The organism is Burkholderia sp. AU32262 (genome assembly GCF_020419985.1).
Lineage (GTDB): Bacteria > Pseudomonadota > Gammaproteobacteria > Burkholderiales > Burkholderiaceae > Burkholderia > Burkholderia semiarida.
In genome coordinates, this window is sequence record NZ_JAIZRS010000004.1 from 288,358 (window position 1) to 346,028 (window position 57,671).

48 protein-coding genes (2 of these 48 only partly in view) are annotated in these 57,671 nt (G+C 67.9%); 31 read left to right on the top strand and 17 right to left on the bottom strand.

Annotated elements, in window-relative coordinates; genetic code table 11:
• The 5 genes from LGN10_RS06545 to ilvD form a co-directional block, all read left to right on the top strand.
• Window positions 1-304, top strand: the final stretch of a protein-coding gene (locus tag LGN10_RS06545) for a dihydrodipicolinate synthase family protein (protein WP_059582316.1). It extends 617 nt beyond the left edge of the window; only the last 304 of its 921 coding nucleotides appear in the window; its start codon lies off the left edge, out of view; the stop codon is at window positions 302-304.
• A gap of 234 nt (window positions 305-538) precedes the next feature.
• Window positions 539-2,164 carry an APC family permease gene (locus LGN10_RS06550; protein WP_226222381.1) on the top strand — a complete coding sequence of 542 codons (1,626 nt, stop codon included), beginning with the start codon at window positions 539-541 and terminating at the stop codon, window positions 2,162-2,164.
• An 83-nt stretch (window positions 2,165-2,247) separates the two neighbouring features.
• Complete coding sequence (locus LGN10_RS06555; protein ID WP_226222382.1) at window positions 2,248-3,840, top strand: aldehyde dehydrogenase (NADP(+)); 1,593 nt, start codon at window positions 2,248-2,250, stop codon at window positions 3,838-3,840.
• The gene (locus tag LGN10_RS06560) at window positions 3,833-4,855 is read left to right on the top strand and encodes an Ldh family oxidoreductase (protein WP_226222384.1); all 1,023 of its coding nucleotides are present in this window, start codon (window positions 3,833-3,835) and stop codon (window positions 4,853-4,855) included. The genes LGN10_RS06555 and LGN10_RS06560 overlap by 8 nt, the downstream gene beginning before the upstream one ends.
• A 304-nt stretch (window positions 4,856-5,159) precedes the next feature.
• Window positions 5,160-7,019 carry a dihydroxy-acid dehydratase gene (gene ilvD / locus LGN10_RS06565; protein ID WP_226222386.1) on the top strand — a complete coding sequence of 620 codons (1,860 nt, stop codon included), beginning with the start codon at window positions 5,160-5,162 and terminating at the stop codon, window positions 7,017-7,019.
• Between the two features lie 120 nt (window positions 7,020-7,139).
• On the opposite strand, the gene LGN10_RS06570 is transcribed toward ilvD, so the two are convergent.
• Together LGN10_RS06570 and LGN10_RS06575 are read right to left on the bottom strand one after the other, a co-directional pair.
• Window positions 7,140-7,991: an SH3 domain-containing protein gene (locus LGN10_RS06570; RefSeq protein ID WP_226222388.1), complete on the bottom strand. Its 852-nt coding sequence runs from the start codon at window positions 7,989-7,991 to the stop codon at window positions 7,140-7,142.
• 28 nt (window positions 7,992-8,019) lie between these two features.
• On the bottom strand, window positions 8,020-8,445 hold the full coding sequence (locus LGN10_RS06575; RefSeq protein ID WP_226222390.1) for a hypothetical protein: 426 nt from the start codon (window positions 8,443-8,445) through the stop codon (window positions 8,020-8,022).
• Window positions 8,446-8,743: 298 nt separating this feature from the next.
• On the opposite strand from LGN10_RS06575, the gene LGN10_RS06580 reads away from it, so the two are divergent.
• Window positions 8,744-10,267, top strand: coding sequence for a sigma-70 family RNA polymerase sigma factor (locus tag LGN10_RS06580; protein ID WP_226222392.1), 1,524 nt, complete (start codon window positions 8,744-8,746; stop codon window positions 10,265-10,267).
• Window positions 10,268-10,449: 182 nt separating this feature from the next.
• On the top strand, window positions 10,450-11,331 hold the full coding sequence (locus LGN10_RS06585) for a helix-hairpin-helix domain-containing protein (RefSeq protein ID WP_226222394.1): 882 nt from the start codon (window positions 10,450-10,452) through the stop codon (window positions 11,329-11,331).
• Window positions 11,332-11,479: 148 nt separating this feature from the next.
• On the opposite strand, the gene LGN10_RS06590 is transcribed toward LGN10_RS06585, so the two are convergent.
• Window positions 11,480-11,905, bottom strand: coding sequence for a helix-turn-helix domain-containing protein (locus LGN10_RS06590; RefSeq protein ID WP_226222396.1), 426 nt, complete (start codon window positions 11,903-11,905; stop codon window positions 11,480-11,482).
• A 287-nt stretch (window positions 11,906-12,192) separates the two neighbouring features.
• Window positions 12,193-13,707 carry an acetyl-CoA hydrolase/transferase family protein gene (locus LGN10_RS06595; RefSeq protein ID WP_059639308.1) on the bottom strand — a complete coding sequence of 505 codons (1,515 nt, stop codon included), beginning with the start codon at window positions 13,705-13,707 and terminating at the stop codon, window positions 12,193-12,195.
• Between the two features lie 654 nt (window positions 13,708-14,361).
• Between LGN10_RS06595 and LGN10_RS06600 the strand changes: the two genes are divergently transcribed.
• The 7 genes from LGN10_RS06600 to LGN10_RS06630 are packed head-to-tail and all read left to right on the top strand — an operon-like array spanning window position 14,362 to window position 21,582.
• Window positions 14,362-15,051 carry a CDP-alcohol phosphatidyltransferase family protein gene (locus tag LGN10_RS06600; protein ID WP_059582348.1) on the top strand — a complete coding sequence of 230 codons (690 nt, stop codon included), beginning with the start codon at window positions 14,362-14,364 and terminating at the stop codon, window positions 15,049-15,051.
• Complete coding sequence (locus tag LGN10_RS06605; protein ID WP_099317334.1) at window positions 15,048-15,857, top strand: 2OG-Fe(II) oxygenase; 810 nt, start codon at window positions 15,048-15,050, stop codon at window positions 15,855-15,857. Before LGN10_RS06600 ends, LGN10_RS06605 begins: the two co-directional genes overlap by 4 nt.
• Entirely contained in the window at window positions 15,854-16,855 is a 1,002-nt protein-coding gene (locus tag LGN10_RS06610) for an HpnL family protein (protein ID WP_226222398.1), read from the top strand. Before LGN10_RS06605 ends, LGN10_RS06610 begins: the two co-directional genes overlap by 4 nt.
• Before the next feature lie 35 nt (window positions 16,856-16,890).
• On the top strand, window positions 16,891-17,658 hold the full coding sequence (locus LGN10_RS06615) for an NTP transferase domain-containing protein (protein ID WP_059582354.1): 768 nt from the start codon (window positions 16,891-16,893) through the stop codon (window positions 17,656-17,658).
• Entirely contained in the window at window positions 17,655-19,340 is a 1,686-nt protein-coding gene (gene aepX / locus LGN10_RS06620) for a phosphoenolpyruvate mutase (protein ID WP_226222400.1), read from the top strand. Before LGN10_RS06615 ends, aepX begins: the two co-directional genes overlap by 4 nt.
• Entirely contained in the window at window positions 19,337-20,518 is a 1,182-nt protein-coding gene (gene aepY / locus LGN10_RS06625; protein ID WP_059582360.1) for a phosphonopyruvate decarboxylase, read from the top strand. Before aepX ends, aepY begins: the two co-directional genes overlap by 4 nt.
• Window positions 20,518-21,582, top strand: coding sequence for a 2-aminoethylphosphonate aminotransferase (locus LGN10_RS06630; RefSeq protein ID WP_226222402.1), 1,065 nt, complete (start codon window positions 20,518-20,520; stop codon window positions 21,580-21,582). Before aepY ends, LGN10_RS06630 begins: the two co-directional genes overlap by 1 nt.
• A 94-nt stretch (window positions 21,583-21,676) precedes the next feature.
• On the opposite strand, the gene LGN10_RS06635 is transcribed toward LGN10_RS06630, so the two are convergent.
• Together LGN10_RS06635 and LGN10_RS06640 are read right to left on the bottom strand one after the other, a co-directional pair.
• Window positions 21,677-21,994: a hypothetical protein gene (locus tag LGN10_RS06635; RefSeq protein ID WP_059582365.1), complete on the bottom strand. Its 318-nt coding sequence runs from the start codon at window positions 21,992-21,994 to the stop codon at window positions 21,677-21,679.
• Between the two features lie 92 nt (window positions 21,995-22,086).
• Window positions 22,087-22,323, bottom strand: coding sequence for a hypothetical protein (locus LGN10_RS06640; RefSeq protein WP_059582368.1), 237 nt, complete (start codon window positions 22,321-22,323; stop codon window positions 22,087-22,089).
• Between the two features lie 347 nt (window positions 22,324-22,670).
• On the opposite strand from LGN10_RS06640, the gene LGN10_RS06645 reads away from it, so the two are divergent.
• Both LGN10_RS06645 and LGN10_RS06650 read left to right on the top strand, forming a co-directional pair.
• Window positions 22,671-22,958: a hypothetical protein gene (locus LGN10_RS06645; protein ID WP_099317333.1), complete on the top strand. Its 288-nt coding sequence runs from the start codon at window positions 22,671-22,673 to the stop codon at window positions 22,956-22,958.
• Between the two features lie 315 nt (window positions 22,959-23,273).
• Window positions 23,274-24,092, top strand: coding sequence for a hypothetical protein (locus LGN10_RS06650; RefSeq protein WP_060311114.1), 819 nt, complete (start codon window positions 23,274-23,276; stop codon window positions 24,090-24,092).
• Between the two features lie 29 nt (window positions 24,093-24,121).
• On the opposite strand, the gene LGN10_RS06655 is transcribed toward LGN10_RS06650, so the two are convergent.
• Window positions 24,122-25,273, bottom strand: coding sequence for an acyltransferase family protein (locus LGN10_RS06655; protein WP_226222404.1), 1,152 nt, complete (start codon window positions 25,271-25,273; stop codon window positions 24,122-24,124).
• A gap of 330 nt (window positions 25,274-25,603) precedes the next feature.
• Here LGN10_RS06655 and pip point away from each other — a divergent pair, with 330 nt between their 5' ends.
• Window positions 25,604-26,536, top strand: coding sequence for a prolyl aminopeptidase (gene pip, locus LGN10_RS06660; RefSeq protein ID WP_226222406.1), 933 nt, complete (start codon window positions 25,604-25,606; stop codon window positions 26,534-26,536).
• A gap of 55 nt (window positions 26,537-26,591) precedes the next feature.
• Here pip and LGN10_RS06665 read toward each other — a convergent pair whose 3' ends face one another.
• The 7 genes from LGN10_RS06665 to LGN10_RS06695 all read right to left on the bottom strand — a co-directional run bounded on the left by LGN10_RS06665 (window position 26,592) and on the right by LGN10_RS06695 (window position 37,856).
• On the bottom strand, window positions 26,592-26,864 hold the full coding sequence (locus tag LGN10_RS06665; protein WP_059582375.1) for a hypothetical protein: 273 nt from the start codon (window positions 26,862-26,864) through the stop codon (window positions 26,592-26,594).
• Window positions 26,865-27,041: 177 nt separating this feature from the next.
• Window positions 27,042-28,091, bottom strand: coding sequence for a transglutaminase family protein (locus LGN10_RS06670; protein WP_226222408.1), 1,050 nt, complete (start codon window positions 28,089-28,091; stop codon window positions 27,042-27,044).
• On the bottom strand, window positions 28,085-30,691 hold the full coding sequence (locus tag LGN10_RS06675) for a circularly permuted type 2 ATP-grasp protein (RefSeq protein WP_104012890.1): 2,607 nt from the start codon (window positions 30,689-30,691) through the stop codon (window positions 28,085-28,087). Before LGN10_RS06675 ends, LGN10_RS06670 begins: the two co-directional genes overlap by 7 nt.
• A gap of 214 nt (window positions 30,692-30,905) precedes the next feature.
• Window positions 30,906-34,319 (bottom strand): DUF2126 domain-containing protein, encoded by a 3,414-nt coding sequence (locus tag LGN10_RS06680; RefSeq protein ID WP_226222415.1) that lies wholly within the window; start codon window positions 34,317-34,319, stop codon window positions 30,906-30,908.
• Between the two features lie 93 nt (window positions 34,320-34,412).
• Window positions 34,413-35,426 carry a transglutaminase family protein gene (locus LGN10_RS06685; RefSeq protein WP_226222417.1) on the bottom strand — a complete coding sequence of 338 codons (1,014 nt, stop codon included), beginning with the start codon at window positions 35,424-35,426 and terminating at the stop codon, window positions 34,413-34,415.
• An 8-nt stretch (window positions 35,427-35,434) separates the two neighbouring features.
• A complete protein-coding gene (locus tag LGN10_RS06690) occupies window positions 35,435-36,376 on the bottom strand; it encodes an alpha-E domain-containing protein (RefSeq protein ID WP_059582387.1) in 942 nt (313 codons plus the stop codon).
• 64 nt (window positions 36,377-36,440) lie between these two features.
• Complete coding sequence (locus tag LGN10_RS06695; protein ID WP_059582390.1) at window positions 36,441-37,856, bottom strand: circularly permuted type 2 ATP-grasp protein; 1,416 nt, start codon at window positions 37,854-37,856, stop codon at window positions 36,441-36,443.
• Between the two features lie 577 nt (window positions 37,857-38,433).
• On the opposite strand from LGN10_RS06695, the gene LGN10_RS06700 reads away from it, so the two are divergent.
• The 10 genes from LGN10_RS06700 to LGN10_RS06745 all read left to right on the top strand — a co-directional run bounded on the left by LGN10_RS06700 (window position 38,434) and on the right by LGN10_RS06745 (window position 52,141).
• Window positions 38,434-39,429 carry a LysR substrate-binding domain-containing protein gene (locus tag LGN10_RS06700; protein ID WP_059582392.1) on the top strand — a complete coding sequence of 332 codons (996 nt, stop codon included), beginning with the start codon at window positions 38,434-38,436 and terminating at the stop codon, window positions 39,427-39,429.
• 634 nt (window positions 39,430-40,063) lie between these two features.
• Window positions 40,064-40,489, top strand: a complete 426-nt coding sequence (locus tag LGN10_RS06705) for a hypothetical protein (RefSeq protein ID WP_060311732.1) — start codon at window positions 40,064-40,066, stop codon at window positions 40,487-40,489.
• 63 nt (window positions 40,490-40,552) lie between these two features.
• Entirely contained in the window at window positions 40,553-41,311 is a 759-nt protein-coding gene (locus LGN10_RS06710; RefSeq protein ID WP_226222418.1) for a hypothetical protein, read from the top strand.
• A 52-nt stretch (window positions 41,312-41,363) separates the two neighbouring features.
• Complete coding sequence (gene pgaA, locus LGN10_RS06715; RefSeq protein ID WP_226222420.1) at window positions 41,364-43,976, top strand: poly-beta-1,6 N-acetyl-D-glucosamine export porin PgaA; 2,613 nt, start codon at window positions 41,364-41,366, stop codon at window positions 43,974-43,976.
• Window positions 43,977-43,989: 13 nt separating this feature from the next.
• A complete protein-coding gene (gene pgaB / locus LGN10_RS06720; RefSeq protein WP_226222422.1) occupies window positions 43,990-46,083 on the top strand; it encodes a poly-beta-1,6-N-acetyl-D-glucosamine N-deacetylase PgaB in 2,094 nt (697 codons plus the stop codon).
• Window positions 46,080-47,351: a poly-beta-1,6-N-acetyl-D-glucosamine synthase gene (gene pgaC, locus LGN10_RS06725; RefSeq protein WP_060311121.1), complete on the top strand. Its 1,272-nt coding sequence runs from the start codon at window positions 46,080-46,082 to the stop codon at window positions 47,349-47,351. The genes pgaB and pgaC overlap by 4 nt, the downstream gene beginning before the upstream one ends.
• Window positions 47,329-47,817 (top strand): hypothetical protein, encoded by a 489-nt coding sequence (locus LGN10_RS06730; protein ID WP_059582405.1) that lies wholly within the window; start codon window positions 47,329-47,331, stop codon window positions 47,815-47,817. The genes pgaC and LGN10_RS06730 overlap by 23 nt, the downstream gene beginning before the upstream one ends.
• A 119-nt stretch (window positions 47,818-47,936) precedes the next feature.
• Window positions 47,937-49,760: a glutamine--fructose-6-phosphate transaminase (isomerizing) gene (glmS, locus tag LGN10_RS06735; RefSeq protein WP_226222424.1), complete on the top strand. Its 1,824-nt coding sequence runs from the start codon at window positions 47,937-47,939 to the stop codon at window positions 49,758-49,760.
• The gene (locus tag LGN10_RS06740; protein WP_226222426.1) at window positions 49,757-51,025 is read left to right on the top strand and encodes a hypothetical protein; all 1,269 of its coding nucleotides are present in this window, start codon (window positions 49,757-49,759) and stop codon (window positions 51,023-51,025) included. Before glmS ends, LGN10_RS06740 begins: the two co-directional genes overlap by 4 nt.
• A 279-nt stretch (window positions 51,026-51,304) precedes the next feature.
• Window positions 51,305-52,141: a c-type cytochrome gene (locus LGN10_RS06745; RefSeq protein ID WP_226222427.1), complete on the top strand. Its 837-nt coding sequence runs from the start codon at window positions 51,305-51,307 to the stop codon at window positions 52,139-52,141.
• 36 nt (window positions 52,142-52,177) lie between these two features.
• Here the strand turns inward: LGN10_RS06745 and LGN10_RS06750 are convergent, their stop codons facing one another.
• Genes LGN10_RS06750 through LGN10_RS06760 form a run of 3 tightly spaced genes read right to left on the bottom strand, consistent with a single transcriptional unit; the run spans window position 52,178 to window position 55,137 of the window.
• Window positions 52,178-53,428 carry a Zn-dependent hydrolase gene (locus LGN10_RS06750; RefSeq protein ID WP_124659324.1) on the bottom strand — a complete coding sequence of 417 codons (1,251 nt, stop codon included), beginning with the start codon at window positions 53,426-53,428 and terminating at the stop codon, window positions 52,178-52,180.
• Entirely contained in the window at window positions 53,421-53,945 is a 525-nt protein-coding gene (locus LGN10_RS06755; RefSeq protein ID WP_226222429.1) for an L-2-amino-thiazoline-4-carboxylic acid hydrolase, read from the bottom strand. Before LGN10_RS06755 ends, LGN10_RS06750 begins: the two co-directional genes overlap by 8 nt.
• Before the next feature lie 25 nt (window positions 53,946-53,970).
• Window positions 53,971-55,137 (bottom strand): branched-chain amino acid ABC transporter substrate-binding protein, encoded by a 1,167-nt coding sequence (locus tag LGN10_RS06760; RefSeq protein WP_124659323.1) that lies wholly within the window; start codon window positions 55,135-55,137, stop codon window positions 53,971-53,973.
• A 179-nt stretch (window positions 55,138-55,316) separates the two neighbouring features.
• Between LGN10_RS06760 and LGN10_RS06765 the strand changes: the two genes are divergently transcribed.
• From LGN10_RS06765 to ahpC, 4 genes are all read left to right on the top strand, one after another.
• Entirely contained in the window at window positions 55,317-56,213 is an 897-nt protein-coding gene (locus LGN10_RS06765; protein WP_226222431.1) for a LysR substrate-binding domain-containing protein, read from the top strand.
• A gap of 90 nt (window positions 56,214-56,303) precedes the next feature.
• On the top strand, window positions 56,304-56,522 hold the full coding sequence (locus tag LGN10_RS06770; RefSeq protein ID WP_124659322.1) for a ribbon-helix-helix protein, CopG family: 219 nt from the start codon (window positions 56,304-56,306) through the stop codon (window positions 56,520-56,522).
• Window positions 56,516-56,881, top strand: coding sequence for a type II toxin-antitoxin system VapC family toxin (locus LGN10_RS06775; protein WP_059582424.1), 366 nt, complete (start codon window positions 56,516-56,518; stop codon window positions 56,879-56,881). The genes LGN10_RS06770 and LGN10_RS06775 overlap by 7 nt, the downstream gene beginning before the upstream one ends.
• A 230-nt stretch (window positions 56,882-57,111) precedes the next feature.
• Window positions 57,112-57,671: the 5' portion of an alkyl hydroperoxide reductase subunit C gene (gene ahpC / locus LGN10_RS06780; protein WP_011547973.1), read on the top strand. It continues 4 nt past the right edge of the window; 560 of the gene's 564 nt are visible here — the first part of the coding sequence; the start codon lies at window positions 57,112-57,114; the stop codon falls past the right edge of the window.

Below are 57,671 nucleotides of genomic sequence, written 5' to 3' on the forward strand. Positions count from 1 at the left end.
AGGCTGGGTGTCGGGCATGTCGAACGCATTTCCGAAGGAAGGCGAGACGCTGTTCCGCCTCGCGAAGCAGAAGCGCTTCGACGAAGCGCTCGCGCTGTATCGCTGGTTCATGCCGCTGCTGCACCTCGACGCACGCCCGGACCTTGTGCAGTGCATCAAGCTGTGCGAAGAGCTGGTCGGCCGCGGCAGCGCGATCACGCGTCCGCCGCGCCTCGCGCTGCAAGGCGACACGCTCGCGGAAGTGAAGGCGATCGTCGCGAAGGCGCTGGAAACGCGCCCGGTGCTGCCCGACGTCGGTCTCTGATCGACGCCCCCGGCGGCGGCGCGCGGGCTTGCCCCGCTACGCGCCGCCGTCCCCGGTCCGGCATGGCCTGCGGGCCGTTCACGCCAACCCCGGCGTCGCGCCGCGCGTGAACGGGCCGCGGCCCGCCCCGGTCGTTCGAACCGGGCGACGCCGGCCTGCAGGCGAGCGCCACTGCTCCGTCGGAGCGCGGCGCACATCGAGCCTGTGCCGATATTCCCTCCAGGAGACAAGCCCATGCCAGGCCAAGGCAACGCACACCCGTCCGTCCCGCTTTCCCGTTCCGCGCACCCCGACGCGGGTCACGGCAAGTTCAAGAAACAGCTGTCGCTGACCGATCTCACGTTCATCGGTCTCGGCGCCATTTTCGGTTCGGGGTGGCTGTTCGCCGCGAGTCACGTATCGACGATCGCGGGCCCGGCCGGTATCTTCTCGTGGCTGCTCGGCGGCTTCGCGGTGCTGCTGCTCGGCATCGTCTACTGCGAACTCGGCGCCGCGCTGCCGCGCGCGGGCGGCGTGGTGCGCTACCCGGTGTTCTCGCACGGCCCGCTGCTCGGCTACCTGATGGGCTTCATCACGCTGATCGCGTTCTCGAGCCTGATCGCGATCGAAGTGGTCGCCGCGCGCCAGTACGCGGCCGCGTGGTTTCCGGGCCTGACGATCGAAGGATCGAGCGACCCGACCACACTCGGCTGGCTCGTGCAGGCCGCGCTGCTCTGCTTCTTCTTTTACCTGAACTATTCGAGCGTGAAGACGTTCGCGAAGGCGAACAACATCATCAGCGTCTTCAAGTTCATCGTGCCGCTTGCGGTGATCGGCGTGCTGTTCACGTTCTTCAAGCCCGCGAACCTGACCGTGCACGGCTTCGCGCCGTTCGGCATGCCGGGCATCGAGATGGCCGTGTCCGCGGGCGGCATCATCTTCGCGTATCTCGGGCTCACGCCGATCGTGTCGGTCGCGAGCGAGGTGCGCAATCCGCAGCGCACGATCCCGATCGCGCTGATCCTGTCGATCCTGCTGTCGACGCTGATCTACGTGCTGCTGCAACTCGCGTTCATCGGCAGCATCCCGACGGCCATGCTCGCCGCCGGCTGGCACGACGTGAGCAAGGCGTTCTCACTGCCGTACCGCGACATCGCGCTCGCGCTCGGCGTCGGCTGGCTCGCGGTGATGGTCGTCGCCGACGCGATGATCTCGCCGAGCGGCTGCGGCAACATCTATATGAACGCGACGCCGCGGGTCGTCTACGGCTGGGCGAAGACGGGCACGTTCTTCAAGGTGTTCACGCGCGTCGACGAAGCGTCCGGCATCCCGCGCGCGGGCCTGTGGCTCACGTTCGGCCTCGCGATCTTCTGGACGCTGCCGTTCCCGTCGTGGGAAGCGCTGATCAACATCGTGTCGGCCGCGCTGGTGTTGAGCTATGCGGTCGCGCCCGTGTCGGTCGCCGCACTGCGCCGCACCGCGCCCGACCTGCCGCGACCGTTCCGCGCCAGCGCGTTCGGCGTCACCGGCCCCGCGTCGTTCGTGATCGCCGCGCTGATCGTCTACTGGTCGGGCTGGAGCACGGTGTCCTGGCTGCTCGGGCTGCAGATCGTGATGTTCGTCATCTATCTCGCATGCCGCCGCTGGGTGCCGACCGCACACCTGAGCCTCGCCGAGCAGGTGCGTTCGTCCGCGTGGCTGATCGCGTTCTATGCGGCGATGATCGTGCTGTCGTATCTCGGCGGCTTCGGCGGCACGGGCCGGCTCGCGCATCCGTACGACACGGTCGTCGTCGCGGCCGTCGCGCTCGTCATCTACTACTGGGGCGCAAACACCGGCGTGCGCGCCGACAAGCTGCAACTCGACGACGACGAGGACTGACGCGCCCGCGCCCTTTTTCAGCCCTTTTCCCCTTCCAACGGCCGGGCGCAGTACGCCCGGCCCTGCCTTTTCCGAGGAAAACCATGCAACTCACAGGTCAGCTCCTGATCGGCCCGTCGGCCGTCACCGGACAGAACGGCACCCTCCACGCGCTCGCCGCCACCACCGGCGAACCGCTCGAACCGGCGTTCGGCGGCGCGAGCCTGCACGACCTCGAAACGGCGTGCGCGCTCGCCGACGACGCGTTCGACACCTATCGCGAAACGTCGCCCGACGCGCGCGCCGCGTTCCTCGACGCAATCGGCCGCCACATCATGGCGCTCGGCGACGACCTGATCGAGCGCTGCGTCGTCGAAACCGGGCTGCCGCGCACACGCATCGAAGGCGAACGCGGCCGCACGGTCGGGCAGCTCGCGCTGTTCGCGTCGCTCGTCCGGGACGGCGGCTTTCTCGACGCGCGGATCGATCCGGCGCGTCCCGAGCGCAAGCCGCTGCCGCGCGTCGATCTGCGCCTGCGCAACGTCGCGATCGGGCCCGTTGTCGTGTTCGGCGCGTCGAACTTCCCGCTCGCGTTCTCGGTGGCCGGCGGCGACACGGCGTCAGCGCTCGCGGCCGGCTGCCCGGTGATCGTCAAGGCGCATTCCGCGCATCCGGGCACGTCGGAACTCGTCGGCCGCGCGATCCAGCAGGCCGTGCGCGAATGCGGGATGCCGGCCGGCGTGTTCTCGCTGCTGTTCGACGCATCGCGCGAGATCGGTCAGGCGCTCGTCGCCGATCCGCGCATCAAGGCGGTCGGCTTCACTGGCTCGCGCCGCGGCGGCGTCGCGCTGATGCATATCGCGGCCGCGCGAGCCGAGCCGATTCCCGTCTATGCTGAAATGAGCTCGATCAATCCCGTGCTGCTGTGTCCCGCCGCGCTCGACGCCCGTCACGACACCATCGCAGCGCAATTCGTCGCGTCGCTCACGCTCGGCGCCGGCCAGTTCTGCACGAATCCAGGCCTCGTGCTCGCGGTGGACGGCCCCGCGCTGCGCGCATTCGAAGCCGCGGCGGCCGATGCCGTGCGTGCCGTCGCCGCGCAGACGATGCTGACACCGGCCATCCACGCGAGCTACGCGCAAGGCGTCGCGGCGCTGCGCGATCACGATGCGGTCGAGCTGCTGGCCGAAGGCGCGGAAGGCGGCCGTCACCAGGCCCGCGCGGCGCTGTTCGCGACGTCCGCCGATGCGTTCGTCGCGCACCGCGAATTACGCGACGAAGTGTTCGGCCCCGCATCGCTGATCGTGCGCTGCCCGGATGCCGGCACGCTGCATCGCGTGCTGAAGTCGCTCGAAGGTCAGTTGACGATCGCCGCGCATCTCGCCGACGGCGACGCGGCACTCTTCGCCGCGCTGCGCCCGACGCTCGAACGCAAGGCCGGCCGCATTCTCGTCAACGGTTTCGGCACGGGCGTCGAGGTCGGCCACGCGATGGTGCACGGCGGCCCGTTCCCGGCGACGTCCGACACGCGCACGACGTCCGTCGGCGCACGCGCGATCGAGCGCTTCCTGCGCCCCGTGTCGTACCAGGACGTGCCGGACGCGTTGCTGCCGGACGCGATTCGCAGCGGCAATCCGCTGCACGTGCCGCAACGCATCGACGGCGTGCCCGCCCCGCGCGAGGTGAACCATGGCTGAGCGCGCAACCGAAGTCGTCCTGTCGCTCGATGAAGTGCGCGCACTCGCGCTGCGCGTGCTGACGCACAACGGGATGTCGGACGCGCATGCGCACGCCATCGCCAACGTGATCACGCAGGGCCAGCGCGACGAGTGCCATTCGCACGGCGTGTACCGGCTGCTCGTCTGCGTGCGCTCGCTGAAGAAAGGCAAGGTCGATCCGCAAGCCGTGCCGACGCTGCGCCGGCTGTCGTCATCGATCGTCGCGGTCGACGCGCATCGCGGCTTCTCGCTGCTGAGCTTCGAGACCGGGCTGCCCGTCCTCGTCGAGATGGCGAAGCAGCACGGCATCGCCGCGATGACGATCAACCACTGCTATCACTTCTCCGCGCTGTGGCCCGAGGTCGAGGCGATCGCCGCCGAAGGGCTGGTCGGCATCGCGATGAACCCGAGCCATAGCTGGGTCGCGCCGGAAGGCGGCCGCGAGCCGGTGTTCGGCACCAACCCGATCGCGTTCGCATGGCCGCGCCCGGGCGGCGAGCCGTTCGTGTTCGACTTCGCGACCAGCGCGATCGCGCGCGGCGACATCGAGCTGCACGCGAAACAGGGCAAGGCGATTCCGTCGCACTGGGCGATCGACGCGGATGGCCAGCCGACCACCGATCCGAAAGCCGCGCTGCAGGGCGCGATGCGCACGTTCGGCGGGCACAAGGGCTCGGCGCTCGCGGCGATGGTCGAGCTGCTCGGCGGCGCGCTGATCGGCGACATGACGAGCCGGGAATCGATGGATTTCGACGAAGGCGTCGGCGCGACGCCGTGCCACGGCGAACTCGTGATCGCGTTCGATCCGAAGGTGTTTCTCGGTGACGAGCTCGACGCGGGGCTTGCGCGCGGCGAGCGGATGTTCGAATCGATCGTCGCGCAAGGCGCGCGGCTGCCGTCGCAACGGCGCTTCGACGCTCGCGCGCGCAGCATCGCGAACGGCGTGCGAATTCCGAAGGCGCTGTACGACGAGATCCTGACGCTGCTCGATTGACGCGCGATCGAGCCGCACGGCGCGGCTTCACCATCGGCAGAACGGGCGGTGAAGCCGCGCGCCGGTTGCGCCGGCAATGACCTGCGTCGGGCTGCGTGCCGGCGAGCCCGGGCGCGCCGGGGGAGCATGGCCGCTGTCCGGCGCGCCGCTCGCCCGCTCCCGCCGGCGCCACGGGCCCGGCGGCTGTGGGATAATCGCGAAGTTTGCCCAGGGCGCAGCTCAAGAGGTTGTTCGCACGGGCGCGAGAGAGGCCTTTATTCCCGAGCCTCCACCCTTTTCCCGCGATATTTCTTCAGCTTTCACCATGCCCACTTACCGTTCCAAAACCTCCACCGCCGGCCGCAACATGGCAGGTGCGCGCTCGCTGTGGCGCGCCACCGGCATGAAAGACGACGATTTCTCGAAACCGATCATCGCGGTCGTCAACTCGTTCACCCAGTTCGTTCCCGGGCACGTGCACCTGAAGGATCTCGGCCAGCTCGTCGCGCGCGAGATCGAAGCCGCGGGCGGCGTCGCGAAGGAATTCAACACGATCGCGGTCGACGACGGCATCGCGATGGGCCACGACGGCATGCTGCACTCGCTGCCGAGCCGCGACATCATCGCCGACTCGGTCGAATACATGGTGAACGCGCACTGCGCGGACGCGATGGTATGCATCTCGAACTGCGACAAGATCACGCCGGGGATGCTGATGGCCGCGATGCGCCTGAACATTCCGGTGATCTTCGTGTCGGGCGGCCCGATGGAAGCCGGCAAGACGCGCCTCGCGAACCCGGTCACCAAAGCCATCGAACTGAAGAAGCTCGACCTCGTCGACGCGATGGTGATCGCGGCCGACCAGTCGTATTCGGATGCCGACGTCGCCGAAGTCGAACGCTCGGCGTGCCCGACCTGCGGCTCGTGCTCGGGCATGTTCACCGCGAACTCGATGAACTGCCTGACCGAAGCGCTCGGCCTGTCGCTGCCCGGCAACGGCACGGTCGTCGCCACGCACGCCGATCGCGAACAGCTGTTCAAGCGCGCCGGCCGCCGCATCGTCGAACTGACGCGCCAGCACTACGAGCAGGACGACGAACGCGTGCTGCCGCGCTCGGTCGGCTTCAAGGCGTTCGAGAACGCGATGACGCTCGACATCGCGATGGGCGGCTCGACCAACACGATCCTGCACCTGCTCGCGATCGCACAGGAAGCCGGCATCGACTTCACGATGAAGGACATCGACCGCCTGTCGCGCACCGTGCCGCAGCTGTGCAAGGTCGCGCCGAACACGAACAAGTACCACATCGAGGACGTGCACCGCGCAGGCGGCATCATGGCGATCCTCGGCGAGCTCGAGCGCGCCGGCAAGCTGCACACCGACGTGCCGACCGTCCACGCACCGACGCTGAAGGACGCGCTCGATCAGTGGGACATCGTGCGCACGCAGGACGAAGCGGTCCGCACGTTCTACCTGGCCGGCCCGGCCGGCATTCCGACGCAGGTCGCGTTCAGCCAAAACACGCGCTGGCCGAGCCTCGACCTCGACCGCGCCGAAGGCTGCATCCGCTCGTACGAGCATGCGTTCTCGAAGGAAGGCGGCCTCGCCGTGCTGACCGGCAACATCGCGCTCGACGGCTGCGTGGTGAAGACGGCCGGCGTCGACGAGAGCATCCTCGTGTTCGAAGGCTCGGCTCACGTGACCGAATCGCAGGACGAAGCGGTCGAGAACATCCTGAACGACAAGGTCAAGGCCGGCGACGTCGTGATCGTGCGCTACGAAGGCCCGAAGGGCGGCCCGGGCATGCAGGAAATGCTCTACCCGACCAGCTACATCAAGTCGAAGGGCCTCGGCAAGGCATGCGCGCTGCTGACGGACGGCCGTTTCTCGGGCGGTACGTCGGGCCTGTCGATCGGCCACTGCTCGCCGGAAGCGGCAGCGGGCGGCGCGATCGGCCTCGTGCGCGACGGCGACCGCATCCGCATCGACATCCCGAACCGCACGATCGACGTGCTGGTGTCGGACGAGGAACTGGCGCGCCGCCGCGAGGAGCAGAACGCGAAGGGCTGGAAGCCCGCCCAGCCGCGTCCGCGCAAGGTGTCCGCGGCGCTGAAGGCATACGCGAAGCTGGTGATGTCGGCCGACAAGGGTGCGGTACGCGACCTGTCCCTGCTCGACGACTGATGCGACGCGCTACAGGCGGCGGGTAGCGGCTTGCCGCTTCCCGTTCGCCCGATCCGAAAGCCGCTCTTCGGAGCGGCTTTTTTTCGTCCGGTGCCCGGAGAAGCCGCGGCACCGGCGCCCTCAGTGACGGAATTCGTCGGGGCCACCGCCTGCGCCGCGATTACCGCCGCCATTTCCGCCGCCTTGCGGCCGCGCATAACCGCCGCCTCCCTGCCGCACCGGCGGCGGTATCATGTGGCCCTCGCCGCCCGGCATGGGCGATGACGGGCGCGGCACGGCCGGCGGCGGGCTGGCCGGACGTGCATTACCCACCCCACCCGGCATCGGGGTCGGCGCTGGCGGGCTGGCCGGGCGCGCATTACCCACTCCACCCGGCATCGGTGTCGGTGCAGGAGCAGGCGCAGCCGGTGGCGGCACGCGGTTCGCGCCGTTCCAGCCGCCGCGCGTGGCCGATGGCCGCGTGTCATGCACGGGCGGCGGGCCGGCCGGCGCGACCTGCATCGGTGCGCCCGGCCGCGGCCGCCCTTGCCCCGGCGGCATGCCGCCGGGGCCGAGCCGCGGCTCCGCACGGCGCGCCCAGCGATCGCGGTCGGGATACCACGGGCGGTGCCGGTAATAGCGGTCCCAGTACGCGCCGATCGCGAATCCGGTCACCGGCACACCGATGATCGCGCCGTACTCGAGCAGCGGCACATAGTTGCCCTGGTACGGATAGTCGAGCAACTGCGCATCGATCCAGCCGCGCACGCCCGGCAACGCGACGTCGCACCACGTGTAGTCGCTCAGGCAGCCGAATACGTCCAGCGCGGTGCCGGGCGGAATCTGCGCGACCACCGGATAATCGGGCGCCGGCCCCGCAAACAGCTCGGCCGGCGAATTCGTGTAAGCGCTGCTCTGCGCATCGGCGACGCCCGGCACGGCCGCGAGGCCGGCCACGACGACGCACAGACTTCGGACAATCGTGTTCAACATGATGCTCTCCCGCGCCGCCGCGCGCCCGTCAGTGCCGATGGCCGCCGCCCCAATGGCCGCCGCCCCCATGGCCGCCACCCCATGGACGATGCCAGTACCCGCCGCGCCCGCCCCAGTATCCGCCGCCGCCCCAGCGGCCCCAGAAGCCGATCGTCACGGGCGGCCCGTACCAGCCTGAGTAGTACGCCGGGTAGTAATACGGATACGGCGCCGGCACGTAGGCCGGGGCGACATACACGGGCACCGCCGTGCCGGCGTCGACCTGCGCTTGCGGGACGGTCGACGGGGCCGGACCAGGCGTGGCCGGTGCGGCCGGAATCTCGCGCTGCGTCACCGTGGCGGGCACGGGTGCGTAATAAGGTGCATAGCCGTACGGGCTCGTGTAGTAGCAGCCGCCAAGCATCAGTGCGGCCAGCGCGACGACGGCCGGCCTCGCGGCGGGAATCGGGTTCATCTCGTACTCCGGCAGAATCCGTGCGCCACCGCCAGGCGGCGCGCGTGACTCTAGCTTACGTCCCCTGCGGATTTCCGCGCGTATGATCGGTTACTTTTTGTTTCCTGCTCCGGCGCGCCGCGCGGGCACGCCGCGTGCTGGCCCGTCCGCGGCGCCGGCGTTGAAGTTGGCGCAAATGCCCTCAACTTGAACGATGTCGGGCTGACCGGCGCGGACGGGCGTCCGCGATCCACCGGCAACCGCAAACCGGCGGGCTTCGGCCCGCCCAGACAGGAACGCGGCTCGCGCCGCCATCGACATGACTACGCCACGCCCCACTCTCCGGGCGGACACACCGCTCGATCCGATCATCCAGTTGCTGGCGCTCGCCGGCGAGCAGGGTTATCTGACGCACGCCGACCTCGTCGACGCGCTGCCGCCCGAAAGCGACAGCCCCGACGCGCTCGACGTCGTGCGCGCCGCGCTCGCCGACATCGGCATCGCGGTACTCGACGAGCCGGCCGCGCCCGCACCGTTCGCCGGCGCGGCGCCGGTCGAGGTCGATCGCGACGCGCTCGACGAAGGCAGGGCCATGCTCGGCGACCTCGCACGCGGCACGAGCGCGTCGACCGATCCGCTCGCGCTCTACATGCGGCGCATGCAAGCGGTGCCGCTGCTCACGCGCGAAGGCGAAATCGCGCTCGCCCGCGAAATCGAGACGGGCCGTCATCAGGTACTGCATGCGATCGCCGGCTATCCGCCCGCGGTCGACGTGCTGCTCGAGCGTCATCGCACGGCAGGCGCGACCGGGTCGGCCGACGGCGACGACGATACGCCGGCGCCCGCCCGCTACGATGCGCTGCACACGGCGGTCTCGGCGCTGCGCGGCGCGCTGCATGCGCATGGCAGCCGTTCGGACGAATATCGCGACGCGCGCAACCACGTGGCCGCCCTGCTCGGCTCGCTCGCGTGGGTCGCGCCGGCCGTCGACGACGCAAGCCGTACCGTACGCGCACTCGCGAGCGCACCGCACGATCCGTCGGCGGTCGATGCAGCGCACTTCGATGCGGTCGCACGGCGCGCGCTCGCGGCGGCGCTGAGCGACGGCCAGCAAAAGGTGCGCGATGCAACGCGCGCGATGCTCGAGGCGAACCTGCGGCTCGTGCTGTCGATCGCGCGCAAGTACCTGAACCGCGGCGTCGACCTGTCCGACCTCGTGCAGGACGGTTGCCTCGGCCTGATGCGCGCGATCGAGAAATTCGAATACCGGCGCGGGTTCAAGTTCTCGACCTATGCGACGTGGTGGATCCGCCAGGCGATCGCACGGGCGGTCGCGGATCGCTCCCGCACGATCCGCGTGCCGGTGCACGTCGGCGACCAGTATCAACGCGTGCAGCGGCATGTGCTGCGCTTTCGCCAGCGCACGGGCCGTCGGGCCACGCCGGCCGAACTCGCGGCCGAAACCGGCCTCGACGAAGACAAGCTGCGAGCGGTGCTCGCGCTGCCGGCCGAGCCGGTTTCGCTCGACACGCCGCTGCCCGACGCGGATACCGGCCTCGTGGAATTGATCGAGGATCGGGCATCGGCCAGCCCGTTCGAGCAACTGGCCGACACGCGCATGCGCGAATGCGTGCTGTCGCTGCTGCGGTCGGTCACGCCGACCGAGGCCGACGTGCTGCGCCGGCGGTTCGGCCTCGGCGGCGCCGAGCCCGACACCTACGACGCGATCGCGCAGGATGCGGGAATGTCGCGCGAGCGCGTGCGGCAAATCGAGAAACGGGCGCTCGCCGCGCTGCGCACGGCCGCCGAGGCCGAGAACGCGCAGTCGTTTCTCGACGCGTAACCGCATCGCGCGCCGCGCACGGTCGTGCCGAAATGCTGCATGACCGTGCACGGCGCGCCTGTGCTACGTTTGCCATTGACGCACATCAAGTTTTCTTCATCGCGCGTCACGACAATGGTTGAAAGCCGACCGGCGCATCGCTCGCCGCAGCCATTCCGTTTGTGCTTTTCGGGTCCCTCGCCATGCAGTCGACCGTCAGCCAGACGTACGAGGAAAACCGGCCTATCGCGGCCTGCCTGCGCGAGGCCGCGCAACGGCTCGTCGACCAGGGCGCGAATCCGTACCGGGTCGCCGCGTACCGCGCGGCGGCCGACACGGTCGACGCGCTCGACCGCGACGTCCGCACCGTGTTCGAAACCGGCGGCGTCGAGGCGCTCGGCGCGCTGCCCGACATCGGTGCGGGCGTCGCGCAGGCGATCGCCGAGCTGCTGGTGACCGGGCGCTGGCGCCAGCTCGACCGCCTGCGCGGCGACGCGGAACGCGCGTCCGCATTCGAAGCCGTGCCGGGCATCGGTCACGCGCTCGCGCTGCGCATTCATGACGCGCTGCACATCGATACGCTGGAGGAACTCGAACGCGCGGCCCGCAACGGCCAGCTCGAAACGATCGCGGGCGTCGGCCCGCGGCGCGCGGTCGGCATCCGCGCCGCGCTCGACGACGTGCTGAGCCGCCGCCGACGCTGGCAAGGTCACATGCGAAACGCCGGCCCCGGCACGGAGCCGCCGGTCGAACTGCTGCTTTACATCGATCGCCAGTACCGCAACAAGGCGGCCGCCGGCGTGCTGCCGACGCTCACGCACCGGCGCCTGAACGCGGACGGTTACGTGCCGCCGCCCGTGATGCACATGACCAAGGGCGGCTGGCATTTCACGGCGCTGAGCCAGCAGGCCGCCATGCGCACGCCGGAAGCCGGGCGCCCGACCGACTGGGTCTCGCTCTACTTCTACGACGCCGTGCAGTGCGAGCACCAGCGCACCGTGTTCACCGAAACGTACGGCGCACTCATCGGCAAGCGGATCGTGCGCGGGCGCGAAATGGAATGCCGCGTGTATTACGCGGGATGAGCAGGCGCGGCTGTTTCGCGGACGCCGAAGCCGGCACGGACGACGTCGCCTCGTCGCATTCGGCACGTCGAACCCGTGACGTCGCCACGTAGCCGTCCTTCCGTCGAACGGCTATCGCGGCGCATCCTGCCTCGCGCGGGCTCGCTGCCTACGCACCTTCCGGCTTCGCGCGGCGCGCCGGATGACGATGCGCGGCAATGCGCAGCAGCTTCTGGAACGACGGGCATTCGAGATGGTTCGCCGCCGGGCATACGGCCGCATGCCGCAGCGCATCGCGCACCGCGCCGAGACGGCGAATCGTGCGGTCGAGCTCGTCGGCCTTGTCATCGAGTTTCGCGCGGTCGATCGCCGGCCGGCCCTCGGTGCCGACCATCGTGAGGATGTCATCGAGCGAGAAACCGGCCTCGCGGCCGAGCGCGATCAACGCCAGACGCTCCAGCACCGACTCGTCGTATTGCCGCCGCAGCCCATGCCGGCCGATCGGGACGATCAGCCCCTTTTCCTCGTAATAACGCAGCGTCGATGCAGGCAGTCCCGTGCGCCGCGCTACGTCCGCAATGTCCAGTCGGCTCATGCTTGACCTCAAGTTCGCTTGAGGTTGCAAGATAGTCGCTCGACTCCATCAAGACAAGTCCGGGCCCCCATGAAACCGTTGGCCCCGCGTCGTATCCCGCCGCGCCGCCGCACCATCGCCGTCCGCGGCCGAGGTGCGCGACGAGCACGCCCGGCAGCCCGCTCAAACTGCTGTGATCGACGCGGGCGCCACGCTCGCGATGGAGCTGTCGACGCTGTTCCTGCGGCGGGTGCCCGGCATTCCGTCGCTCGACTGCGACGGGCGCGCGCCCGCCGCGGGCCCGCTCGTCAGGCCTTCATCGTCCCGGTGCGCACGTAGCGCTCGTGCCACGACAGCGCCTCGGCCAGCAGATGCGGCGTGTGCTTGCCGAAGCTTTCGCGCGACGCGCGCTCGAAGTAATCCTCGAGCATCGGGCGGTAGTCCGGGTGCGCGCAGGTCGCGATGATCTTGCGCGCGCGCTGCTTCGGCGACAGGCCGCGCAGGTCGGCCAGCCCCTGCTCGGTGACGACCACCGCGACGTCGTGCTCGGTATGGTCGACGTGGCTCGCCATCGGCACGATCCGCGAGATCGCCCCGCCCTTCGCGGTGCTCGCGGACATGAAGCACGACAGATAGCCGTTGCGCGCGAAGTCGCCCGAGCCGCCGATGCCGTTCTGGATCTTCGTGCCCATCACGTGCGTCGAATTCACGTTGCCGTAGATGTCGGCCTCGATCATCCCGTTCATCGCGATGCAACCGAGGCGGCGCACGAGTTCCGGATGGTTGCTGATCTCCTGCGGGCGCAGCACGATCTTCTCGCGGAACGTCGCGATGTCGTCGGCGAAACGCTGCACCGCGGCCGGGCTCAGCGACAGCGCGGTAGCCGACGCGAAGCTCAGCGTGCCGTCGTCGAGCAGGTCGAGCATGCCGTCCTGGATCACCTCGGTGTAGGCCGTCAGGTTCGAGAAGCCGGCCGAACTCAGTTCCGCGAGCACCGCGTTCGTGATGTTGCCGACGCCCGACTGCAGCGGCAGCAGGTTTTCCGGCAGGCGGCCGCGCTTCACTTCGTGGCGCAGGAAGTCGATCAGTTGCAGCGCGATCTGCTTGGAAGTCGCGTCGGGCGCGGTGAACGCATTGCTGCGGTCCGGCGCGTCGGTTTCGACGATCGCGACGATCTTGTCGGCCGGGCAGCGCAGGTACGGCTCGCCGATCCGGTCGTCGCTCTTCGTCAGTGGAATCGGCTTGCGGTGCGGCGGCAGCGCGGTGCCGTAGTAGATGTCGTGCATCCCGTCGAGGCCGAGCGGCTGGCGCGCATTCACTTCGAGGATCACGTGCTTCGCGCGCTCGAGCCAGGTCTTGTTGTTGCCGATCGACGCGGACGGAATCAGCAGCCCGTCCTCGCGGATGCCCGCGACTTCGACGATCGCGACGTCGAGATCGCCGTACAGCCCGAACCATGCGTATTGCGCGACGTGGCTCAGGTGGACGTCCTGGTAATCGACTTCGCCGCCGTTGATCTTGTCGCGCAACGTCGGGTCGGACTGGTACGGCAGCCGCATCGAGATGCCGTCGGTGCGGGCGAGCGCGCCGTCGAGTTCCGGTGCGGTCGACGCGCCCGTCAGCACGTTGATCCGGAAGTCCTCGCCGCGCGCGTGCGCCGCGTCGATGTGGGCGGCCAGCGCGGCCGGCACGGCCTTCGGATAGCCCGACCCGGTGAAGCCGCTCATGGCGACGGTCATGCCGGGGCGAATCAGCGCGGCGGCTTCGTCGGCGGTGCGGACGAGCGAACGGAGGGCGGGAGCGAGGATGCGTGATGAAGACATGGCTGGTTATCTGACGCTTTGGTCTGTCGTTGACGTCGCGGGGGGTGTCTCCTGAGCGACGCGAAGCCCTTGGGGCCGCGAGGGGCGGCCCGGCACCACGGGCACGGTCGGAGTATCGCAGAGGCGATCGCCGCGAAATGTCCGCTGGATGCAAAAGATCCTTGCCGGATTTGCCGGGTATCGAACGACCGTTCCGTGACAGGCGATCGGCCTGCCCGATGCGCGCGAAAGGTACGTGAAAGCATCGGGGGCGAATCGCCGGTTCGCGATCGTCGGCCGTCGCGCATCAATCGACGGACGCCCCTCGACATTGACGGCCTTTGGTTCGGCAACGGACGACACCCGTCCGGCGTGGCCGATTGTCGCCCGCTGCGCTCTTTCCCGGCCTGACGGAGGTCAAGCTCCGGTCCATCGCGCACCGCCGGCCGGCCGGCGCGAGAAGCGCCGCCGCGCCGGCCCGCGAAGCCCCTGCGGCCTTGACAGCCGCGCGATGCGGACCACACTGGAAAGTGGGTCCGGCCGCCCGGTCGGCGGCCTCGTTCGCAGGTGCGTTTTCGAACCGGCCGATGCCTGCAAGACGCGGTAACACTCCCGCATGTCAGGACATTGATCGAATAAAAAGCAACAAATTACAATTCCGTATATATTTCGCCGATGGACCAAAGAAAAACCGCCACACACCCCGAACCGCCCCTGCCACGCACGTGGGATGCGCGGCTCGCGCGCTCGCTTGTCCGACCGCTCGTCGATACGCCGGTCACCCCGAATCACCTCACTACCCTTCGTCTGCTGATCGGCCTCGCCGGCGCCTGGTGCCTCGCGCACGGCGGCTTCGGCTGGAGCAATGCGGGCGCGTTCCTGATCGTGCTGTCGAACTTCGTCGACCATACCGACGGCGAGCTCGCGCGCATCAGCGGCAAGTCCAGCAAGATCGGTCATTTTTACGACCTCGCGGCCGATGCGCTCGTCACGGTCGCGCTGTTCGTCAGCATGGGCGTCGGCATCGTCGCCCAGGGCGGCCAGATGGCCGCGTCGCCGGTGCTGCTCGGCGCCGTGGCCGGCGCGGCCGTCGCGCTGATCTTCTTCCTGCGCATGCGGATCGAATCGATCGCCGGCAAGGCCGGCACCAAGCAGGCGTTCGCCGGCGGCTTCGAGACCGAGGACGTGCTGTACCTGCTGCCGATCGTGACGCTCGTCGACGGCGTGCAGCCGTTCCTGCTCGCGGCGTCGATCGGCGCCCCGCTGTTCGCCGCCTGGGTCGTGATCGACTGGTGGCGCGTCGTGCGGCGCGGCAACCGCGGCGACCTTTCGCAGAATTCAACCGAAATCCAGGCTTCCAAATGACTCCTAGCACGCGCGACGATTCCGTGCTGAGCCCGGCACGCCCCGCGCCCGTGCGCGCGACGGCGGCCGATCCCGATCGCACCGTGGCCGACTGCGTCGGCCGGCTCGACCTCGAGCGCCTGCGCGGCGACTACACGCGCCAGGGCTCGTTCCTCTATCTCGACGCATTCCTGCCGGCCGACGCGCACGCGAAGCTGGCGGATGCCGCGCGCGCGATGCAGGCCGGCCTGAACCGCAATTACCTGCCCGGCCACAAGCAGGGCGGCAGCGTGAGCCGCCATACGATCGACGAGCAGGCGCCGTACATCGCCGAGCTGTATCGCTCGAAGGCGCTGATCGGCTTCCTCGAGAAAATCACCGGCGACAAGCTGATGCTGTCGCCGGACGACGATCCGCACGCGTACGCGCTCTACTACTACACGAAACCCGGCGACCACATCGGCTGGCACTACGATACGTCGTACTACGACGGCCGCCGCTACACGCTGCTGATCGGCGTGATCGACGAATCGTCGTGCCGACTCGACTACGAGCTGCATACGCGCAACCCGGACGTGCCCGACGAACCGGGCTCCGTGCAGATCGCCGACGGCGGCATCGTGCTGTTCGACGGCGACAAGCTGCGCCACCGCATCACGCCGCTCGGCCAGAACGAGATGCGCGTGTCGCTCACGTTCGAATACGTGACGAACCCCGGCATGCGGCCGTGGAAGCGCTTCATCTCGAACATGAAGGACGCGATCGCGTATTTCGGTTTCCGCCAGGTCTTCAAGCAGTTGGCGACGCGACGCACGAGCGGGTCATGACACGCGCGGGCCTCATCCTGCTGTCCCTCGGGACCGCACTCTTCATCGCCCTGCTGGCCTGGCAAGGCGTCGGCGCGGTGGCGTCCACGTTCCTCGCGGCCGGCTGGGGCCTCGCGCTCGTCGCGGCGTTCCACGCCGTGCCGCTCGTGATCGACGCGGTAGCCATTACGGTCATGTTCCGCCGCGGGCAGCCGGGCGCCGAACTCGGCAATGCGCTGCGCGCGCGCTGGGTCGGCGAATCGGTGAACAGCCTGCTGCCCGCCGGGCAGATCGGCGGCCCCGTGCTGATGGTGCGCCACCTCGCGCAGCGCGGCACGCGGATGGCCGACGCGGCCGCCGCCGTGACCGTCGGCACGACGATGCAGGCGCTCTCGCAGATGGCCTTCGCGCTGATCGGCATCGCCGCGTTCAGCCTGTATGCGACGCACGAGTCGGTCGCGCACCTGCGCACGCCCGCGCTGATCGCCACCGGCGTGCTCGGCGCGCTCGCGGTGATGTTCTATCTGGCGCAGCGGCGCGGCCTGTTCGGCCGCGGCCTGCGCCTCGCGTCGAAGCTGCTCGGCCCGCGCGACTGGTCGTCGCTCGCCACGCGCGCCGACGCGATCGACGGCGCCGTCGGCGCGCTGTACCGCGATCGCGCGAAAGTCGCGAAGACCTTCGCGTTGAGCCTCGTCGGCTGGATCGTCGGCACCGCGGAAGTGTGGCTCGCGCTGCACTTCCTCGGGCATCCAGTGAGCTGGCTCGACGCGCTGCTGCTGGAAAGCGTCGGCCAGGCGATTCGCGGCGCGGCCTTCGCGATCCCGGGCTCGCTCGGCGCGCAGGAAGGCGGCTACCTGCTGCTCGCGCCGCTGGTCGGCTTGCCGCCCGACGCGGCGCTCGCGCTGTCGCTCGCGAAGCGTGCGCGCGAACTCGCGCTCGGCCTGCCCGGCCTGCTCTATCTGCATTTCAGTGAAAGAAACTGGCAGCGGCGCCGTGCGCCGCAGCCGCTCGCCGACTGATCGTTCAGATCGCCGGCTTTTTGGTTGGAGAACCCATGCGAGCCATCATTCTTGCGGCAGGCCTCGGCTTGCGCCTGCAACAACCGCCCGAAGCGCAGTTTCCGAAGTGCCTGCTGCGCTTCGACGACGTGTCGCTGCTCGAGCGCCATCTGCGCGTGCTCGACGCCGCGGGCGTCGACGAGATCGTGCTCGGGCTCGGCTTTCAGCACGAGAAGGTCGAGCAGGAACTGAAGCGCCTCGGCCGCACCGCCGAGATCGTGATCAACGACCGCTACGACCTCGGCAGCGTGCTGACCGTGCATACCGTCGCCGAGGCGATGACGCGCGGCGGCGACGTGCTGCTGATGGACGCGGACGTGCTGTACGACGAGAACATCCTGCATGCGCTAGTGGCCGATTCCGACCGCGCGGTCGACCGCCTGCTGATCGACCGCGACTTCGAAGCCGGCGACGAACCCGTCAAGCTGTGCCTGAAGAACGGCGTGCCGGTCGAGCTGCGCAAGCAGCTCGCGGTCGACCTCGACTACGACACGATCGGCGAATCCGTCGGCTTCTTCCGCTTCACCGAAGGCACCGCGCGCCGCCTCGCGACGATCGTCGCGGGCTACGTCGACAGCGGCCGCGCGAACATGCCGCACGAGGAAGCCGTGCGCGACCTGCTGCTCGAAGGCGGCCATTCGTTCGACGTCGCCGACGTCACCGGCTCGCCGTGGATCGAGATCGATTTCCCGAACGACGTCGCACGCGCGACGCAAGACATTCTTCCCCTGATTCAACGCACTACCGCCGGAGCCGCACGATGAACGCACGCGAACCCAACTTCACCGAATCGCGCAGCGCGCGCCTGCGCCGCATGCTCGTCAGCAGCGATCTCGAATTCCTGATGGAAGCGCACAACGGCCTGTCCGCGCGGATCGTCCGCGAGGCCGGCTTCAAGGGCATCTGGGCCTCGGGCCTCGCGATCTCCGCGCAGTTCGGCGTGCGCGACAACAACGAAGCGAGCTGGACGCAGGTCGTCGACGTGCTCGAATTCATGGCCGACGCGAGCGACCTGCCGATCCTGCTCGACGGCGACACCGGCTACGGCAACTTCAACAACGTGCGCCGCCTCGTGAAGAAGCTCGAGCAGCGCGGCATCGCCGGCGTGTGCATCGAGGACAAGCAGTTTCCGAAGACCAACAGCTTCATCGGCGGCGAACGCCAGCCGCTCGCCGAGATCGACGAATTCTGCGGCAAGATCAAGGCCGGCAAGGATTCGCAGACCGACCCCGACTTCTCGATCGTCGCGCGCGTCGAAGCGCTGATCGCGGGCTGGGGGATGGACGAGGCGCTGCGCCGCGCGAACGCGTACGCGGAAGCCGGCGCCGACGCGATCCTGATCCACAGCAAGCTGTCGCGTCCCGACGAAATCCTGCAGTTCGCACGCGAATGGAGCGGCAAGGCGCCGCTCGTGATCGTGCCGACCAAGTACTACAGCACGCCGACCGACGTGTTCCGCCAGGCCGGCATCAGCACCGTGATCTGGGCGAACCACCTGATCCGGGCGTCGGCATCCGCGATGCAGGCGACCGCGCGCGAGATCCACGAGAGCCAAACGCTGATCAACGTCGAGGACCGCGTCGCATCGGTCAACGAGATCTTCCGCCTGCAGGACGCCGACGAGTACTCGGCTGCCGAGCGTATCTACCTGTCTTCGTCGTCGCGCGCGTCGAATGCGGCGATCGTGCTCGCCGCGAGCCGCGGCAAGGGCCTCGAAGCCGTCACCGAAGATAAACCCAAGGTCATGCTGCCGGTCGCCGGCAAGCCGCTGCTGCGCTGGCTCGTCGACGGCTTCAAGACGCACGGCGTGAACGACATCACCGTGGTCGGCGGCTATCGCGCCGATGCGATCGACACGTCGGGCATCAAGCTCGTCGTCAACGAGCGCCATGCGCAGACGGGCGAGCTCGCATCGCTCGCCTGCGCGGCCGACCGCCTGACCGGCGACACCGTGATCTCGTACGGCGACCTGCTGTTCCGCAGCTACATCGTGCGCGACCTCGCGGAGAGCGAGGCCGAGTTCAGCGTGGTGGTCGATTCGTCGCTCACCGAGACCAACCAGAGCGTGCGCGACTTCGCCCTCTGCTCGGCGGCCGACGATCGCGGCCTGTTCGGTCAGAAGACCTACCTGCAGCGCGTGTCGAGCGACGTCGCCGCGGGCACGCCGCACGGCCGCTGGATCGGCCTGCTGAACGTGCGCGGCGCCGGCGTCGAGCGCCTGAAGGCGATGCTCGCGACGCTGCAGGCGCGTCCTGATTTCGACACGCTCGACATCCCGTCGCTGCTGAACGAACTGATCGCCGCCGGCGAGAAGATCGAAGTGCAGTACGTGCACGGCCACTGGCGCGGCGTCAACGACCTCGAAGACTTCCGCCGCGCGGGCGATTTCGCACACGGCCAGACGCCGCTGTCCGAGCCGGGCACCGCCAACGGGGGCGCGCAATGATCGAAGCGGCCCAGTTCGTCGAGGCCGCGCGCGAACGCGGTTTCGACTGGTACGCGGGCGTGCCCTGCTCGTACCTGACGCCGTTCATCAATTACGTGTTGCAGGACCCGACGCTGCATTACGTGTCGGCCGCGAACGAAGGCGACGCGGTCGCACTGATCGCCGGCGCGACGCTCGGCGGCAAGCGCGGGATCGCGATGATGCAGAACTCGGGGCTCGGCAACGCGGTGAGCCCGCTCACGTCGCTCACCTGGACGTTCCGCCTGCCGCAGTTGCTGATCGTCACGTGGCGCGGCCAGCCGGGCGTGGCCGACGAGCCGCAGCACGCGCTGATGGGCCCGATCACGCCCGCGATGCTCGACACGATGGAGATTCCGTGGGAGACGTTCCCGACCGACCCGGAACAGGTCGGCCCGGCACTCGACCGCGCGATCGCGCACATGGACGCGACGGGCCGCCCGTACGCGCTCGTGATGCAGAAAGGCAGCGTCGCGCCGTATGAACTGAAGGCGAACCCGGCCGCGACGCCGCGCGCGCACGTCGCCGCGCAATCGTCGGCGCGCGCCGCGTCGGCCGATGCATGGCCGACCCGTCACGACGCGCTGCAGCGCGTGATCGCGCATACGCCGGTCGATTCGACCGTCGTGCTCGCGTCGACCGGTTTCTGCGGCCGCGAACTCTACGCGCTCGACGATCGCCCGAACCAGCTTTACATGGTCGGCTCGATGGGCTGCGTGACGCCGCTCGCGCTCGGCCTCGCGCTCGCACGGCCCGACCTGCGCGTGGTGGCCGTCGACGGCGATGGCGCCGCGCTGATGCGCATGGGCGTGTTCGCGACGCTCGGCACCTACGGCCCGGCCAACCTCACGCACGTGCTGCTCGACAACGGCGCGCACGAATCGACGGGCGGCCAGGCGACGGTGTCGCAGCATGTGTCGTTCGCGGGTGTCGCCGCTTCGTGCGGTTATGCGTCGGCGGTCGAAGGCGATACGCTTGACGTGCTCGATGCGGCGCTGGCTGCCACGGGCGACGGTGCACAGTTCGTGCGCATTGCGATCCGCACCGGCGTGCCCGACGGCCTGCCGCGCCCGACCGTCACGCCGGTCGAGGTCAAGACCCGTCTGATGCGGCACATCGGCGCCGCGCAGACCGAAGCCCACGTCGAAGGAGCCCATTGATGCTGCTGCTGAACCCCGGCCCGGTCACGCTCTCCGAACGCGTGCGCCGCAGCCTGCTGCAACCCGACCTGTGCCATCGCGAAGGCGAATTCTTCGACTTGCAGGATGAAGCGCGCGCGCGGCTCGTTGCCGCGTATGAACTCGACCCGGCCGAATGGGCCGCCGTGCTGATGACCAGTTCGGGCACCGCCGCCGTCGAAAGCATGATCGCCGCGCTCGTGCCGCAGGACGGCAAGCTGCTCGTGATCGAGAACGGCGTGTACGGCGAGCGGATCACGCAGATCGCCACGCAGTACGGCATCGCGCACGATGTGCTGAAGCACGAGTGGATGCAGGCGCCGGATGTCGCGCAGATTGGCGCTCGCCTCGACGCGGGCCGCTACTCGCATGTCGCGGTGATCCATCATGAAACGACGACCGGCCGGCTGAACGACCTCGGCGCCATCGCCGAGGTGTGCCGTGCGCGCGGCGTGAAGATGCTCGTGGACGGCGTCAGCAGCTTCGGCGCGGAAGCGATCGATTTTGCAGGTGGCGACATCGATGCGGTTGCCGCGACCGCGAACAAGTGCCTGCATGGTGTGCCGGGTGCCGCGTTCGTGATCGTGCGCCGTAGTGCGCTCGCGAAGGCCGCGAGCCGCACGTACTACCTCGATCTCGGGCGGCTTGCGAAGCTGCAGGATCAGCGGAATACGCCGTTTACGCCGTCCGTGCATGCGTATTACGCGCTGGTCGAGGCGCTGCGCGAGTTCGATGAGGCCGGCGGCTGGCGTGCTCGGCATGCGCATTACAAGGCGCTTGCCGATCAGGCGCAGGCGGGGCTTGTTGCACGCGGGATGCCGCTGGTGCTGCCGGAAGGCGAGTCGTCAGTGGTTTTGCGTGCGTACAGGCTGCCGCAGGGTGTGACGTACGAAACCCTGCACGACGGGCTGAAGGCGCGCGGCTTCGTGATCTACGCCGGGCAAGGCGGGCTGTCGAAGGAACTGTTCCGGATCTCGACGATGGGGGCGATTCAGGCGGCCGATGTCGAACGGTTGCTGGATGGTTTTACCCAGTTGACGCGGTAAGCGCTGCCCTCACCTTCGTCCACGAAAGGCCCGCAAGGGCCTTTTTTCTTGTCCTTCACAATCGTGGACGTGACGCATGGGTGTCGGCAATGCCCTATCCCCTGGGGTGTTTCATTTCCTCGGCCTCCACCGCGGCGAGCCGTTCTTCGCTGGCGGAAACAGATCCCATGGCTTCGTCGATCGATGCCAATGCAAACTCGCATGCCAGTCTCGTTTCTTCAACGGTGGGCTCCGGCTTCTCGTCGTCGCCCGGCGGAGGCGCAAGCATGTCGCCGAGCATCATTGCCAGTTCCTGGGTATCCCATTGCTCGCCCCTTTGCTCCTTCCTCTTTATGTAATGCCGGATTTCCGCGTCTTGCTCCGGCGAGAGCGGGAGATGTCGAAACGTGTTGCTTGGGCTGGCGTCAATCATGATGTTGCTCCTGAATTTGAAATCGGCTTGCTCGAGCTGCCCCCCCGGTTACGCGTGCAGCCGCGGAATAACAACGGTGGCGGAACAGAGGCCTATTTGCCGCAGCGCGGAACTTGAATTCCGTCGATGCGCCCTAAAAGCTCGTCCACCTGGAGCTCGAGGATCCTGTTTCGGTTGGATTGCTTGCGGAGTTTGTTGAGCCTGATCCGCCAATACGAAGGATCACTTACGGACGATTTGTTGACGAAGGCGTGTTGGGCTTGTTCAAGCAGCCCGATCGATCGCCTGATATGTACCAATTCGCGCTCCACATCGCAGTACCAGCTCATGTTCGCCGCCTTTGATTAATATTTGCATCTTGAATCGATGCCCAGCGAGAACACCAGGGTTCGCTCGAACGGCGGCACGGGAGCCGGTTCCGACGGATGCATGCCGCACGGCACCGCGGGTCGAAGAGACGGAAATACCGTGCGCAAGCCAGGGGTGCGGCCCAGGCTGGAAGGGGGAGCCATCGATACGCATGCGGCTCGGATGAAACCATCATACGCGTATCGCCGGACAGGCAACCACTTTATTTCGGCTGGCCGCGACGAGTGCGGATGCGCGCCTCGTCATCCGCGTCACCCCGCCCCAACCGTTCCGTGTATAGTGGGCTTCCCCTTATGGAGCAACCAACATGCCAACCTATCCGTTTCTTCTCTATAAGGGGTACGAACTTCATCCCCTTGTCTTCTCCCGCACGTTCCATCGCTTTGACAGGCATTCCCGTTACGCCGAAGGGTATGACATCGCCGTGCGCATATCTCGCCCGGCCTCGATGGCAAGCGCGCCTTCAAGCCGTGTTTTCCGACTGAACCAGCCCCACACGTTCTCCGACTTTGGAGTGGCGAGGCGGGCGGCCCGGCAGCAAGGCAAGGATATCGTCGACGGGAAGGTGAACGGCGCGTCAGTTGTCGATCTATGAAAGCGCCGTCCGTCGGTATCGGCCGTGCACATCGACCGGGACGGAATGCCTCATTACCATGTGCTGCGTCGTGCCGCGAGCCGACGAGTGTGCCGAATGCCGAGCGCCGTGTTCGCGCCGCGAAGCAAGCCGTCTCGTGCACCTGTCGACGGTAACCTCCGTGCACCCGCTTCGATCGCGAACGACGCATGCCCGCCATCCTGAACGACCGATGGTCCGTCAATGCCGAACGTCAATCCTGTTGGAATCGACCGACGGAAGTGGGTCGGGAGGCAACGCCCACGAATACCGATGAAGACACATTTGATCGCGACAATGAGAATCTTGCGCTTCGCCCCAATGCTGACGCTCGTCGCCTCCCCCGTCGTTCACGCTGCCGACAGCCAGTCTTGCAGCGACGCAGTCGTCGCAGCCGTCGCCCGCTGGGCCGGTGTCGCGAGCGCGCGCATCGCCACGCGCGACGCGGACCGGCTCGTCGTCGCATCGTCATGCAAGGCGATGCCGAACGCGCCGGAAACGACGATCGCCGCCGTCGCGTTCGATTCGCTGCCGAAGAGCAAGCATCCCGATGAAAGCAAAAAGCTTCAGGTCGTCGCGCTCGTCGAGGGCGGCAAGGTCGTGGCGGCCGATCGATCGGTGGTCGAAGAGGATGCGGCAACGGAAATCGGCGAGAACAGCTACCGCATCGACACGGCGCCCTACCGGCTGTCGCCCGACGTACGGGCGTTCGGCGTCGTGTTTACCAGCAGCGCACGCGGGCCAAGTTGCCCCGACGCGAATGCGAGCGAAGAACTGACGCTGTGGATTCGCGAAGGCAACCGAATCCGCCCGGTGTTCGGCACCAACCTCTACGGATGGATCAGCGTCGAAGGCGATGCCTGCGGCCCTGGCGTCGGCGATGCGCGCAGTGAAGAGGCCCGTATGACGATCGCCGTCGAGAAAACATCTAGCCACGGCTTTGCCGACCTGTCGATCACGGCGCACATCACGACGACGCAGCGCAAGAACGGTGATTACTCGGATACGGGCAAGCGCACGGTGCGCACGGTCGTCCACTACGACGGCAAGTCCTATGGAATCGACATGTTCCGGAACTTCTGGTATTCGCCCGCCGCAATGAAGCGCTTCCAGTAAGACCGCAGTGAATCGCGGCGCTACCCCACCTACTCCACCACCTTCGCCCCGATCGCCTCGGTCGGCGCCGGCATCCGCAACGCGTCATCCCGCACACGCCGCCCCTCGCGCGCCGTATAGCGATCCTTCAGCCGCAGGAACGGTTTTTCGACGAGAAAGTAACTGGCCGTCGCGGCCGCCAGCGCCCACACGATGCCGAGCGGAAACGCATGCGCGACCGGCAGATGCGGGTTCGCGAACGGCTGCTGCCACAGATAAAGACTGAACGAGATCGTACCCACGAACACGACCGGCCGCGTACGCAACCACCGCGCACACCAGAACTCGCCGCGAAAATTCAGCACGACGATCACGATCGCGATCAGCGCGGCTTCGAGCGTCACGCCGTACGTCGCATTCCAGAAGCCGCCGAGCCGGTGCTCGGCGAGCGGCATGCCGATCAGCACGACGAAGACGAGCGCCGTCACGATGTGCGCCTCGCCGCGCCACGAGCCGATCCACGCTTCGAGCCGTTCGCGGTTGAGCGACGCATAGCAGCCGATCAGGATCGGATCGACACCCGTGTGCAGCATCATCCCGAGCTGCCCGCGCAGCGCCGGCGCAACGAAATACGTGACGGTGCGCACCAGCGGCACGACCAGGATCAGCGCGGCCAGCCAGCGCGTGCCGGCGCGGCGGATGCCGAGCACGAACAGCAACGGCCAGAACCAGTAGAACTGCTCCTCGAGCGCGAGCGACCAGAAATGGCCGAGATACCACGCGCCGTCGGGGTGCAGCGCGTTGTCGCCGGTCAGCCCGAACCACGCCGAGTAATTCCACAGGTGCAGCGCCGCATAGAGCCACTGCCGACGATCGACGTCGACCCCGCCGGTAAACGCGACGATCGCAACGGCCGCGAGATACACGTAGCAGGCCGGCCAGATCCGCAGCGCCCGGCGCACGTAGAACGACGTCAGCGCGATGCTGCCCGTGCGCGCGAACTCGGCGCGCAGCACATTGGTGATCAGGAAACCGCTCAGCACGAAGAAGATCAGCACGCCGAGCCGGCCGTCGGCGATCAGCCGCAACGGCGCGTACCAGCCCGTATAGCCGCCGGGCAGCACATGCTCTGCGTGACCGACGACGACCATCGCGACCGCGACGGCGCGCAACCCGGTCAACTGCGTGACGCGATGGTTCATCGGCTGGTTTCCGTTGGCACGGTAAAGGAACAGGAATCGGCCGGCGCCCGACCGGCCCGCCGACATGTCGCCGGGATTTTGTATGAAAAATATCGGAATGAAATTGCTTCAAAAATCCGCGTGGCACATGCCGCCGACGAGGCGACGCCGCGCCACGGCGCGCCCACGCCCTGCGCGACGAATGGGCATAATGACAAGCCTTGTCCGGCGGCGGCCGGTCCGATGCCTACGCAACGAATTTTGCGGCGCAGCAACATCCGCTCGACCGTACCCGTCCGCACATCGGCCCGCGCCTCGTCCGCCTCCTGTCGACCTCACCGGAGCCTGTCTGTGTACCCACCGATCGAACCCTACGCCCACGGCCATCTCGACACCGGCGACGGCCACCGCATCTACTGGGAACGCTGCGGCAACCCGGCCGGCAAGCCCGCCGTGTTCCTGCACGGCGGCCCCGGCGCCGGCTGCGACCCGGACCACCGCCGCCTGTTCGATCCCGAGCGCTACGACATCCTGCTGTTCGACCAGCGCGGCTGCGGGCGCTCGACGCCGCATGCGAGCCTCGAGAACAACACGACGTGGGATCTGGTCGCCGATATCGAACGCCTGCGCGAAATGGTCGGCGCCGAACAATGGCTGGTGTTCGGCGGCTCGTGGGGCAGCGCGCTGGCGATCGCGTACGCGGAGACCCACCCCGAACGCGTGAGCGCGCTGATCGTGCGCGGCATCTTCACGATGCGTCGTGCGGAACTGCTGTGGTACTACCAGGAAGGCGCGTCGTGGCTGTTTCCCGATCACTGGGAAGACTTCCTCGCACCGATTCCGGAAGCCGAGCGCGGCGATCTGATGGCCGCCTACCATCGCCGGCTGACCGGCGACGACGAAGCCGCGAAACTCGAAGCCGCGCGCGCGTGGAGCATCTGGGAAGGCCGGACGATCACGCTGCTGCCCGATCCCGCGCTCGCCGCGCATTTCGGGGACGGCCACTATGCGCTCGCGTTCGCGCGGATCGAAAACCACTACTTCGTGAACAAGGGTTTCGTCGAGGAAGGCCAGTTGCTGCGCGACGCGCATCGGCTCGCCGGCATTCCGGGCGTGATCGTGCAGGGCCGCTATGACATCGCGACCCCGGCCCGCACCGCGTGGGAGTTGTCGAAGGCGTGGCCGGATGCGACGTTCGAGATCGTGCCCGGCGCGGGGCATGCGTACAACGAGCCGGGGATTCTGGAGGCGCTCGTCGCGGCGACGGACCGGTTCGCTGCGTGATCGACGGAATGCGGCGCGTGTCTCCGTGCCTACGGGCACGCTTACGCGCCGCCGGTCACAACGCGGCTTCGACGATCGTCCGGCCGCTGATCGCCCGTTCGACGAGCTGTTCGTCGCCGACCTTGCGGATCGCGTCGTCGAGCAGCCCTTCCGGTTCCTCGGTCGCCACCTTCAGCAAGCCCGATAGCCCGCGCGCATCGAGCACCACGAGCGTTTCCATCGAATCCGCGCGGCTCACGAGCACGCGCCGAAACGCCGGTCCCGCGCCGAAGCTCGCACAAAGCTCGATCGTCTCGTTGCCGAGCGTGTAGTCGAAGTGCTTGATCATGTCCGCCGCCGTTGCATGGAAATGGCGACGCGCGACGGCGCGGCGCCGTGACGTCGACGCACCCGCGCGTGCCGCCGGCGCGCCGGACCTGAGTCCGGACCGTTCGCCAGCACCACCATGCTAGGCGTGCAGTATTAACGAAGACTTAAAGGGTGCGAGCCCCGCCCGGCAGTACCGTCAAGCCGCATCGAGCGGCTCGACCGTCACGCCGACCTTCAGCTCCTGATCCGCGCCGCCGCCGCGGATCACGCCGCGCAGCGGCGTCACGTCGGCATAGTCGCGCCCGACCGACAGCATCACGTAGTCGTCGCCCGGCGCGCGATCGTTGGTCGGATCGAGTTGCAGCCAGCCGCCATCCTCGGGCCACGCCGGATCGTACACGTCGACCCACGCATGCGACGCGTCGGCGCCGATCAGCCGCGGCTGCCCGGGCGGCGGCTGCGTGAGCAGGTAGCCGCTGACGTAACGCGCGGCCAGCCCGAGCGAGCGCAGCGCGCCGATCATCACGTGCGCGAAATCCTGGCACACGCCCTTGCGCAACCGCAGCGCATCGAGTGCCGACGTCGTGATGTCGGTGCTGTTCGGCGTGTACGCGAAATCGGCATGCACGCGCCGCATCAGGTCCCACGCCGCCTGCACGAGCGGCCGTTGCGGTGTGAAGCTGGCAACCGCGTACGCGGCGAGTTCGGGATCGCACGCCACGTGCGGCGACGCGAACACGAACTCGCTCGCCGGGTCGTAAGGCTGCCCCGCGCGGAACCGCAAGCGGTCGCGCACGGCCTCCCATGCGGTGGCATGCGCGGCGTCCGGATTCGCGATCGACGGCGGCGGCTCGCCGCGGGCGCCAAGCGACCACATCGGCGGCGTCACGCGCACCGTGCTGCGGCTGCGCACGAGCAGCGCGTCGTGCGGCTGGTTCAGTGCGAACGACGCGCGCGCGTTGCCGAACGCGTCGATCTCGGTGCAGACCGATTCCGGCGCGGGCTCGATGTCGAGCGAGAATGACAGCACCTGCTGGCGCGGCGTCGCGAGCGGTTGCAGGCGAGCCTGGTGCTGCGCGGATTCGACACGCGCCGCGTAACGGTATTCGGTGTCGTGCGTGACGCGCAGCAACCGCCCCGGCGCGACGGCGGCCGGCGCACCCGTTGCGGCCGGAGCCGCGGCCGGTTGCTGCCGTGTGTTGCCGGCACCAGATGGCGTTCTCGGTGCGCCTTTCGTCGTCACCATAGCGTCCTGCCCGCCTCGCGCACGTGGCTGAAATAGCGCTCGCCGATTCGATTCGACAGTTCCCACACCGCCTTCACCGTCGTGTCGAGCGCGGCGAGCAGCTTGTCGTGCCGACCGCCTTCGGCGGTCTCGCACAGCTCGTGGAGCGACCACGCGGGTATGTCCGGAACCGTCTCGGCCAGCTCGGACAGCGCGTAGCCTTCGCTGCGCTCGACCTTCGTCAGCCGGCCGCGCAGCGCCTGCACGACCCAGCCGAGCGAGCGCGGATTGTCGGTATCGAGCACGACGAGCGACAGCAGCGGCGCGACGTCGAAGCCGCGCTGGAACCGCGAACGGAACGTGATCGTGCTGTCGAACAGTTCCAGCACGAGTTCGAAGCCGTCCTGCCGATGCACGGCCCCTTCGTCGAACGCGAACTTCAGCACGCTGCACAGGAAGTCGAGCCGGTCGATCTGTCGGCCGATCGACAGCAATCGCCAGCCGTCGTCGCGCGTCATGTTGTCGGTCTGCGCGCCGGTGATCGCGCCGAGCAGCAGCCCGAGGCGCTCCAGCAACTGCAGCGCGTCGTTGCCGATCTGCTCCTCGGCTTCCGGCTGCCCTGCGCTGTCCGCGAACAGTTGGGTCGCGTCGTCGATCAGCCGCCACTGATCGCTCGACAGCCGTTCGCGGATCGCGGCCGCCGCACCGCGCATGCCGAACAGGCACGACGCGATGCCCGACGTGCGATCCCCGCCGCGCGTGAGCGACGTCGCCAGCGCGTACTGAAATGCCTGCGGCGCATCGACGGCGTGCGGCGCGTCGGCCGCGACCAGCCCGGTGTCGCGGCACAGCGTGTCGATCAGTTCCAGATGCGCGGGGCTGTCGACGTCGTCTTCGCCGCGCAGCCGTTCGAGCGCGGCGCGCGCGAGGCGCATCAGGTTGGTCGCGCGCTCGGTGTAGCGGCCGAGCCAGAACAGGTTCTCGGCCGCGCGGCTCGCGATCGCGCGCGGCCGCTCGACGAGATCGTCGGGGCCGAGGTGCGTCTGCAGCAGCGTCGTCGAATCGACGATGCCTTCGGTCATCACCCACGTATCGACGGTGCTGCCGCCGCGCGGCATCGGCGCGTTGAACAGCGCGTCGCGCGTGCCGACCCGCGACAGCCCGCCCGGCAGGAGCCGCCAGCGCCGCGCGCCGTCCGCAAGCGCGAACACGCGCAGCAACAGCGGCTTCGGCACGATCCGTGCGCTGCCGTTGCCGTCGGGCGCGTCGGGCCGCGGCCAGGTCGGCGCCTGCGACAGCGGCAGGTCGGCCTGCACCGTGTAGTGTTCGGGCCGCGCGAGAATCCGCGCGCGCCATTCCGCCAGTTGCGCCTGCGTGAGCCGCGCGCCGATCACCGGTTCGAACGCCCCGCCTTCCTGCACGTCGGGCGGATAGGATGCCTTGACGATGCTGCGCGCGAGCTGCGGCAGCGCGTCGTCGCACGCGGCCGCCTCGCCGCACCACCACGAATGCACGGCCGGCAGCGTCAGCGTTTCGCCGAGCAGCGCTTCCGCGAGACGCGGCATGAAGCCGAGCATCGCCGGCGATTCGAGGAAACCCGAGCCCGGCGCGTTCGCGAGCAGCACGTTGCCCGCGCGCACGGCCTGCAACAGCCCCGGCACGCCGAGCATCGAATCGGGCCGCAGTTCGAGCGGATCGAGCCAGGCATCGTCGACTCGCCGCAGGATGCCATGCACCGGCTCGAGCCCGCTGAGCGTCTTCAGGAATACGCGGTTGTCGCGCGCGGTCAGGTCGCCGCCTTCCACGAGCGTGAGACCGAGATAGCGCGCGAGATACGCATGCTCGAAATAGGTCGCGCTGTGCGGCCCCGGCGTCAGCAGCACGATCCGCGAATTCTTCGCGGCGGGGCTGAGCGACTGCATGCTTTGCAGCAGCGCGCGATACGCGGATGCGAGGCGCTGCACGCGCAGCCCACGAAACCCGCGCGGAAAGAGCCGCGACACGATCAGCCGGTTTTCGAGCAGGTAGCCGAGCCCGGCCGCGCCCTGCGTGTGCTGCGCGACGATCCGCCATTGGCCGTCGGGGCCGCGCGCGAGATCGAACGCGACGACGTGCAGCCACGTATCGCCCGGCACGCGTGCGCCGCGCATCGCGCGCAGATAGCCGGGATGGCCGGTGACGAGCGCGGGCGGCAGCAGCCCGCGTTGCAGGATCGTCTGCGGCCCGTACAGGTCGGCCAGCGTCGCGTTGAGCAGCCGCACGCGCTGCAGCACGCCGCGCTCGATCCCGACCCAATCCTCCGGTGTGACGATCAGTGGCAGCAGGTCGAGCGACCACGGGCCGACCGCGCCGTCGCCGGCGCGCTGCTCGTGCAACTGGTAGAACAGGCCGTTCTCGCGCATGCGCCGGTGCAATGCATCGGCGCGGCGGTCGAGGTCGGCCACGCCGTCGCTGCCGATCGAGGTGAAGAAACTGCGCCATGCGGGCGCAAGCGCGGGCGCGTGCAGGCCGGCCGCGCTGCCGCGCAGTTCGTCGTAACGGCCGGCGGCGGCCGGCGCCGCGAGCGCGGCGGCCAGTTCGGCGGCGTCCGGCTGGGCGCCGGTATCGAAAAGCGTGGGCATCGCGTCGAGGGCGGCGAGATGATCGAGGTCAATGGGCGGCACGATGTCGTTCCGTCGTCAGGGTGCGGCCGCGCACGCGCGCCGCCAGTCGGGCGGCAAGCCGCAGCGCGGAACCGCAATCTGCCCGCATCCTAGCACTCCGGGGGCGTCGCGACCGACCGGCGGGCCCGGAGGTCGCGATCCGCGCATCGTCGTCCTCCCTGTCATCGATCGATCACGGCCGCCGCAAGTCGAGCGTGAACGGAAATTCGCGGCTCGGCGCGGCGGCCGCGACCTCCATCCGCCCCGGCGTGTGGCCGATCTCGACGAAGCGCGCGAGCCGGCGGCTCTCGGCTTCGTATGCATTGATCGGGAACGTCGCGTAGTTGCGCCCGCCCGGATGCGCGACGTGATACCGGCAGCCGCCGAGCGAGCGTTGCAGCCACGTATCGACGATGTCAAACGTGAGCGGCGCGTGCACGCCGATGGTCGGATGCAGCGCCGACGGCGGCGCCCATGCCTTGTAGCGCACGCCCGCGACGTATTCGCCGACGGTGCCGGTCGGCTGCAGCGGCAGCGCGCGGCCGTTGACGGTCACGACGTGCCGGTTGTCGTTCAGCCCCGTCACACGCACTTCGAGCCGTTCGACCGACGAATCGACGTAGCGCACCGTGCCGCCGGGCGCGCCCTCCTCGCCCATCACGTGCCACGGTTCCAGCGCGCCGCGCAGCGACAGCTGCATCCCGTTCACCGCGATCTGGCCGAACAGCGGAAAACGGAATTCGAAGTGCGGCGCGAACCACGCCGGATCGAACGCGAAGCCGGCGTCGCGCAGCTCGGCCAGCACGTCGTCGAAATCCATCCGAAGAAATTCCGGCAGCATGAAGCGGTCGTGCAGCGCGGTACCCCAGCGCGTGAGCGGCGTCGTATACGGCGCGGCCCAGAAGCGCGCGACCAGCGCGCGCAGCAGCAGTTGCTGCACGATGCTCATCCGCGCATGCGGCGGCATCTCGAACGCACGCAGTTCGAGCAGGCCGAGCCGGCCGGTGGACGAATCGGGCGAATACAGCTTGTCGATGCAGAACTCGCTGCGGTGCGTGTTGCCCGTCACGTCGATCAGCAGGTTGCGCAGCACGCGATCGACGAGCCACGGCGGCATGTCCTGCCCGAACAGCAGCTTGTTGCGCTGGATTTCCGCGAACGCGATGTCGAGCTCGTAGAGCTGGTCGTTGCGCGCCTCGTCGACGCGCGGCGCCTGGCTCGTCGGCCCGATGAAGAGCCCCGAGAACAGGTACGACAGCGACGGATGGTTGTGCCAGTACGCGATCAGGCTCGCGAGCAGGTCCGGGCGGCGCAGGAACGGGCTGTCGGCCGGCGTCGCGCCGCCGAGCACGAAGTGGTTGCCGCCGCCCGTGCCGACGTGCCGCCCGTCGACCATGAACTTCTCGCTGCACAGCCGCGACTGCCACGCGGCGTCATACAGGAATTCGGTGTGGTCGACGAGTTCGTCGAAGCTCGCGGCCGGGTGGATGTTCACCTCGATCACGCCGGGATCGGGCGTCACCTGCAGCAGCTTCAGCCGTGCGTCGCGCGGCGGCGGATAGCCTTCGAGCACGAGTTTCACGCCGAGCGTGTGCGCGGTCAGCTCGATCGCGCCGAGCAGGTCGAGATAATCCTCGAGCGCGGCGAGCGGCGGCATGAACAGGTACAGGATGCCGTTGCGCACTTCGACGCACAGCGCGGTGCGCGTGATCCACGCGGCCGATTCGAAACGCTCGGGCCGGCGATGCGGGTCCACGGCGCCCGCACGAGCGCTCGCGGCCGTGCCGTCGTCGCGCCACTGCATCACGGTCGGCGCGGACGCTTCGCGATGCACGCCGGCCAGATAGCGCGGCGCGTCGGCCGGGCCCGCGTAGCGGGCGCGCATGGCGGCGGCGTCCGGCAGTGCGTCGCGCGGTGCGAACGGATCGCGCTCGACGAGGTACGGATAGTCGGCGCGGGCCGTCCACGGCAGCGAGTCGAGCGGCAGTCGATAGCCCATCGGCGAATCGCCCGGCACGAGGTACATCCGCTCGTCGCGGAAGAACCACGGCCCCGTCTGCCAGCGCGGCCCGTCGAGACCCGGCGTGTCATCCACCCGCTTCACCGGCAGCACGTAGCCGACCACGCTGTCGAGCTGCTGCTCGAACACCTTGCGCAGCCGCGCGCGCTCGAGTTCGTCGTCGAGGCGCGCGTCGAACGGATCGACGTTGACGGGCAGCCGGCGCTCGCGCCACAGGTAGTACCACACGTCCTCATAGCCGGGCCGGATGAATTCGCCGGTCAGGTTCAGCCGCGCGGCGAGCGCATCGATGAAGCGCTTCGCGTCGTCGGTGGTGTACGAGGACGGCTCGCGCTCGTCGGCGAACAGCGAAGGATCCTGCCACACGGGCTGGCCGTCCGCGCGCCAGAAAATCGACAGCGCCCAGCGCGGTAGTTGCTCGCCCGGGTACCACTTGCCCTGCCCGAAATGCAGGAAGCCGCCGTCGCCGTATTCGGCGCGCAGCCGCTGCACGAGTTCGGTCGCGTAGCCGCGCTTGGTCGGGCCGAGCGCATCGGTGTTCCACTCGGCGCCGTCGCGATCGTCGATCGACACGAAGGTCGGTTCGCCGCCCTGCGTGAGCCGCACGTCGCCGGCGGCCAGCGCGCCGTCGACCTGCGAGCCGAGCGCGAGCACGGCATCCCACTGCGAGTCCGTATACGGCTTGGTCACGCGCGGCGATTCGTACACGCGCGTCACGCTCATCTCGTGCTCGAACGACACCTCGCATTCGTCGATCAGCCCTTCGACGGGTGCCGCGCTCGTCGGCTGCGGCGTACACGCGAGCGGAATATGCCCTTCCCCGGCGAGCAGGCCCGACGTCGGATCGAAGCCGATCCAGCCGGCGCCCGGCAGGTAGACCTCGCACCACGCGTGCAGATCGGTGAAATCGACCGACGTGCCGCTCGGGCCGTCGAGCGATTTGACGTCCGGCGTGAGCTGGATCAGGTAGCCCGACACGAAGCGCGCGGCGATGCCGAGATGGCGGCACAGCTGCACGAGCAGCCACGCGCTGTCGCGGCACGAGCCGGACGCGAGCTCGAGCGTCTGCGCGGGCGTCTGCACGCCGGGCTCCATCCGCACGAGATAGCCGATGTCGCGCTGAAGCTGCTGGTTCAGCGCGACGAGGAAGTTCACGGTGCCGGCCGGCGTGCGGTCCACACCGTCGAGATACGCGCGAAACAGCGGCGCGGCGCTCGTCTGCGGATCGCACGCGAGATACGGCGCGAGCTCGGTCTTCAGCGCGTCGTCATAGCTGAACGGATATTGCTCCGCGCTCGCTTCGAGGAAGAAGTCGAACGGGTTGTACACCGACATCTCGGCGACGAGATCGATGGTGATCTCGAAGTGCTCGGTGCGCTCCGGAAACACGAGGCGCGCCAGATAGTTCGAGAACGGGTCCTGCTGCCAGTTGATGAAGTGCTGCGCGGGCTCGACCGTCATCGAGTACGCGAGGATCGGTGTCCGGCAATGCGGCGCGGGCCGCAGCCGCACGACCTGCGGGCCGAGGTTGACGAGCCGGTCGTAGCGATAGCGGGTGGTGTGATGCAGCGCGACGTGGATGGACATGGGAGCTCGGGTCGGGTTGGGCCGGCCGCGCACACCGCGTCGCTTGCGACGCGGCGGCCCGGCATGGCTGTTTCGGCGAAAGCGCGCCGCGGGTCAGACGAGTTCCGGCGACTGCACGACGCTGATCTCGACGGCGACGGCCGTCGCACCGAGCCCCGTCACCGGCTGCGCGTCGCGATGGTCGAGGCCGACCGCGATGCGCACGTAGCGTTCGTCCGGGCAACGGTTCATGAACGGGTCGAAGCCGACCCAGCCGAGCCCTTCGACATAGGCCTCGGCCCATGCATGGCCGGCCGGTTGCTGCGTCAGCGACGCGGCTTGCGGCTGCGCGCCGAGCGCCGCCTGCGGCTGCCCCTGGGATTGCGACTGCGACTGCGATTGCCCTTGCGATTGCGATTGCGCGGCATGCGACGCGCCGAGCGCCTGCTGCATGCCGTCGCCGCTCTGCAGCGCGAGCGCCGCCTCCTCCTCGACGTCGCCCGCATGCTGCTTCGAATCGGCGATGCGCTGCATCGCGCTGTCGGCCAACACGTAGCCCGAGATGTAGCGCGCGGGGATCTTCAGCACGCGTGCGGCCGCGATGAACGCGTGCGCATGGTCGCGGCTCGTGCCCTCGCCGCTTTGCAGCGCGGTTTCCGCATCGACGGGCGCATCGGCCGCCAGGTTCGGCGCGTATGCGATGCGGCCGTGCACTTCCGTCATCAGCCAGTGCAGTGCGTCGAGACCGTGCGGCTCGATCGGCAGCGCGTCCGTGAGCGCGCGCACGGTGTCGCCCGCCTTCGTGAGCGCGGTCTCGCGCTCGAAGATCCACGGCGGCGCATAGCCTTCGGAATTGCCGAGAATGCCCGCGCGGTCCTGCGTCTCGACGACGCCGGCCGCCACGACCACGATCTCGTCCTTCGCGCCGCGATCGTGGCGCACGAGGTCGATCCGGTTGCCGAGCCCGTCGGCATACGACAGCGTCGGCTCGACGCCGTCGATCGTGACCTGCCACGCGCGCACCGTCTGCCCGGGGCCGGATTGCGGGCGCAGCCGCAGCCGTTGCAGCGCATGGCTGGCTTGATCGTCGAACCGATAACGCGAAATGTGTCGAATGGCGAGTCGCATGGCAAGCCTCAGTCGAAGTTGTAAGCCTGGGCGATTTCGAGCCCGAGGCTGTTGTTGCGGCCGATGAAGTCGGTCAGGAATTCGTGCAGGCCGCTCTTGAAGATCCGCTCGACCGAGGTATCGGACAGCAGTTGCAGGATCTTCGTGGCCGTGTCGTGACACGGGTGTGTCACGCCGTAATCCTTCGCGAGCAGGTTCAGGCTCGACACGACGCGCCCGTAGCAATAGCGCAGCGAACGCGGCATGCGGCCGTTCAGGATCAGGTAGTCCGCGATGTTGAGCGGCTTGTACTGCACGTCGTACACCCAGCGGTACGAACGATGCGCGGCCACGCAGCGCAGGATCGTCTCCCACTGGTAGTTGTCGAGGATCGTGCCCACGTGCGACACCGACGGCAGCAGCAGGTGGTACTTCACGTCGATGATCCGCGCGGTGTTGTCGGCGCGCTCGATGAATGCGCCGATCTGCGCGAAATCGAAGATCTCGTTGCGCAGCATCGTGCTGTAGAAGCTGCCGAGGATCAGCGCGGTTTCGCGCTTCACTTCGTCGAGCACGGCCGGCAGCTCGCTTTCAGGCACCGGCTGCGCGAGCGCGCGGCGCAGCGCGAGCCACGCGCCGTTCACGCTTTCCCACGCCTCGCGCGTGAGCGCCGTGCGCACCATCCGCGCGTTCGAGCGCGCGGCCTCGATGCACGACAGCACGCTCGACGGGTTGTCGCGGTCGCGCAGCAGGTAGTCGGTCACGGTATCGGCCGCGTACGCGTCGTATTTCTGCCGATAGCCGTCGTCGGCGCCCGAGCTGACGAGCACCGACGACCATTCGGCCGGCGCGTCGGCCGTGCGCGTGAGCGCCATCCGCAGCCCGGCATCGACGATGCGCGCGATGTTCTCCGCGCGTTCGATATAGCGGTACATCCAGTAGAGCCCGCTTGCAGTACGTCCCAGAAGCATCTCGTGTCCACTCCGTCTTCGTTCGGTTCGCGCGCCGGCTCCGGCGCGCGCGGTCGCGTCCGGCTCAGTCGGCCAGCACCCAGGTGTCCTTGGTGCCGCCGCCCTGGCTCGAGTTGACGACGAGCGATCCCTCCTTCAGCGCGACGCGCGTGAGCCCGCCCGGCGTGATGCGGATCCGGTCCGACACCAGCACGAACGGCCGCAGGTCGACGTGGCGCGGCGCGAGGCCCGCGTCGGTCAGGATCGGCGTCGTGGACAACGCGAGCGTCGGTTGCGCGATGTAGTTCGCGGGACGGGCGCGCAGCTTCGCGGAAAACGCGTCGAGTTCGGCCTTCGACGCGCACGGCCCGACCAGCATCCCGTAGCCGCCCGAGCCGTGCACTTCCTTCACGACCAGTTCGTCCAGATGCTCGAGCACGTATTTCAGGCTGTCGGCCTCGCCGCAGCGCCAGGTCGGCACGTTCTCCAGCAGCGCCTTGCGACCCGTGTAGAACTCGACGATCTCCGGCATGTACGAGTAGATCGCCTTGTCGTCGGCGATGCCGGTGCCGGGCGCGTTCGCGATCGTGATGTTGCCCGCGCGGTACACGTCCATGATGCCGGCCACGCCGAGCACCGAATCGGGGCGGAACGTGAGCGGATCGAGGAACGCGTCGTCGACGCGGCGATACAGTACGTCGATCGGCTGGAAGCCTTCGGTCGTGCGCATCGCGACGCGGCCGTCGATCACCTGCAGGTCGCTGCCCTCGACGAGGTGCACGCCCATCTGGTCGGCGAGGAACGAATGTTCGTAGTACGCGGAATTGTGGATGCCCGGCGTGAGCACCGCGACGGTCGGGTTGTCGGTGTTGCCGCCCGGCGGGCACACGGCCGCGAGCGACTGGCGCAGCATCTGCGGATAGGTTTCGACCGGGCGCACCTTCACCTGCTGGAACAGCTCCGGAAAGAGCTGCATCATCGTTTCGCGGTTTTCCAGCATGTACGACACGCCGGACGGCGTGCGCGCGTTGTCCTCCAGCACGTAGAACTCGTTCTCGCCGGTGCGCACGATGTCGACGCCGATGATGTGCGTGTAAACGTTTCCGGGCGGCCGGAAGTCGATCATCTCCGGGATGAACGCGTCGTTGTGCGCGATCAGGTGCTTCGGCACGATGCCGGCGCGCACGATTTCCTGGCGGTGGTAGATGTCGTCGAGGAACGCGTTGAGCGCCATCACGCGCTGCTCGATGCCGAGCGACAGCCGGCTCCACTCCGCCCCCGAGATGATGCGTGGGACGATGTCGAACGGAATCAGCCGCTCGGCGGCCTCCGCGTCGCCGTAGACGGCGAACGTGATGCCCGTCTTGCGGAACACGCCTTCCGCATCGTGGGCCTTCTGGGCGAGGCTCGCGGGATTCTGCGTGTCGAGCCATTGCTTCAGGCGCGCGTAAGGCGCCCTTACCATGTCGCCGGATTGCAGCATTTCGTCGAATGGCTTCATCGATTTTTTCTCCATCGATCGTTTTCCCCGGCATTGCGCATGCCGGACCGGCGTAACCAATGCTTTGCAAGGAACGTGCCGTGTTCGCTCCCGTCGATATCCCCCTGTTTTTGCGCCGCGCCGGGCACGCCCGCGCCACGTTTCGCACCACAACGGTGCATCGCCGATGCGGCGCGCACTCGCGGTGCGCCGCCGACGCGCATGGCCGATGCTGCGCCGCATCCGACGAACATAGTTCTCCCGCGTGTCACGGATGTGCAATCTGCACTGCACCAAAAGCGACGAGGCGGGCACCGGCCCGAACGGGCGGGCCGGCACGCACACGGCGCAGCCGGCCCGGGGGAAGCGCCGTCCGGGCGGGCCGGACAGTCCGACGCGATGAACTGTCCGGTTAACTCGGTCCGGCCCCTCAACGCTATGTAGCCGTAATCCCGCCGACAACGCCCATGCATATTTCGACTGACACCGATCGAAAAAAAACATCGGCCCGACCGACGCGATGCGCGGTACGCTAGAACGTTTGCGCAGCAGACGGCGCCCCCTTTCAGGCGCCCGACTATAAAAAGCGAAGATCGAAATGGAAGCAAAGTGGCTGGAAGATTTCCTGAGCCTGGCGGATACCAAGAGCTTTTCCCGGGCCGCGCGTCATCGGCACCTGACGCAATCGGCGTTCAGTAGACGAATCGCCGCCCTCGAAACCTGGATGGACGCGAAGCTGGTGGACCGGAGCATCAATCCGATCGCACTGACGCCGGCCGGCCAGATGTTCCGCGGGCTCGCCGCGGACATCCTGCGCAGCATGTATGCGGCGCGCAATCTCGTGAACGGCTACGACCAGTTCGCGGCCAGCGACCAGGTCGTGCGCTTCGCCGTCGCGCATACGCTCGTGTTCACGCTGTTTCCGGAATGGCTCAAGCAGCTCAACAGCGAGGTCGGCCACGTGACCGCGCGCGTCAATGCGGTGAACGTGCCGGAAGGCGTGCAGCAGCTCGTCGAAGGCGAATGCGACCTGTTGCTCGGCTATCACCATCCGCAGTTGCCGATCGTGCTCGATCCGAACCACTTTCCGTTCGTCAGCCTCGGCGTCGAACGGATCCTGCCCGTGTCGTCGCCCGATGCACGCGGCAAGCCGGTGTTCCAGCTGCCCGGCACGCCCGATGCGCCGCTGCCGCTGCTCGCGTATTCGTCGGGCGCCTTTCTCGGCAACATCGTCGAGATGCTGCTGCTGAACGCGACCGAGCCGTATGTGCTGCACCGGTGTTTCGAGACGCACATGTCCGAGGCGCTGAAAGGCATGGTCGTGGCCGGGCACGGCATCGGCTGGCTGCCGGAAAGCTGCGTCGCGAAAGAGCTCGCGGACGGCACGCTCGTCTGCGCCGGCACCGGCGACTGGATCACCGAACTCGAAATCCGCCTGTATCGATCGGCGCGCAAGCGCGGGCTCGCGGCCGAGCAGCTGTGGGCCTACATCATGAACCGGCCGCGCACGGCCCTCGACGCGGCGATCGGCACCGAAGAGGCGGCCGCGCCGGCAATGCGCGGCGCGCGACGAAGCGCGGGCGGCAGTCGCTGAACGCTGTGTCCGCGCCGTGGATATCCATGGCGCGCATGCGTATTCTTTCGACGGCAATCGATAATCCGCCGGATTCCATAAAATCCCTCACCTGCCCCAATCCGCCGCCATTAAAACGCAAACGTTTGCGAATCCGTGTCGTACTTTTTACTGCTTCCCGTATTAAGTAAGAATATTCGGACTGATTTTCCAGACAGAAATACCTTGTTACACAAGTTTCTATTTACCTGTAACAGCCGGAATGATCAAAAACGTCGCACCCTCATTTCTCGACATGCGGTCTGTATCCGAACATTCATCGATTCTTCTCGAATACAGGCGCAACAGTTTCTTTTATCAGTCGTTATTTTTCGGCACGAACGTCGATACCTCCGACGTGATTCAAAGCGTGCTCGATCATCGCTACCGGTGAGCAATTTTCATGTCCGGGAATATCGACTTTATTCAGAATTAAGACATCCTTACCAATCCATCCTTATCCTATTTAGATAGGATCTTTCGCTCCCGTCCCATTCGGGTCACACGCGGTTGTTGGTTCAAAAGCCATCGTGTATCAATAGCGTGTCGCAAAAAGAACGTTGGCAAATTCGACTCCGAGTCGATGCGCGTCATCGATTCCGGACGGGAGATTGCAATGTCACCTTCGCTTCGACAGCAGGCTCGCCCTTTCCTGAGCGTCGTGCTCTCCACGCTCTGCATGAACGCCATGGCCCAGACATCGGCGGCCCCGCCGCCGGCGTCCGGTCCGGGGGCAAACCGGTACGTGATTTCGTATATCTGCGGCGATGCGCGGATCGACGGCACCGCGCCGCTTCCCCCTGACGGGCGCCCGTACAACCTGGGCGTGTCGTTCGTGTCGGGGAGCACCGGCCAGCCCCTCTCCAACGTGCAGGTGCGCCTGCGCCGGCATGGGCGCGTGCTCGTCGAATTCAATGCATCGGGATCGCGCTGCCTGTTCAGCGTGCCGGACGCGAGCTACCGGGTCGAAGGGACCTATCAGGGAGCAACCCAGTTCGCGATCGTCGAGACGGGTGCGCTCACGACGCAGTTGCGATGGTGAAACGTCGCACCGCCCCGCTCCGATCGCGTCATTCATGGAACGCATCGAATCCAGGAGACTTGAATGCCCCGTCCAGAACGACCGGACGACTCGCCCGACCGTCAGCCGAAACCCTCGTGGGGTCCGGGAAAGAATGCGGCGCTCAGCGTCGCTGCATTTGCCGCGATCTTCGGCGCGTTCGCGTACGTCGAGCGAGACACGAGGATCGGCCACGCGAGCGTGACGCACGATATCGCCGGCGTGATCGGCAACGTCGTCGGCAAGTACCGCCAGCTCATCGTCGCGGCGACGGGCGGCTCGTCCCACACAACGGCGCCCGCCGGCTCGACGTCGACGGTCGCGCAGGCCGGGCCGGCTCCGCCGTCCGCCTCGACGGCGCCCGCCGTGTCGGCTCCGGCCGAACCGGCCGTGCCGCCTCAAGCGACGGCCCGCTCCGACACGAGCCCACCGCGCGCCGCGCACGTGCCGCCGACGAAGCTCGCGGCGAACCCGCACGCGGCGTCGACCGGCAGTCGCTCGGCGCGCGCCGGCGATGCGCACCGGACGTCACGCTCGCAGGCGCTGGCACGCACGAGAAAACGCCCCGACCCCGCGACGGAACGGCAGCCGCAGTCGAGCCTCGCCGGCACGCCGCACATGGAGACCGCCCGCGTCACGCACGATGAGCTGGAAGGCGCCCGCGCTCTGGCCAAGGCGCGCCGGTGCGCAGAGATCGACGAATGGAGCTGCGTGGAGCAGAACGCGAGCCGAGCACTCGCCATCGACCCGACGAACAGCGAATCGCGCGCACTGCTGGGGCAGGCGATTCGCAACCGCCTGTGAACCGGCCCTCGGGCGTGCAATCGACGTGATCGTTTCAAAGTGAGGAGACACCGTGGCCAACAATCGTCACCAACAATGCACCACCGTCGCTCCGCCGACCCGGCGGATCCTCCTGCATGCGCCGCTGCTGTGCCTGCTCGTCGCGTCCGGCCCGTGTCTTTCCGCCGAAGGCGACGCGGAACCGCGCGGCGCGAGCGAAATCGCCGGATCCCGCGGTGCGCCGGATGCGCTGCCCCCCGACCTGCGGCCAACGGGCGCGTCGACGCAGGCCGCGCAGGGTTCGGGCACGCAGCCCCCGCTTGCGCCCACGCCGATCGCGCGGGCCTCGGACGCGTCGCTGCAGATCGCGCAGGCGCCGAACCCGGCGATGCCGACCACGGTCGTGGTGGACCCCGATGCTGCGCAGCCGAGCGCACCGGCGCCGGTCGCAGCATCGCCGAACGCATCGATGCTGCTTGCGCAGGCATTCGACACCCCGCCGCCGGATACGTCGGCGCCGCGCGCGCGAACGTCGGATGCACCGCCGCAGCCCGCCCACCCCCTGACCACCGCACCGCCGGTTGCGCCGACCATGCCGACGCTCACCGCGCAGGCATCCGGCACACCGATGCCGAACTCGCCCACGCCTGCGACCGAGACGCCCGGCGCGCAACTGCCGTCGTCCCAGCCGCCGAATTCACAGACGCCCGGCGCCCAGCTCCCCGGCGAGCCGACCCAGCGATCGCAGGGGCCCGACGTCGAAGCGCCGAATGCGCGGGCGCCGAATCTCCGCACCGCCGACGTCGAGACGGTACGCAACGACGTGTTCGGCCTCGCGGCGAGCGGCGGCGCGGTCAAAGCGCTCGACGAAGCGAAGGCCCGGCCCGATGCGTTCTCCGCCGTCGACATCGCGCAACTGGAGGAGCTGTCGATTCGCCAGCAGGTGCGCGGCGGACGCGACAAGTCGCGCTCGATGACGAGTTCGGACCGCTTCGACGGAATCGACGACGCGCTGCGCGCGGCGGACGACCTCGACAAGCGGATACCCGCGACACCCGAGTACACCCCGGTCCGCACCGCACTCGCGGGCGACCGGGTCGTCGCCCTTGCCGCACGCGGCGAGATGAAAACGGCCGTCGCGACGTTCGAGACGATTCCGTCCAGCGCGGAAATCTCGATCGACGCGTTGGCGGCCGTCGGCGACGCATACCTGTACCTGAGCGAGCCGGCCAAGGCGAACGCCGTGTACGCGCGCGCGCTGAAACAGGCCACCGCCTCGCCGACCGATCGCGCGACCCGCGGCTTCCAGTACGGCTCCCGCACGCGACCGATCGAGCTGCAGGAAGGGCTGTTCTGGTCGTACGTCGACCAGGCACGCGCGCCGGAAGCGAAGCAGGTGCTCGACGACATGGAGAAGTCGCTACCGCCGGCCAGGCAGGTGACCAACGTCGGCCCGGGAGAAAGCGACTATCTGCGCTACTACCGGCTGCGCGCGCAATATCTGATCTTCACGGGTCACGTGAACGAAGGGATCGCCGCGCTCGAACAGCTCGAGAAAGAGGTGCCGTTCAACGCTGAGGTGCGCGCCGCGCATGCCGACGCCGTGTCGGGCCAATCGCATCCGCGCCAGGCGATCTCGATGTATCGCGCGTCGCTGACCGATCACCCGGACAGCGTCGAGATGCTCGCGGGCCTCGGCCGCGCATCGCTCACGGCGGACGATTACGCGACCGCGAAAACCGTCGACCAGACCCTCGGCAACACGTTCCCGGACAGCGGTGCGGTGCGCAGCTTCAAGCGCGACTACAACGCATACCGCAGCCCGGTGTTCACGACCGACCTGAGCTTCGAGCACGGCAACAGCGCGCTGGCCAACAACAGCTTCACGTCGGACAGCTATGTGTATTCGCAACCGTTCGGCGACAACTGGCGCGTGTTTTCGCACACGTTCTATGGTTTCGCGCAGACCGACGACGGCAACCTCAGCCGCACGCGCACCGGCATCGGCGGCGACTACCGGCACGGGCCGCTCACCGTGCTCGGCGAAGTCACGCGCTCGATGGGCGGGGACGGCCGAACCGGCGGCCGCGGGACGATCGCGTACGCGTTGAACGACTACTGGACGGTCAGCGCCGGGCTCGACACCAACGACAACTCGCTGCCGTGGAAAGCGTATGCCGCGCACATCTGGGGCCGCTCCGCGAACGTCGAGGTCGTGTATCGCCAGAACGACCGGCGCGAAGTCAAGCTCAGCTACGGCGTGAGCCGCTACAGCGATTCGAACCTGCACCAGGAGATCGCGGCGACCGCCACGCAGCGCGTGTATACGTCCGCGAACCAGCTCGTCAACGTCTCGCTGAACCTGGGCACGGACAGCAACACGCGGCGGGACGCGCCCTACTTCAGCCCCGGTCGCGACTACGCGGCCGCGGCGACCGTCATGCATCAACTGACGCTGTGGAAGAAGGGCGACCTCGGGCTGCGACAGCGCGTGTCGGTGTCGGGCGGCGCGTACAACGAGCGCGGCTTCGGCACCAGCCCGTTGTGGAGTGCGCGCATCGAGCACGCGTGGACGTTCAAGCGCGACATCACGCTGAGCTACGGCGTCGAGGTCAGCAGCCACGCGTACGACGGCCAGCGCGAGCGCTCCGAAACCGGCTTCCTGTCGCTCAACCTGCCGTTTTAGAAAGGAGCCCTGAATGCAATCCAGACGGACCTTCATGTGCGGATGCCTCGGCACGTTTGCCGCCTGTTCGCTGTTCCCGGGCGTGAGCGGCGCCAAGATGATCGACCTGCTGCCGCCGTCCGACCCGGCCGACGGCAAGACGTTTCGCGTGATCTGCCTGCACGACGTGCGCGACAACCTGATGGCGTCGTTTTCGTCGCCGACCGCGATCATCGATCCGTTCTCGGTCGATACCGGTACGCTGACCGCGATCTTCTCGTGGCTGCAGACCAACAACTACCACACCATCACGGTCAAGCAGATCGAGGCGTCGCGGCGCGGCGGCAAGCCGCTGCCGCCGCGCTCGGTGCTGCTCACGTTCGACGATGGCTTTCGCAGCCACTACACGAAGGTGCTGCCGCTGCTGGAGCGCTTCAAGTATCCGGCCGTGATGGGCCTCGTCACCGCGTGGATCGACACGCCGCCGGATACGCCGATCCGCATCAGCGACAAGGTTCAGGTGCCGCGCGACTACTTCCTGTCGTGGGACGAGGTGAAGAAGCTCGGGCAGTCGGAATTCGTCGAGCTCGGCTGCCACACCCACAATCTGCATCATGGCGCGATCGCGAATCCGCAAGGCAACGAATTGCCGGCGACCACGTCGCACCTGTACCTGCAAGACCAGAAGCGCTATGAAACCGACGCCGAATTCCACGCCCGCGTGCACGACGACCTGCAGACTTGCGTGCGGCAGATCCGCGAACGCACCGGCATCGTCGCGCGCTCGATGGTGTGGCCGTACGGTGCGGAAAACCAGCCCGTGCGCCAGATCTCGACATCGCTCGGCATGGACATCCAGTTCAGCCTCGATGCCGGCCCGAATACGCCGGACGTGCCGCTCGACCGGCTCAGACGAATTCTGATGATGTACGACGTCGATATCGGCGGGTTCGAGCGCTCGATGCGCGAGCCGGCGTCGAACCGCGGCGACGTCGACATGCCCGAGCGTACCGTGCAGGTCGATCTCGACCAGGTCTACGACCCCGATCCCGCGCGGCAGGAAGCGAATCTCGGCAAGCTGATCGAGCGCATCTACCGGATGCAGCCGAAATCGGTGTACCTGCAGGCGTATGCGGACCCGAAGGGCACGGGCGTGGCCGAAGCGGTGTATTTCCCGAACCGGCATCTGCCGATGCGTTCCGACCTGTTCTCGCGTGCCGCGTGGCAGCTCAACACGCGGTCCAACGTGCAGGTATACGCGTGGATGCCGGTGCTCGCGTTCCGGCCGCCGGCCGACAAGCTCCGCGCGCTCGAAGCCGTCAGCGCCTACGGCGGCGCGCCGGCCCGCGAGAACGGCGCGCGCGTGTTCCGGCTGAGCCCGTTCGATCCCGATGCGCGGCTGATGATCCAGCAGGTCTACGAGGATCTCAGCAAGCACGCGTCGTTCAGCGGCATCCTGTTCGGCGACGACGCCGTGCTCGACGACTACGAGGATGCGGGCCGGCATGCGCTGCGCACCTATTCGCAATGGGGGCTGCCGGCCGACGTCGGCAAGATCCGCGAGAACCCCGACCTGATGAAGCGCTGGACGCGCCAGAAGACGCGCTACCTGATCGACATGACCCGGCAGCTCGAACAGATCGTGCTGGCCCACCAGAACGCCGGCGACGTGCTGACCGCGCGCAACATCTTCGCGATGCCGGTGCTCAAGCCCGAATCGGAAGCGTGGTATGCGCAGAACTACGACGATTTCCTCGCCGCCTACGACTACGTCGCGCTGATGGCGATGCCGTACATGGAACAGGCGAAGGACCCGGAAGGCTGGCTCGACCAGCTCGTGAAGGCGGTGCGCGCGAAGCAGCGCGGGCTGCAGCGCACCGTGTTCGAACTGCAGTCGTACGACTGGCACGGGCAGAAGGCGGTGCCGGCCAGCACGCTGCTCGCGCAGATGCGGCGGCTGCGCAGCGAGGGCGCCGTGAATTTCGGCTACTACCCCGACAACTTCCTGACCGGCCAGCCGGAGCTCGACGCGATGCGCGACGTGATGTCGCTGAAGTCGCGCCTCGACCCAACCTCCATCAACGCGCTGATGCAGATGCAGCAATCGCGGGGAACCAAGACGCCATGACCTCCCATAGCCTGATCCAGCGCCTGCAGGATTTCGTCTTCTACTATCCGTTCTTCATGTCGTATCTGTGGATGATCGGCGGCGTCGTGCACTACTTCCTGCTCGAGGAAGGCCGCGAGCTGTCGACACGCACGATCGCGTCGAGCGGCATCCCGAAGGTGTCGATCGTCGTGCCCTGCTTCAACGAAGCCGCGAACGCGCGCAGCGTGATCGCCCATCTGAACGGGATGCAGTATCCGAACTACGACATCATCGCGGTCAACGACGGCAGCAAGGATCGCACGGGCGAGATCCTCAACGAGCTGGCCGTCGAGATCCCGCGGCTGCTCGTGATCCATCACGCGCGCAACGAAGGCAAGGCGGTCGGGCTCACGACCGCGGCCGCGGTATCCAACGCGGAATACCTGCTCTGTATCGACGGCGACGCGCTGCTCGCGCACGACGCGATCGGCTGGATGCTCGAACATTTCCTGACCGACCCGGGCGTGGGCGCGGTGACCGGCAACCCGCGCATCCGCACGCGCACGTCGCTGCTCGGCCGCATGCAGGTCGGCGAATTCTCGTCGATCGTCGGGCTCATCAAGCGCACGCAGCAGGTGTACGGCCGCATCTTCACGGTATCGGGCGTGATCACGATGTTCCGCAAGACCGCGCTCGCCGACGTCGGCTACTGGAGCTCGGACATGCTGACCGAGGACATCGACATCAGCTGGAAGCTGCAGTGCCGCGACTGGCGCGTCGTGTACGAGCCGCACGCGCTCAGCTGGATCCTGATGCCCGAGACGCTCAAGGGGCTCTACCGGCAGCGGCTGCGCTGGTCCAAGGGCGGCATCCAGGTGTTGCTCAAGTACGCGGGCACGCTGATGCGGCCCACGCAGATGATGATGTGGCCGCTGTTCGTCGAGTACCTGATCGGCATCGCGTGGGCGTACTCGATGTCGTTCATCCTGCTGCTCGCGCTGATCGACGTCGTCTACCCGCTTCCGCCGAACTGGCATGTGTCCGTGGTGCCGCACTGGCACGGGATGCTGCTGGTCGCGACCTGCATCCTGCAGCTGATCATCGGCAGCATGATCGATCGTCGTTACGACGAAAAACTCCTGATGTACTTCCTTGACACCATCTGGTACCCCGTCGCGTTCTGGCTGATCAGCATGATCACCACCGTCGTCGCCCTGCCCGCCGTCGTACTGCGGGGCCGCGGCAAGCGCGCCGTCTGGGTCAGTCCCGACCGAGGCATTCAACATGAAGAACGCGCCGATTATTGACCTTTCCCTGCGCGCCCCGCGCGACATGATCGCCGAACGCGGCGGCATCGTCGGGCCCGTGCTCGTCGCATGGTTCCGCCTCGTGCGGCCCGCGCTGGTCGGCGGTGTATGGGCATCGATCTGCATCTATACGTACCGCTACCTGCTGCCGTTCAACGAGGCCGAGATGCCGATCGAGCAGATCGTGTTCTACGTGACGAGCATCGCGCTGATCGCCGGCACGATCGTCATGTGGCTGATCGCGGGACGCGTCGTGCATCCATTCGCCTATCGCCTGCGCGTGTCGAAGATGGTGCGACGCTCGGCCAGCGTGAAGGTGCGCTCCGTGCCGCCGACCGCGTTCGCGAGCGAGCGCCGGCGCGGCGCGCGCCGCACGACGCGCATTCTCGTCGCGTCGCACGATGCGAACGGGTCGATTTCGGGCATCGAATGGGTTGCCCATGCCGGGCCGCAGCCCCGCGAATAGATCGCCGGAGACGTGCCGCGCCGCGCGCGACGCCTGCCGTGCGACGCGGCACCACTCCTGACATCGTGCTGCCGCGTGTCGCGCGCCAGCCAGAAAACTTCCTGGAGAAGAGGTGAATCATGTGCGGAATCGTCGGAGCAAGCGGCCTGAACAATCAGGTGCCGCAACTGGTCAATGCACTGAGCCGGCTCGAATATCGCGGCTACGATTCGTGCGGCATCGCCGTTCAGGGCGACGGCCGCCTGCGCAGCGAACGCACGCTGCGACGCGTGACGGACCTGCAGGACCGCGTGCTGACGCTCGGCCTCGAAGCGCAAACCTGCATCGCGCATACGCGCTGGGCGACACATGGCGCGCCGTCTGAAATGAACGCGCATCCGATCATGTCGGGCGACACGATCGCCGTCGTGCACAACGGGATCATCGAGAACCACGACACGCTGCGCGCCGAACTGAAGCAACGCGGCTACACGTTTCGCGGGCAGACCGACACCGAGGTCATCGCGCACCTGATCCACAGCCTCTATCGCGACGACCTGTTCGACGCGGTGGTGCGCGCGGTCAAACGGCTGCACGGCGCGTACGCGATCGCGGTGCTCGGCGCGCGGGAGCCGCAGCGCCTCGTCGCCGCGCGCGCCGGCTCGCCGCTCGTGATCGGCATCGGCGCCGAGCAGAACTACCTCGCGTCCGACTGCGCGGCGCTCGGCGACCTGACCGACCGCTTCGTGTACCTGGAGGACGGCGACGTCGCGCTGATCACGCCGGATCGCATCGCCGTGGTCGATGCGGGCGGGCAGGAAGCACGGCGCCCGTTGTGCGAAGTGAAGGCGCGCGCGGACGATGCCGCGCTCGGCCCGTACCAGCACTTCATGCAGAAGGAAATCTTCGAGCAACCGAAGGCGATCGACAGCACGCTCGACGGCATCGACACGATCTCGCCGGCGCTGTTCGACGCGACGGAAGGCACGCGCGGGCTGCTGTCGCGAGTCAGAAGCGTGCTGCTGCTCGGCTGCGGCACCAGCTACTACGCGGGCCTCACGGCGAAGTACTGGCTCGAAAGCATCGCGGGCGTGCCGGCCCAGGTCGAGATCGCCAGCGAATACCGCTACCGCGACACGGTGGCCGATCCGCGCACGCTCGTCGTCGGCATCTCGCAGTCGGGCGAAACGGCCGACACCATCGGCGCTATCGAGCAGGCGCGCACGATGGGCCAGGATTTGTCGATGGCGATCTGCAACGTCGCGACCAGCACGATCGCGCGCAACGCGCCACTGCGGTTCCTGACGCGGGCCGGCGCCGAACTCGGCGTCGCGTCGACCAAGGCGTTCACCACGCAGCTCGTCGCGCTGTTCTTGCTGACGCTGACGCTCGCGCAACTACGCGGCCGGCTCGATGCCGCGCAAGTCGCGACGCACCTGAAGCAGTTGCGCGCGCTGCCCGGGCGCATCGGCCACGCGCTCGCGCTGGAAACGCAGATCATGGGCTGGGCCACGAAGTTCGCGCGCACCGAGAACGCGCTGTTCCTCGGCCGCGGCATCCATTTCCCGATCGCACTGGAAGGCGCCCTGAAGCTGAAGGAAGTGTCGTACATCCACGCGGAAGGCCATGCGGCCGGCGAGCTGAAGCACGGGCCGCTCGCGCTCGTCACGAGCGCGATGCCGGTCGTCACGATCGCGCCGGACGACCGCCTGTTCCAGAAGCTGAAGTCCAACATGGCCGAGGTGCGTGCACGCGGCGGCCGGCTTTACGTGCTGGCCGGCAGTCAGCTCGAGATCGACGCCGACCGCGACACGCACCTGATCCGCGTGCGCGAATCGGGCGACCTGCTGTCGCCGATCGTCAACGTGATTCCGTTGCAACTGCTCGCGTATCACGTCGGCTGCGCGCGCGGCGCCGACGTCGACAAGCCGCGCAACCTCGCGAAATCGGTAACCGTCGAATGATGCGGCGAACGCGCCCGGTACAGGCCGTCGTGCGGCTGGCCGCAATTGCCCTTTGCGGCGCGGGCGGCATCGGCACGGCGTCGCCGCCGGCCTTCGCCGGCGCGCCGGTCGTGCATACGGTCACGGTGTCGACCGCCCCGTCGCCGCAGGACAGCGGCGACCCGCGGCGCTTCATGCACGGAATCGGCGTGGCCGACGCCGGCGACGGCAAACGCTGGGTGTTCTTCAGCAGCTCGGGCATCGTGCCGCGCGGCGCGCTGCGCGGCGGCAACTGGCCGCATGACGTGTACGTCGGCGAATGGCTGCCCGGCGGGACGCGCGTGCTGCACGTGCGCACGTTCATCAGCCGCCCCGAGGCGCAGGAACCCGTGTCGATCGCGCAGAACGCGCGCGGCGACATCTTCGTCACGTTCGAGGACGGCTGGAACGCGCCGCAGGAAGTCAGCCAGCGCTACGGCGTCTACCGCCGCGACCTGAAACCGGTCAAGCCCTACCCGAACGACGTCGAATCGGGCGGCCATTCGGGGCATGTCGCGACGGCCGGCGACCGCTTCGTCGTGTTCTATTCGGCCGACTGGGTCAACGGCGGCGGGGTCGACAACCTCGGCAGCGGCAACGGTGTCTACCTGAAAACCTACGATGCGGCCGGGCGCGTACTGAACCATGTCGCGGTCGCGCCGCGCCGCCGCGAGTGGTGGCCCGTGATCGCGGGCTCGCCGCGCAACGCGCTGCTCGTGTGGCAGAAGTTCATCGAAGGCAGCACGGACGCGACGCTCGAATACGCGATGTTCGACCCCGTCACCGCGAAGCTGGAAAAACTCGGATCGCTGAACGACGCGATCCAGTACTACGTGTATTCGGCCGCCTATGTGCCAGAGATCGACCGTTTCATCGTCGTCACGACGACGGCGGACGATCGCGGCGTCGCGATGCTGATCGCGCCGGACGGCCGCCGCACGGCGACGCTCGATTGCCTGCCGGCGTCGGTGCGCGAATCAGACCTCGGTGTCGCCGGCACGCACGCGTATGTGCCGACCCGCGACGGGCGGCTGCTGACGCTCGCGCTTGGGCCGGCGAACATTGCAGTGAGCGGCGTGCAACGCTCGCCGATTCCTTGGGGTTCGACCGGCATCGCCGGTTTCCCGGCGCGCGGCACGGCGATGCATTTCGTGTCGCTGACGCCGTCGGGGATGCGTGAAGCCGATTTCGAACCAGCGCAACGCACACCCATGCCGAAGAGCGAAGCGGCTTGTTCGAGTCATTGACGACGATGGCCGGTAACGCAATGTCGTGAACGCGGGCAGACCGCGTGTCGCCACCGTGAGCGTTCTCCCTCCGTGGTCCGAACCGCGATGACGACACCTCGCCCACGCGGCGCCCCGTTGGTCGGACCCACTGTCACGGGCCGGTCCGGTCATGACCGCCGCGCCCTTGCGCGCCGAATTCGCCAGCGCCGCCCGTACCGGATAGACTGTCGCCCGATTCCTTCCATCGGCCGCGGCGGCCCGCCTGCCGCCGCCGGAACGCCCCTTCCCGGAGAACGAATGCTGAAGCGCCAGTGGTTTTCGCTTGTGCTGCTGACGGTCTGCCTGCTCGGGCAACGCGCGTCGGCTCAGTCCACGCTCGAACTCGACACCGACGGCACGGCCCGCGCCCTCACCCGCCAGACGCTGCTCGCGCGTCCGGACGCGACCGACATCCACGTGCCGCGCGACATCGCATACGGTCGGCCGATGACGTTCCGCGCGGTGCCGTTCGCCGCGCTGCTCGGCGACACGCCGCTGCCGGCCGACGGCGTGCTCGAAACGCGCGCGGCCGACGGTTTCGCCGCGCAATTGCCGCTCGATCTCGTGCGCCGCCGCGCGCCGGCCGGCGCGGTCCCGTGGCTCGCGATCGAGGATCCGGCCCATCCGTGGCCGAAGCTGCCCGGCAAGCAGGTCGGCGCGGGGCCGTTCTATCTCGTGTGGCTCGGGCCGGACGCGTCGTCGGTGCGCGGCGAACAGTGGCCGTACCAGATCGTGCGCATCACGATCGAATCGTCGCCGCTCGCGCGCTGGCCGTCGCTCGCGGTCGATGCCGCGTTGCCCGCGAACGATCCGGCCCGCGCGGGCCAGCGGCTGTTCGTCACGCAATGTCTCGCGTGTCATCGCATCGACGGCGCGGGCAGCAGCCACGCCGGCCCCGACCTGAACTCGCCGATGAACCCGGTCGACTATTTCCAGCCCGCCGCGCTGCGCCGCTACATCCGCAACCCGGCGTCGGTACGCGACTGGCCGGGCCGCAGCATGCCGGCGTTTCCGCCCGAACAGTTGAGCGACCGCGAACTCGACCAGATCGTCGCGTATCTCGCGTATATGGCGCGGCGCAAGGCGGGGAAGTAACGCGAGCGCTCCGCCGCCCGGCCGCACGCGTCGCGCTTACGCTTCCTGCGCACTCTGCAACACCGCGCGCAACAGCACGTCGGCGCCCGCCGTCGCCCATTCCGGCGTAATCGCTTCCGCCTCGTTGTGGCTCAGCCCGTCCACACACGGCACGAAGATCATCCCGGTCGGCGCGACACGCGCGACATAGCACGCGTCGTGTCCCGCACCGGACACGATGTCCATGTGCGACAACCCGAGCGCGCGGGCCGCGTCGCGCACCGTGTCGATACAGCGTGGCGCGAACGGCACCGGCGCATACGTGAAAATCTGCTCGATTCGCGCGCCGAGGCCGGTTTCGTCGGCCACGCGCGCGAGCTCCGCGCGCAGCGCCGCGTCCAGTTCGTCGAGGACCGCATCATCGGGATGCCGGAATTCCACCGTGAAAAAACAGCCGCCCGGCACCGTATTGCGCGAATTCGGCCGCGCCTCGATCATCCCGACCGTTGCGCGCGCATCCGGTGCGTAACGGCGGCCGAGTTCGTCGACGAACGAGATCATCCGCGCGGCGCCCACCAGCGCGTCGCGACGAAACTCCATTGGCGTCGTACCGGCGTGCGCATCGACCCCGGTCAGCGTCACCTCGTACCAGCGCTGCCCCTGCCCCGCCGTCACGACGCCGATCGTCTTGCCGGCCCGTTCGAGAATCGCGCCCTGCTCGATATGCAGTTCGTACGCGGCGTGCACCGGATAGCCGCCGACCGGCTCCGTGCCCGCGTAGCCGATCCGTTCGAGTTCCTCGCCGATCGTCCGGCCCGCGCCGTCGGTGCGCGACAGCCCGTATTCGAGCGTATAGACGCCCGAGAACACGCCGGCCGCCACCATCGCCGGCGCGAAGCGCGAGCCTTCCTCGTTGGTCCAGATCACGACGTCGACCGGGCGTTCGGTCTCGATGCCCGCGTCGTTCAGCGCGCGCACGACCTCGAGCCCGCCGAGCACGCCGTAGATGCCGTCGTAGCGGCCGCCGGTCGGCTGCGAATCGGCGTGCGAGCCCGTCATCACGGGTGCGGCGCCCGGATTGCGGCCCGCGCGGCGCGCGAACACGTTGCCCATCCGATCGACGCGCACCGTGCAGCCGGCGTCGCGCGCCCACTGCACGAACAGGTCGCGCGACTCGCGGTCGAGATCGGTCAGCGCGAGACGGCAGACGCCGCCCTTCGGCGTCGCGCCGATCTGCGCCATCCGTTCGAGCGACGCCCACAGACGGTCGCCGTCGACGCGCGGCATGGTCACGGTAGCGTCATGCATCGCCGTGCTCCGGCGCGCGTTGCAGCGCATAGCGGAAATCGCAGCGCTTGCCGCCCTGCATGATCGTGCTGGTGCGCGTGAGCGCGATGTCCGGCGCATAGCCCTGGATGAAATAGCTGTCGCGCGCGCAGCTCAGCAGGTGCCCGATCTCGCCAAGCCCCATCGCGTGATACATCTCGGCGTAGCTGCAGCGATGCACGTCGTAGTCGTAGTGCGCGTCGTCCGCGCGCCGCACCTCGACGTCGAGCGCATCGTCCTTCTCCCACAGCACCTGCAGCGCGATGAACGACTTCACGCTCGGGCCGTCCGGCTCCTGCGCGGCGAACGTACGGCCCGCATCGACGGCCGCGCCGCGCACGGCTTCGGCGATCACGGCCTGCGCGCGCTCGGCGCCGAACTCGCGCTTCATGATCTCGTAGATCGGCTTGATGATTTCCGCTTCGATGCGGCGCCGCGCGAAAATCCCGAGGCGTGTGTCTTCGGGTGCGGCAGCGGATGTCGGGTTCGCTTCGGTCATGGGGATCGCCCTGATCGTTTTATCGTTACTTGACGGCGGTACGCGAGCCGCCGAGCACGTCGACGACGGCCCACTTGCCGCCGCGCACCTGGTAGATCGTGAAGGCCGGGTCCTTCAGGTTGCCTTCGGCGTCGAATGCGATGCGCCCCGTCACGCCGGGCCGGTCGATCGCGCGAACGGCCGCGACGAGCTTCGCCGGCTGGGTCGTGCCGGCCTTCTGCGCGGCCGCGATCAGCGTGGCGGCCGCGTCGTACGCGAACGGCGCATGCAGTTCGATCGGCGCGTGATAGCGCGCCTGGTATTGCGCATCGAACGTCTTGCCGCCCGGCATCCGGTCGAGCGGCAGGCCCGGTTCGAGCGCCGTCACGCCGTCGCCGTCCTTGCCGGCGAGCGACAGGAAGGTCTGGCTCACGAAGCCGCCCGCGCCGAGCAGCGGCGCGTTCACGCCGAGCTGGCGCATCCGGCGCGCGATCGGCGCGGCCTGCGCGTCGAGGCCGCCGAAGAACACGAGATCCGCGCGCTTGCCCTTGATCGCGGTCAGCACGCCGCTGAAATCGGTGGTCTTGTCGTTCACGTACTGGCGATCGACGATCGTGCCGCCGTTCGCCTGCACGCCCTGGATGAACTGGTCGGCCAGCCCCGCGCCGAATGACGTGCGATCGTCGATCACCGCGATGCGCTTCGCCTTCAGCGTCTTCACCGCGTATGCACCGGTGAAGTGGCCACCCGCATCGTCGTGACCCATGATGCGCAACGCCGTCGCGTAGCCCTGCTGCGTGTATTGATGGCCGGTGGACGCCGGGGCGATCTGCGGGATGCCCGCATCGCGGTACACGCGCGACGCCGGCACGCTGCAGCCCGTGTTCCAGTGACCGACGACGCCGATCACGTGCTGGTCGACGAGTTGCTGCGCGACCGCGACGGCCGTGCGCGGATCGGACTGGTCGTCGGCCGCGACGAGCTTGTAGACGACCGGCTTGCCGCCGATGGTTGGATGCTTGGCGTTCGCGTCGTCGATCGCGAGTTGCGCGCCGTTCTGCAGATCCTTGCCGATTCGCGCGGACGGGCCGGTGAGCGGCGCGGCGAGGCCGATCAGGACCGTCTGCGGAGCGGACTGCGCGAACGCGGGAACGGCGGCGACGAGGGCGGCCGCGGAGAAGGCGAGACTGGCGGAGAGGAAAGCGATTTTCATGTGCGAGGGATCGGTGAATCGAATCATAAACATGAAAAATATTAAATATTCAACCACCAAACCCCAAATACCCAATTGTTGGATGCTTATACCGTTCTCGACACATTACCGTATGCCACTGTAAATACAGGATATTTTTGTGTTGTCGCTTACCCTGATTTTTCGATAAAATTCGATACATGAAAAATATCGAACAATTGCCGCACGATCCGCCGCTGCGCGCGGTGCGTGCGTTCGAAGCGTTCGCGCGTCTGGGCTCCGTCACCGCGGCGGCGGGCGAACTCGACATCACGCCGTCGGCGGTCAGCCATCAGCTGCAACTGCTCGAAGCGTTCATCCAGACGCCGCTGACGGTGCGCGAAGGCCGGCTGCTCGCGCTCACCGACGAGGGGCGCGACTACTACCGGTCGATCAGCGCGGCGTTCTCGGTGCTGCGCAGCGCGACGCGCTTCGTGCGCGACCGTTCGTCGCTGCGCCAGATCACCGTCAGCCTGATTCCGCTGCTCGGCATCGGCTGGTTCGTTCCCCGGCTGCATGCGTTCCTGGCCGACAACACCGATGTCGACGTCACGGTGCTGTACGCGCATCACCGCAACTACCGAAGCGATGCATCGGACCTGTCGATCCGCTTCGGCACCGGCGACTGGCCCGGCTACCGCTGCGAGCGGCTGCTGCCGGGCGCGATGGTGCCGATGTGCAGCCCGTCGTTCCTGAAGCGTCACGGGCCGTTCCGCACGCCGGCCGATCTCGCGCGCGCGCCGCTCGTGCACGACGAGGATCGCAGCACGTGGGTCAACTGGCTGCAGGGCGCCGGCGTGCGGCACGTGTCGCATGCGGTGGGGCCGATGTTCGAGGACGGCCAGCTCACGCTGAGCGCGGCGCGCGCGGATCTCGGCGCCGCGTTGCTGCGCGCGCCGCTGGTCCAGCGCGAACTGGCGAACGGCGAACTCGTGCAACTGTTCGATCACGCGCTCGACGACGGGCGCGACTACTACCTGTGCACGCGCGAGGACGCGGACATGCCGGACGGGGCGCGGCGGCTGGCCGAGTGGCTGCGGAAGATGGCGGGGATTTGAGCGAGGGCTCCTTGCAGCGTCGTCCTGCCGGGGCCTTGCATACTTTTAAGTCTGCATATATGATATGCATATCATATATCGGAGGTTACCATGGGTCGGATTCTGGTCGATCTGTCGGATGGCCAACTAGACGCGTTGGCCGTCATCGTCGAGACTCAACACCGTCCCCGCGCCGCCATCATTCGTGACGCGATCGACGCCTACATTGCCCTGAACAAGCACCGGCTTGCCGACGACGTCTTCGGTCTCTGGAAAGATCGCACGATCGATGGGCTCGCCTATCAAGAGGAATTGCGCTCGGAATGGTAAAAGCCCTTTTCGACACCAACATCCTGATCGATTATCTGGGCGGCGTGGAATCCGCCCGTGCGGAGTTAGGCCGCTACGACTATCGCGCAATCAGCATGATCACGTGGATGGAAGTCCTCGTCGGGGCGTCCGCAAGGGACGAGGCACCCATCCGTGCATGGCTCTCGTCGTTCGACGTCATCGCACTCGACAGCACGGTTGCAAATCGCGCGGTGACGATTCGCAAGGACCGCCGGATACGCCTGCCCGACGCGATCGTGTGGGCATCGGCGCAAGTGAACGGTCTGCTGCTCGTATCGCGCAACACGAAGGACTTTCCCGCCTCCGAACCCGGCGTTCGCGTGCCGTATCAGATCTAAGCCGGCGTACGCCCAGCGCATACGCCTTCGCAGCACCTCCCCCGACCCCGCCTCATGCCGAGCGGGCGCCCGCATCAACGCCCTCCGCTCCCCCGTCCCCACCCAATCAAGGGCCGGAAGCAGATAGAAAATCCCGATGCCCCGGATTGAAACAAGCAATTTCACAAACACAGGGTGAACCCGGATACTGGCAACACTCCACTCACCACTGACCAAAAGGAATTACCCAGATGCCGATCATCAACACCCAAATCAAGCCGTTCAAGGCAACCGCTTACCACAACGGCGAATTCGTGCCCGTCTCGGAAGAGAACTTCAAGGGCAAGTGGTCCGTCGTCGTGTTCTACCCGGCCGACTTCACGTTCGTCTGCCCGACCGAGCTGGGCGACCTCGCCGACCGTTACGCGGAATTCCAGAAGCTGGGTGTCGAAATCTACGGCGTGTCGACCGACACGCACTTCACGCACAAGGCATGGCACGACACGTCGGACACGATCGCCAAGATCAAGTACCCGCTGGTCGGCGACCCGACGCTCACGCTGTCGCGCAACTTCGACGTGCTGATCGAGGAAGAAGGGATGGCGCTGCGCGGCACGTTCGTGATCAACCCGGAAGGCGAGATCAAGCTGTGCGAAATCCACGACAACGGCATCGGCCGCGACGCTGGCGAACTGCTGCGCAAGGTGCAAGCCGCGCAATACATCGCGGCGCACCCGGGTGAAGTGTGCCCGGCCAAGTGGACGCCGGGTGCGGAAACGCTGACCCCGTCGCTCGACCTGATCGGCAAGAT

Excerpts from the sequence above, each read along its gene's own strand:
- LGN10_RS06675 (WP_104012890.1), bottom strand. The coding sequence starts at position 30,691 with ATGCCCACGCTTTTCGATACCGGCGCCCAGCCGGACGCCGCCGAACTG.
- LGN10_RS06610 (WP_226222398.1), top strand. The coding sequence starts at position 15,854 with ATGACACGCGCGGGCCTCATCCTGCTGTCCCTCGGGACCGCACTCTTC.
- LGN10_RS06650 (WP_060311114.1), top strand. The coding sequence starts at position 23,274 with ATGAGAATCTTGCGCTTCGCCCCAATGCTGACGCTCGTCGCCTCCCCC.
- LGN10_RS06630 (WP_226222402.1), top strand. The coding sequence starts at position 20,518 with ATGCTGCTGCTGAACCCCGGCCCGGTCACGCTCTCCGAACGCGTGCGC.
- LGN10_RS06635 (WP_059582365.1), bottom strand. The coding sequence starts at position 21,994 with ATGATTGACGCCAGCCCAAGCAACACGTTTCGACATCTCCCGCTCTCG.
- LGN10_RS06560 (WP_226222384.1), top strand. The coding sequence starts at position 3,833 with ATGGCTGAGCGCGCAACCGAAGTCGTCCTGTCGCTCGATGAAGTGCGC.
- LGN10_RS06700 (WP_059582392.1), top strand. The coding sequence starts at position 38,434 with ATGGAAGCAAAGTGGCTGGAAGATTTCCTGAGCCTGGCGGATACCAAG.
- LGN10_RS06765 (WP_226222431.1), top strand. The coding sequence starts at position 55,317 with ATGAAAAATATCGAACAATTGCCGCACGATCCGCCGCTGCGCGCGGTG.
- LGN10_RS06710 (WP_226222418.1), top strand. The coding sequence starts at position 40,553 with ATGCCCCGTCCAGAACGACCGGACGACTCGCCCGACCGTCAGCCGAAA.
- LGN10_RS06680 (WP_226222415.1), bottom strand. The coding sequence starts at position 34,319 with ATGTCCATCCACGTCGCGCTGCATCACACCACCCGCTATCGCTACGAC.
- ilvD (WP_226222386.1), top strand. The coding sequence starts at position 5,160 with ATGCCCACTTACCGTTCCAAAACCTCCACCGCCGGCCGCAACATGGCA.
- LGN10_RS06555 (WP_226222382.1), top strand. The coding sequence starts at position 2,248 with ATGCAACTCACAGGTCAGCTCCTGATCGGCCCGTCGGCCGTCACCGGA.
- pgaC (WP_060311121.1), top strand. The coding sequence starts at position 46,080 with ATGACCTCCCATAGCCTGATCCAGCGCCTGCAGGATTTCGTCTTCTAC.
- aepY (WP_059582360.1), top strand. The coding sequence starts at position 19,337 with ATGATCGAAGCGGCCCAGTTCGTCGAGGCCGCGCGCGAACGCGGTTTC.
- LGN10_RS06745 (WP_226222427.1), top strand. The coding sequence starts at position 51,305 with ATGCTGAAGCGCCAGTGGTTTTCGCTTGTGCTGCTGACGGTCTGCCTG.
- LGN10_RS06670 (WP_226222408.1), bottom strand. The coding sequence starts at position 28,091 with ATGGTGACGACGAAAGGCGCACCGAGAACGCCATCTGGTGCCGGCAAC.
- LGN10_RS06705 (WP_060311732.1), top strand. The coding sequence starts at position 40,064 with ATGTCACCTTCGCTTCGACAGCAGGCTCGCCCTTTCCTGAGCGTCGTG.
- LGN10_RS06645 (WP_099317333.1), top strand. The coding sequence starts at position 22,671 with ATGCCAACCTATCCGTTTCTTCTCTATAAGGGGTACGAACTTCATCCC.
- LGN10_RS06755 (WP_226222429.1), bottom strand. The coding sequence starts at position 53,945 with ATGACCGAAGCGAACCCGACATCCGCTGCCGCACCCGAAGACACACGC.
- LGN10_RS06665 (WP_059582375.1), bottom strand. The coding sequence starts at position 26,864 with ATGATCAAGCACTTCGACTACACGCTCGGCAACGAGACGATCGAGCTT.
- pgaB (WP_226222422.1), top strand. The coding sequence starts at position 43,990 with ATGCAATCCAGACGGACCTTCATGTGCGGATGCCTCGGCACGTTTGCC.
- LGN10_RS06550 (WP_226222381.1), top strand. The coding sequence starts at position 539 with ATGCCAGGCCAAGGCAACGCACACCCGTCCGTCCCGCTTTCCCGTTCC.
- glmS (WP_226222424.1), top strand. The coding sequence starts at position 47,937 with ATGTGCGGAATCGTCGGAGCAAGCGGCCTGAACAATCAGGTGCCGCAA.
- LGN10_RS06570 (WP_226222388.1), bottom strand. The coding sequence starts at position 7,991 with ATGTTGAACACGATTGTCCGAAGTCTGTGCGTCGTCGTGGCCGGCCTC.
- LGN10_RS06760 (WP_124659323.1), bottom strand. The coding sequence starts at position 55,137 with ATGAAAATCGCTTTCCTCTCCGCCAGTCTCGCCTTCTCCGCGGCCGCC.
- aepX (WP_226222400.1), top strand. The coding sequence starts at position 17,655 with ATGAACGCACGCGAACCCAACTTCACCGAATCGCGCAGCGCGCGCCTG.
- LGN10_RS06770 (WP_124659322.1), top strand. The coding sequence starts at position 56,304 with ATGGGTCGGATTCTGGTCGATCTGTCGGATGGCCAACTAGACGCGTTG.
- LGN10_RS06685 (WP_226222417.1), bottom strand. The coding sequence starts at position 35,426 with ATGCGACTCGCCATTCGACACATTTCGCGTTATCGGTTCGACGATCAA.
- LGN10_RS06690 (WP_059582387.1), bottom strand. The coding sequence starts at position 36,376 with ATGCTTCTGGGACGTACTGCAAGCGGGCTCTACTGGATGTACCGCTAT.
- LGN10_RS06750 (WP_124659324.1), bottom strand. The coding sequence starts at position 53,428 with ATGCATGACGCTACCGTGACCATGCCGCGCGTCGACGGCGACCGTCTG.
- LGN10_RS06615 (WP_059582354.1), top strand. The coding sequence starts at position 16,891 with ATGCGAGCCATCATTCTTGCGGCAGGCCTCGGCTTGCGCCTGCAACAA.
- LGN10_RS06605 (WP_099317334.1), top strand. The coding sequence starts at position 15,048 with ATGACTCCTAGCACGCGCGACGATTCCGTGCTGAGCCCGGCACGCCCC.
- LGN10_RS06590 (WP_226222396.1), bottom strand. The coding sequence starts at position 11,905 with ATGAGCCGACTGGACATTGCGGACGTAGCGCGGCGCACGGGACTGCCT.
- LGN10_RS06580 (WP_226222392.1), top strand. The coding sequence starts at position 8,744 with ATGACTACGCCACGCCCCACTCTCCGGGCGGACACACCGCTCGATCCG.
- LGN10_RS06595 (WP_059639308.1), bottom strand. The coding sequence starts at position 13,707 with ATGTCTTCATCACGCATCCTCGCTCCCGCCCTCCGTTCGCTCGTCCGC.
- LGN10_RS06655 (WP_226222404.1), bottom strand. The coding sequence starts at position 25,273 with ATGAACCATCGCGTCACGCAGTTGACCGGGTTGCGCGCCGTCGCGGTC.
- LGN10_RS06730 (WP_059582405.1), top strand. The coding sequence starts at position 47,329 with ATGAAGAACGCGCCGATTATTGACCTTTCCCTGCGCGCCCCGCGCGAC.
- LGN10_RS06600 (WP_059582348.1), top strand. The coding sequence starts at position 14,362 with ATGGACCAAAGAAAAACCGCCACACACCCCGAACCGCCCCTGCCACGC.
- LGN10_RS06740 (WP_226222426.1), top strand. The coding sequence starts at position 49,757 with ATGATGCGGCGAACGCGCCCGGTACAGGCCGTCGTGCGGCTGGCCGCA.
- LGN10_RS06640 (WP_059582368.1), bottom strand. The coding sequence starts at position 22,323 with ATGAGCTGGTACTGCGATGTGGAGCGCGAATTGGTACATATCAGGCGA.
- LGN10_RS06695 (WP_059582390.1), bottom strand. The coding sequence starts at position 37,856 with ATGAAGCCATTCGACGAAATGCTGCAATCCGGCGACATGGTAAGGGCG.
- LGN10_RS06585 (WP_226222394.1), top strand. The coding sequence starts at position 10,450 with ATGCAGTCGACCGTCAGCCAGACGTACGAGGAAAACCGGCCTATCGCG.
- LGN10_RS06575 (WP_226222390.1), bottom strand. The coding sequence starts at position 8,445 with ATGAACCCGATTCCCGCCGCGAGGCCGGCCGTCGTCGCGCTGGCCGCA.
- LGN10_RS06775 (WP_059582424.1), top strand. The coding sequence starts at position 56,516 with ATGGTAAAAGCCCTTTTCGACACCAACATCCTGATCGATTATCTGGGC.